Origin of the sequence: Microbispora sp. NPDC049125, from assembly GCF_040802045.1 — a bacterium.
Lineage (GTDB): Bacteria > Actinomycetota > Actinomycetes > Streptosporangiales > Streptosporangiaceae > Microbispora.
In genome coordinates this window covers 1-57516 of the sequence record NZ_JBEZDW010000005.1, presented here as the reverse complement: position 1 = coordinate 57516, position 57516 = coordinate 1, and the positions used below count along the sequence as shown (strand labels likewise).

Annotated in this window: 49 protein-coding genes (1 of these 49 only partly in view); 22 read left to right on the top strand and 27 right to left on the bottom strand. The window is 71.5% G+C overall.

Annotated features, from left to right (window positions below; all coding sequences use genetic code 11):
* The 3 genes from AB0B72_RS07820 to AB0B72_RS07810 form a co-directional block, all read right to left on the bottom strand.
* Window positions 1–845: the 5' portion of an AAA family ATPase gene (locus tag AB0B72_RS07820; RefSeq protein WP_367737711.1), read on the bottom strand. It extends 1852 nt beyond the left edge of the window; only the first 845 of its 2697 coding nucleotides appear in the window; the start codon lies at window positions 843–845; the stop codon falls past the left edge of the window.
* 187 nt (window positions 846–1032) lie between these two features.
* Window positions 1033–1164, bottom strand: a complete 132-nt coding sequence (locus AB0B72_RS07815) for a hypothetical protein (protein WP_367737709.1) — start codon at window positions 1162–1164, stop codon at window positions 1033–1035.
* A 293-nt stretch (window positions 1165–1457) separates the two neighbouring features.
* A complete protein-coding gene (locus tag AB0B72_RS07810; RefSeq protein WP_367737706.1) occupies window positions 1458–2048 on the bottom strand; it encodes a TetR family transcriptional regulator in 591 nt (196 codons plus the stop codon).
* A gap of 91 nt (window positions 2049–2139) precedes the next feature.
* Between AB0B72_RS07810 and AB0B72_RS07805 the strand changes: the two genes are divergently transcribed.
* The 3 genes from AB0B72_RS07805 to AB0B72_RS07795 all read left to right on the top strand — a co-directional run bounded on the left by AB0B72_RS07805 (window position 2140) and on the right by AB0B72_RS07795 (window position 5394).
* The gene (locus AB0B72_RS07805; protein ID WP_367737703.1) at window positions 2140–3102 is read left to right on the top strand and encodes a VOC family protein; all 963 of its coding nucleotides are present in this window, start codon (window positions 2140–2142) and stop codon (window positions 3100–3102) included.
* A 370-nt stretch (window positions 3103–3472) separates the two neighbouring features.
* Window positions 3473–4699: a mannosyltransferase family protein gene (locus AB0B72_RS07800; RefSeq protein WP_367737701.1), complete on the top strand. Its 1227-nt coding sequence runs from the start codon at window positions 3473–3475 to the stop codon at window positions 4697–4699.
* Between the two features lie 155 nt (window positions 4700–4854).
* Window positions 4855–5394: a GNAT family N-acetyltransferase gene (locus tag AB0B72_RS07795; protein ID WP_367737700.1), complete on the top strand. Its 540-nt coding sequence runs from the start codon at window positions 4855–4857 to the stop codon at window positions 5392–5394.
* A gap of 101 nt (window positions 5395–5495) precedes the next feature.
* On the opposite strand, the gene AB0B72_RS07790 is transcribed toward AB0B72_RS07795, so the two are convergent.
* The 3 genes from AB0B72_RS07790 to AB0B72_RS07780 form a co-directional block, all read right to left on the bottom strand.
* Window positions 5496–5867 (bottom strand): MerR family transcriptional regulator, encoded by a 372-nt coding sequence (locus tag AB0B72_RS07790; RefSeq protein WP_367737699.1) that lies wholly within the window; start codon window positions 5865–5867, stop codon window positions 5496–5498.
* A gap of 26 nt (window positions 5868–5893) precedes the next feature.
* Window positions 5894–6652, bottom strand: coding sequence for an SDR family NAD(P)-dependent oxidoreductase (locus AB0B72_RS07785; RefSeq protein ID WP_367737697.1), 759 nt, complete (start codon window positions 6650–6652; stop codon window positions 5894–5896).
* Window positions 6653–6792: 140 nt separating this feature from the next.
* The gene (locus AB0B72_RS07780) at window positions 6793–7656 is read right to left on the bottom strand and encodes a helix-turn-helix transcriptional regulator (protein ID WP_367737695.1); all 864 of its coding nucleotides are present in this window, start codon (window positions 7654–7656) and stop codon (window positions 6793–6795) included.
* Between the two features lie 104 nt (window positions 7657–7760).
* On the opposite strand from AB0B72_RS07780, the gene AB0B72_RS07775 reads away from it, so the two are divergent.
* Window positions 7761–8192: a VOC family protein gene (locus AB0B72_RS07775; protein WP_367737693.1), complete on the top strand. Its 432-nt coding sequence runs from the start codon at window positions 7761–7763 to the stop codon at window positions 8190–8192.
* Window positions 8193–8205: 13 nt separating this feature from the next.
* Here the strand turns inward: AB0B72_RS07775 and AB0B72_RS07770 are convergent, their stop codons facing one another.
* The 4 genes from AB0B72_RS07770 to AB0B72_RS07755 form a co-directional block, all read right to left on the bottom strand.
* Window positions 8206–9210, bottom strand: coding sequence for a hypothetical protein (locus tag AB0B72_RS07770; RefSeq protein ID WP_367737691.1), 1005 nt, complete (start codon window positions 9208–9210; stop codon window positions 8206–8208).
* Complete coding sequence (locus tag AB0B72_RS07765) at window positions 9210–9854, bottom strand: hemerythrin domain-containing protein (RefSeq protein WP_367737689.1); 645 nt, start codon at window positions 9852–9854, stop codon at window positions 9210–9212. Before AB0B72_RS07765 ends, AB0B72_RS07770 begins: the two co-directional genes overlap by 1 nt.
* A 45-nt stretch (window positions 9855–9899) precedes the next feature.
* Window positions 9900–13187, bottom strand: coding sequence for a BTAD domain-containing putative transcriptional regulator (locus tag AB0B72_RS07760; protein ID WP_367737687.1), 3288 nt, complete (start codon window positions 13185–13187; stop codon window positions 9900–9902).
* 255 nt (window positions 13188–13442) lie between these two features.
* Entirely contained in the window at window positions 13443–14264 is an 822-nt protein-coding gene (locus tag AB0B72_RS07755; RefSeq protein ID WP_367737686.1) for an alpha/beta fold hydrolase, read from the bottom strand.
* Window positions 14265–14405: 141 nt separating this feature from the next.
* Here AB0B72_RS07755 and AB0B72_RS07750 point away from each other — a divergent pair, with 141 nt between their 5' ends.
* The gene (locus AB0B72_RS07750) at window positions 14406–15647 is read left to right on the top strand and encodes an MFS transporter (protein ID WP_367737685.1); all 1242 of its coding nucleotides are present in this window, start codon (window positions 14406–14408) and stop codon (window positions 15645–15647) included.
* On the top strand, window positions 15644–17260 hold the full coding sequence (locus tag AB0B72_RS07745) for an FAD-dependent oxidoreductase (protein ID WP_367737684.1): 1617 nt from the start codon (window positions 15644–15646) through the stop codon (window positions 17258–17260). Before AB0B72_RS07750 ends, AB0B72_RS07745 begins: the two co-directional genes overlap by 4 nt.
* A 127-nt stretch (window positions 17261–17387) precedes the next feature.
* Here AB0B72_RS07745 and AB0B72_RS07740 read toward each other — a convergent pair whose 3' ends face one another.
* From AB0B72_RS07740 to AB0B72_RS07720, 5 genes are all read right to left on the bottom strand, one after another.
* Window positions 17388–17972, bottom strand: coding sequence for a class I SAM-dependent methyltransferase (locus tag AB0B72_RS07740; RefSeq protein WP_367737683.1), 585 nt, complete (start codon window positions 17970–17972; stop codon window positions 17388–17390).
* A 35-nt stretch (window positions 17973–18007) separates the two neighbouring features.
* A complete protein-coding gene (locus AB0B72_RS07735) occupies window positions 18008–18313 on the bottom strand; it encodes a 2TM domain-containing protein (RefSeq protein ID WP_367737681.1) in 306 nt (101 codons plus the stop codon).
* Between the two features lie 112 nt (window positions 18314–18425).
* Window positions 18426–20945, bottom strand: coding sequence for an FAD-dependent oxidoreductase (locus AB0B72_RS07730; RefSeq protein WP_367737679.1), 2520 nt, complete (start codon window positions 20943–20945; stop codon window positions 18426–18428).
* Window positions 20946–21012: 67 nt separating this feature from the next.
* The gene (locus AB0B72_RS07725; RefSeq protein ID WP_367737677.1) at window positions 21013–22560 is read right to left on the bottom strand and encodes an MFS transporter; all 1548 of its coding nucleotides are present in this window, start codon (window positions 22558–22560) and stop codon (window positions 21013–21015) included.
* Complete coding sequence (locus tag AB0B72_RS07720) at window positions 22557–23882, bottom strand: alpha-amylase family glycosyl hydrolase (protein WP_367737676.1); 1326 nt, start codon at window positions 23880–23882, stop codon at window positions 22557–22559. Before AB0B72_RS07720 ends, AB0B72_RS07725 begins: the two co-directional genes overlap by 4 nt.
* Before the next feature lie 92 nt (window positions 23883–23974).
* On the opposite strand from AB0B72_RS07720, the gene AB0B72_RS07715 reads away from it, so the two are divergent.
* Entirely contained in the window at window positions 23975–24646 is a 672-nt protein-coding gene (locus tag AB0B72_RS07715; RefSeq protein WP_367737674.1) for a TetR/AcrR family transcriptional regulator, read from the top strand.
* Here AB0B72_RS07715 and AB0B72_RS07710 read toward each other — a convergent pair.
* The 5 genes from AB0B72_RS07710 to AB0B72_RS07690 form a co-directional block, all read right to left on the bottom strand.
* Entirely contained in the window at window positions 24579–29099 is a 4521-nt protein-coding gene (locus tag AB0B72_RS07710) for a beta-ketoacyl synthase N-terminal-like domain-containing protein (protein ID WP_367737672.1), read from the bottom strand. The genes AB0B72_RS07715 and AB0B72_RS07710 overlap by 68 nt on opposite strands.
* A complete protein-coding gene (locus AB0B72_RS07705; RefSeq protein ID WP_367737668.1) occupies window positions 29096–36358 on the bottom strand; it encodes an SDR family NAD(P)-dependent oxidoreductase in 7263 nt (2420 codons plus the stop codon). The genes AB0B72_RS07710 and AB0B72_RS07705 overlap by 4 nt, the downstream gene beginning before the upstream one ends.
* Before the next feature lie 162 nt (window positions 36359–36520).
* A complete protein-coding gene (locus AB0B72_RS07700) occupies window positions 36521–36697 on the bottom strand; it encodes a hypothetical protein (protein WP_367737667.1) in 177 nt (58 codons plus the stop codon).
* 25 nt (window positions 36698–36722) lie between these two features.
* A complete protein-coding gene (locus AB0B72_RS07695; protein ID WP_367737665.1) occupies window positions 36723–37532 on the bottom strand; it encodes a BTAD domain-containing putative transcriptional regulator in 810 nt (269 codons plus the stop codon).
* 414 nt (window positions 37533–37946) lie between these two features.
* On the bottom strand, window positions 37947–38405 hold the full coding sequence (locus AB0B72_RS07690; RefSeq protein WP_367737663.1) for a MerR family transcriptional regulator: 459 nt from the start codon (window positions 38403–38405) through the stop codon (window positions 37947–37949).
* A gap of 27 nt (window positions 38406–38432) precedes the next feature.
* On the opposite strand from AB0B72_RS07690, the gene AB0B72_RS07685 reads away from it, so the two are divergent.
* Window positions 38433–39185: an MBL fold metallo-hydrolase gene (locus AB0B72_RS07685; RefSeq protein ID WP_367737661.1), complete on the top strand. Its 753-nt coding sequence runs from the start codon at window positions 38433–38435 to the stop codon at window positions 39183–39185.
* The gene (locus AB0B72_RS07680; protein WP_367737659.1) at window positions 39179–39868 is read left to right on the top strand and encodes a siderophore-interacting protein; all 690 of its coding nucleotides are present in this window, start codon (window positions 39179–39181) and stop codon (window positions 39866–39868) included. The genes AB0B72_RS07685 and AB0B72_RS07680 overlap by 7 nt, the downstream gene beginning before the upstream one ends.
* A gap of 42 nt (window positions 39869–39910) precedes the next feature.
* Here AB0B72_RS07680 and AB0B72_RS07675 read toward each other — a convergent pair whose 3' ends face one another.
* Window positions 39911–40465, bottom strand: a complete 555-nt coding sequence (locus AB0B72_RS07675) for a hypothetical protein (RefSeq protein WP_367737654.1) — start codon at window positions 40463–40465, stop codon at window positions 39911–39913.
* Between the two features lie 103 nt (window positions 40466–40568).
* Here AB0B72_RS07675 and AB0B72_RS07670 point away from each other — a divergent pair, with 103 nt between their 5' ends.
* Entirely contained in the window at window positions 40569–41183 is a 615-nt protein-coding gene (locus AB0B72_RS07670; RefSeq protein ID WP_367737653.1) for a TetR/AcrR family transcriptional regulator, read from the top strand.
* A 193-nt stretch (window positions 41184–41376) separates the two neighbouring features.
* Here AB0B72_RS07670 and AB0B72_RS07665 read toward each other — a convergent pair whose 3' ends face one another.
* Window positions 41377–41913: a cupin domain-containing protein gene (locus AB0B72_RS07665; RefSeq protein ID WP_367737652.1), complete on the bottom strand. Its 537-nt coding sequence runs from the start codon at window positions 41911–41913 to the stop codon at window positions 41377–41379.
* A gap of 69 nt (window positions 41914–41982) precedes the next feature.
* Between AB0B72_RS07665 and AB0B72_RS07660 the strand changes: the two genes are divergently transcribed.
* From AB0B72_RS07660 to AB0B72_RS07650, 3 genes are all read left to right on the top strand, one after another.
* The gene (locus AB0B72_RS07660) at window positions 41983–42489 is read left to right on the top strand and encodes a MarR family winged helix-turn-helix transcriptional regulator (protein WP_367737651.1); all 507 of its coding nucleotides are present in this window, start codon (window positions 41983–41985) and stop codon (window positions 42487–42489) included.
* Window positions 42490–42552: 63 nt separating this feature from the next.
* Complete coding sequence (locus AB0B72_RS07655; RefSeq protein WP_367737649.1) at window positions 42553–43122, top strand: TetR/AcrR family transcriptional regulator; 570 nt, start codon at window positions 42553–42555, stop codon at window positions 43120–43122.
* Window positions 43123–43174: 52 nt separating this feature from the next.
* Entirely contained in the window at window positions 43175–44353 is a 1179-nt protein-coding gene (locus tag AB0B72_RS07650) for a GDSL-type esterase/lipase family protein (RefSeq protein WP_367737647.1), read from the top strand.
* An 89-nt stretch (window positions 44354–44442) separates the two neighbouring features.
* On the opposite strand, the gene AB0B72_RS07645 is transcribed toward AB0B72_RS07650, so the two are convergent.
* The gene (locus AB0B72_RS07645) at window positions 44443–44988 is read right to left on the bottom strand and encodes an SMI1/KNR4 family protein (protein WP_367737645.1); all 546 of its coding nucleotides are present in this window, start codon (window positions 44986–44988) and stop codon (window positions 44443–44445) included.
* 314 nt (window positions 44989–45302) lie between these two features.
* Here AB0B72_RS07645 and AB0B72_RS07640 point away from each other — a divergent pair, with 314 nt between their 5' ends.
* The 6 genes from AB0B72_RS07640 (at window position 45303) to AB0B72_RS07615 (ending at window position 48758) form a co-directional block, all read left to right on the top strand.
* Window positions 45303–45863 (top strand): cysteine hydrolase family protein, encoded by a 561-nt coding sequence (locus tag AB0B72_RS07640; protein ID WP_367737643.1) that lies wholly within the window; start codon window positions 45303–45305, stop codon window positions 45861–45863.
* 120 nt (window positions 45864–45983) lie between these two features.
* Window positions 45984–46841, top strand: coding sequence for an alpha/beta fold hydrolase (locus AB0B72_RS07635; RefSeq protein ID WP_367737641.1), 858 nt, complete (start codon window positions 45984–45986; stop codon window positions 46839–46841).
* 204 nt (window positions 46842–47045) lie between these two features.
* Window positions 47046–47339 (top strand): Sec-independent protein translocase subunit TatA, encoded by a 294-nt coding sequence (tatA, locus tag AB0B72_RS07630; protein ID WP_367737639.1) that lies wholly within the window; start codon window positions 47046–47048, stop codon window positions 47337–47339.
* 170 nt (window positions 47340–47509) lie between these two features.
* Entirely contained in the window at window positions 47510–47746 is a 237-nt protein-coding gene (locus tag AB0B72_RS07625) for a hypothetical protein (protein WP_367737637.1), read from the top strand.
* A gap of 94 nt (window positions 47747–47840) precedes the next feature.
* Window positions 47841–48320: a helix-turn-helix domain-containing protein gene (locus AB0B72_RS07620; RefSeq protein ID WP_367737635.1), complete on the top strand. Its 480-nt coding sequence runs from the start codon at window positions 47841–47843 to the stop codon at window positions 48318–48320.
* Window positions 48321–48329: 9 nt separating this feature from the next.
* On the top strand, window positions 48330–48758 hold the full coding sequence (locus AB0B72_RS07615) for a VOC family protein (protein WP_367737633.1): 429 nt from the start codon (window positions 48330–48332) through the stop codon (window positions 48756–48758).
* Window positions 48759–49290: 532 nt separating this feature from the next.
* Here the strand turns inward: AB0B72_RS07615 and AB0B72_RS07610 are convergent.
* A complete protein-coding gene (locus AB0B72_RS07610) occupies window positions 49291–50547 on the bottom strand; it encodes an NAD(P)/FAD-dependent oxidoreductase (protein ID WP_367737631.1) in 1257 nt (418 codons plus the stop codon).
* Window positions 50548–50731: 184 nt separating this feature from the next.
* Here AB0B72_RS07610 and AB0B72_RS07605 point away from each other — a divergent pair, with 184 nt between their 5' ends.
* Window positions 50732–51436 (top strand): helix-turn-helix transcriptional regulator, encoded by a 705-nt coding sequence (locus tag AB0B72_RS07605; RefSeq protein ID WP_367737630.1) that lies wholly within the window; start codon window positions 50732–50734, stop codon window positions 51434–51436.
* 19 nt (window positions 51437–51455) lie between these two features.
* On the opposite strand, the gene AB0B72_RS07600 is transcribed toward AB0B72_RS07605, so the two are convergent.
* Both AB0B72_RS07600 and AB0B72_RS07595 read right to left on the bottom strand, forming a co-directional pair.
* The gene (locus AB0B72_RS07600; RefSeq protein ID WP_367737629.1) at window positions 51456–52469 is read right to left on the bottom strand and encodes a LacI family DNA-binding transcriptional regulator; all 1014 of its coding nucleotides are present in this window, start codon (window positions 52467–52469) and stop codon (window positions 51456–51458) included.
* Between the two features lie 370 nt (window positions 52470–52839).
* Window positions 52840–54252 carry a sensor histidine kinase gene (locus AB0B72_RS07595; RefSeq protein ID WP_367737628.1) on the bottom strand — a complete coding sequence of 471 codons (1413 nt, stop codon included), beginning with the start codon at window positions 54250–54252 and terminating at the stop codon, window positions 52840–52842.
* A gap of 395 nt (window positions 54253–54647) precedes the next feature.
* Between AB0B72_RS07595 and AB0B72_RS07590 the strand changes: the two genes are divergently transcribed.
* A complete protein-coding gene (locus AB0B72_RS07590; protein WP_367737627.1) occupies window positions 54648–55619 on the top strand; it encodes a LysR family transcriptional regulator in 972 nt (323 codons plus the stop codon).
* 97 nt (window positions 55620–55716) lie between these two features.
* Window positions 55717–55914: a hypothetical protein gene (locus AB0B72_RS07585; protein ID WP_367737626.1), complete on the top strand. Its 198-nt coding sequence runs from the start codon at window positions 55717–55719 to the stop codon at window positions 55912–55914.
* Window positions 55915–56063: 149 nt separating this feature from the next.
* Here AB0B72_RS07585 and AB0B72_RS07580 read toward each other — a convergent pair whose 3' ends face one another.
* The gene (locus tag AB0B72_RS07580) at window positions 56064–57245 is read right to left on the bottom strand and encodes a lectin (protein WP_367737625.1); all 1182 of its coding nucleotides are present in this window, start codon (window positions 57243–57245) and stop codon (window positions 56064–56066) included.
* Window positions 57246–57516 lie beyond the last annotated feature (271 nt).

The window sequence follows — 57516 nt, the reverse complement described above, 5'->3', positions numbered from 1 at the left end:
CCGAGGGCGACGCCTGCCCGCAGAACCACATCGAGTTCGCAGGTGCCGTCGGCCGCCGCCAGCACAAGGAGCAGGCGGGTGGCCACGGGCAGCTCTTCCAGCTGGGCCCGGAACGCGTCCTGCACGCGTCCGGCGATCCTCAGCGGACCGACCGGCGTGACCAGGCCGTCCCTCGACACGCGGGAGAGCTCAATCAGACCCAGCGGGTTGCCGCCCGCCTCGTCCAGGAGCCTGTCGCGCACCGGAACAGTCAGCTCGGGTGCGCATTCCGCCAGCAGTTCCACGGCGGAGGCGCGGTCCAGTCCGTCCAGCCGCATGACCTCGATCCCCGGCGTGGGGAACGGTCGTGCGGTGTCCCGTACCGCGAATACCATCACGATCGGATCTTCATGAAGCCTGCGCGCTGCGAACAGCAACGCGTCCGAGGACGTCTGGTCCAGCCATTGAGCATCGTCGATCAGGCACACCAGCGGCCGCCGCGTGGCAAGATCCGACAGCAGCGTCAGCGTAGCGGCGCCGACGAGGAACGGGTCGCGTACCGGAACCTCGGCCAGACCGAACACCGACCGCATGGCGGCCGCCTGCTGGCCCGGCAGCACGTCCAGCCGGTCCACGAACGGATGCAAGAGCAAATGCAGCCCACTGAACGCCAGCTCGGCCTCGGTCTCGATGCCGGCCCCCCGTAACACCTCCATCCCGTCCGCGACCGACGCCAGATCGTCGAGAAGGGCCGACTTGCCGATCCCCGCCTCACCCCGCACGACCAATGCCCCGCTCCGCCCTTGGCGGGCCTCCGCAAGCAGCACCTCCAAACGGTCGCGCTCAAGGCGGCGTCCTATCAGCATGACGGCACAGTAGCGTCCTGAACCTCGCCGGGCTTATGCGCAGATGATGTCAGCCCCGGCGCCATCGGCTCACGCACGACGCTGTACTTCCCGCTGATCGTCGTGCCGGCCGAGCCCTTGTGCCGCGTCGGCCGGTTCTGCCCGGCCACTGTCTGCCGCACGGGCCTGACCCCGCTCGTCAGGCGGGCTACGTGTGTGCCGCGAAGCCGTCGAGTAGCAGATCAGCGACCTGGGGGCCGATGGTGGCGGGATCGGCGCGCAGGGCACGGGCGAATCTGGTGACGACGTGCAGGGTGCCGGTGATGGCTTGCGGGAGCAACTCGGGTGGCAGATCGTTGCGCAGCAGGCCCTCCTGCTGGCCGCGTCTGACCAGGGCGGTTCGGTGGCTGGGTACGCGCCGGGCGCATCAAGGTGCCGCAGGTGCTCATACCCGGGCTGGAGGCGACACCGGGCGCCCTGCTGTCCCTGCTGTCCCTGCTGCGCGGCGAGTACGCCGGGATGGTCGTGGTGTCGGTCTGAGCAGTACCCGGCAACGCATTACTCGATCATGGCCTGGGAGAGTCCTGGCCGGATCACCCACTGGCGGGCGCCGATTCGGCCGCGACGTCCTGCTCAGGGACGGCGGGATAGCCCCAGGCCGGACTCCAGGTGCGCAAGCGCCGTGTCGATCTCGGCGGGCCCGTCCATGTCGGGATCTTGTGCCCATTGGAGCCAGACCATGGCGACGACCCCGACGACAGCACCGATGGCGTTGCGTATCCGGGGGTCGTCCGCGGCACGTCCCGCCTTGTCCGCCACGATTTCGCCGACCTCGCGGATCACGCCCGGAGTCTTGCGCAGGTTGGCCACCAGCAGTTCGGGCACGGTGGCCGCGAACACCTCTCGCGCGTGCCCCGCGGCGATCTCTTCGGCGGACAGGGCGGCGAACGCCGTACGGAACGCGCCCCGCAGCACGGCGACCGGTGGACCCGGCGGCTGATCGGCCAGGGCCTCGACCAGAGGCGGAAAGCGATCGAGCGCGACCAGGTGCTCCTTCGTCGGGAAGTAGCGGAAGAAGGTCGCGGGAGAGATCTCGGCGGCCGCGGCGATCTGCTCGACGGTGGTGGCGTTGTAGCCGCGCTCACGGAAGAGCCTGAACGCCTCGCGCAGGATCGCCTCCCGGGTCTTGGCCTTCTTGCGTTCGCGTAGCCCGCTGCCGCTCATGCACAAATTTTATCGCGCACACAAATGATAGTTTACTTTCATAAGAGAGTCAGCTCTCAGCTTCCACCCTGGTGTACGGAGGTGGCCCGTCATGGGCGACGACATCAACGGCCTGCATCACGTCGGGCACATCGTGCGAGACATGAGCCAGGCGATGGAGCGGTACCGCCGGCTCGGCTTCACCATGCCGGCACCCGCCTATCCCGTCCTCCCGCGTGTCACGGGAGGTCCCCCCGAACCGTTCGGCGTGGCCAACACACATGTGCACTTCCCTCGCAACTTCATCGAGCTGGTAGCCGTCATCGGGGACACCGGCCGCATGCCCGGCGAAGCCCGCCCCATCCCGTTGCGGGTGCCCGACGGCAAGCTGCCGGGGCTGACAGCGGCCATTCGCGCCACCGCCGCCACCATCACGTCCCTGCTCCAGCGTTTCCAGGGCCTTCACATCGTGATCGCCGATACGCCGGACATCGACGGCGTCGCCGCACGGCTGACCGCCGCCGACGTCGGCCACGGCGGCGTGCACGCCATCCAGCGACCCGTCGAGACCAGCACCGGGACCAAGATGGAGCCCGCCCGCTACCTGGAGATCTCCCATCCCCATCTGCCTGCCGGGCGGGTGCCGGAAGGCAGGATCGGATTCGCCGAGAACACTCCGGCCGACGCGCTGGAGGACGACCGGCACACCGACCATCCCAACGGCGCCACCGGACTGGTCGAATGCGTGCTGTGCGTCGCCGACTCGGCGTTGCCCGAGCTTGAGCACCGCTACGGCACCTACTTCGGCCAGAAACGGGACGGCCAGGTGACGCGTTTCGACCGGGCGGACATCACCATCGTGGCCGCATCGGCGCTCGCCGGCCTGCTGCCAGGTGAACGCCCGGCGGCCCTGCCGGCGTTCGTCGCCTACACGGTGTCCGTACGCGACACCGCCGCCACCGCGCGACTCCTGCGCGACAACGACATCCCGGTCACCCACACCGGCACCGGAGAGATGTTCGTGCCTGCCGACGCCGCCCTGGGCGTCGCGATCATCTTTCGCCAGGACGACTGAGGCGACGTCCGAACGCAAGCCGAGTGGTTCCCGTGATCTCCGGCGATGGAATTTTCAGGCCGGGCGCCGGCCGGTCCGTACGGCGACGGAGCGAACGCCGACGTCAGCGGTGGCCGCCGGACGCGGCGGGCGCCGAAAGTGGCTTTCGCGCGGATTTGGACTGGCGCCCGGCCTCAGGACCTTGACATCATCTCCGATCATGGGCGTGTCCGCGCTCGCCCGTACGGCCCCCGGTGCGGCAGGACCCCCGGCGCGCCCGCGGCCGCGCGGAGCAAGACCGGTCCGGCGGCAGTCTCCGCCTGAGCCGGAAGGACGTACGGCCACCGCGTGCGCACGGCGGTGCCGGCAGGGGCGAGTGGAGGGGCGGCACGTGACGTCTTCTGTCCAGGAGACCGGCCGCGACCCGGAGCGCGGGGAGCGACCCGGGACGGACCCGGAAGAGACCGGGCACAGCGACGAGAGTCCTCCCCCGGAGGACGCCTCCGCCGACGCGACGGAGCGGAACGCGACCGTCCGGGACACGCTGCTGCTGTGGGTGGGCACCAGGGCCGGAATTCTCCTCGTGGCGGTCTACGGGGTTCTGACCGTCTCCGGTACCAACCGGGCCCCGCTGCTGGAGCGGTGGCACTACTGGGACGCCGACCTGTTCCGGAAGATCGCGGAATTCGGCTACGACGGCGATCCGAGCCAGCCTCCCGACCCCGGGCTGCCGGCCTTCTTCCCCGGCCTGCCGCTGGCGCTGCGCCTGGTCCACGCGGTGGTCCAGAACTGGACCCTGGCCGGACTGATCATCTCGTTCGTGGCCGGCGCGGTGGCGATGGTGGCGCTGGCCAAGCTCGCCGACCTGGACAGGCCCGTCGGCGCCGGGCGATGGGCGGTCCTGGCCCTGCTGCTGTGCCCGCCCGCCGTCTTCCTGTTCGCCGGTTACTCCGAGGCGCTCTTCCTCGCCTTCGCGCTGCCCGCCTGGCTGGCCGTACGGCGCCGCGACTGGCCGGTGGCCTGCGCCCTGGCCGCCGGGGCGTCCTGCGTACGGGTGACCGGCCTGTTTCTGGCCGCGGCGCTGGTGACGGAGTTCGTCGTCAGCAGGATCCGCAGGGACGGGTGGACCGGCTGGCGGGACGCGCCCTGGCTGCTGCTGCCGTTCGCGCCGATCCTCGCCTACTCCGCCTACCAGCACTCCCGTACGGGTGGCTGGCTGGCCTGGATCCACGCCCAGGAGGCCGGCTGGGGCCGGAGGATGGTCTGGCCCTGGGAGTCGTTCCGCTCGACCTGGGACATGACCGGCGACGCCACGTACGGGCCGTTGTTCCGCCTGGAACTCGCGGTGGCGATCGTGGGGCTTCTCCTGCTCGTCTGGCTCCTGGTCACCCGCCGCTGGGCCGAGTTCGTCTACGTCGGTCTGCAGGTGGCCGTGCTGACCACGTCGACGTTCTACATGTCGATGCCTCGGGGAGCGCTGCTGTGGTGGCCGCTGTGGGTGCTCATCGGCCGCACGGGCGCCCGGCACAGATGGGTGATCATTCTCTACGCCACCGTGATAGGGCCGCTCATGGTGCCGATGGTCATCTCCTTCATGAACAGCTCCTGGACGGGGTGACGCCGCCCGGCGTTCATCGGCGGACCCGGGTCTCGATCGACCAGGCCACGAGCCACGATACCGTTCCACCCGTGATTCAGAACGACGGAGTCGAAGGAACCGAACAGGCGGCGATCGAGACGTTCCCAAGTGGCCGGCGGGGAGGTTCCTCCCGCGTGATCTTGCGTCCGATCACCGGCCACGACCAGGACGAGTTCCTCGAACTGGTCCGTGCCAGCGTCGACCTGCACCATCCGTGGATGTCTCTGCCCACCACGGCCGAGGAGTTCCAGGCTCTCATCGCCCGATACGACCAGCCCACCGAGGAGTGCCTGCTGGTCTGCGTGCGTGACACCGGAGCCGTCGCCGGCATGGTCAACATCAACAGCATCATCCGCGGGCGCTTCCAGAGCGGATCCCTCTCCTACGCGGCCTTCGCCCCCACCGCCGGCCGGGGCTACATGTCCGAAGGCCTTGAACTGGTGCTGAGATACGCCTTCGAAGACCTGCGGCTCCACCGCCTGGAAGCCCAGATCCAGCCCGGCAACAAGGCATCCATCAAGCTCGTCCAACGGTGCGGCTTCAGACAGGAGGGCTACTCACCCGACCTCCTGTTCATCGACGGCGCCTGGCGAGACCACGAGCGGTGGGCGATCACCGCGGAGATGACCGACATACGGCCGACGCCTCCGCATCCGACCCAGCCGACACGCTGAACAACCCCGAAGCCCCGACCAGGCCCCCGGGGCAGGGTGTCCGACCGAGCCCGTCTCGCCTTGCTCTGCCGGTTCCCCGCCCTCGGCAGGCAGACAACCGGTCAGGCCACCGGGCGGATTCGATCGCCAATCTTCTCCCGGAGTGCGGCTTCCAGCCGGTCGCGGGCCTCGGTCTGGGCGGCGATCCGTTCGTCGAGGACCGCCAGCCGTTCCAGCGCGACCCGCAGACCCTTGTCCGAGGGGGGTGCGGCAGCCACATCGCCGTCCAGGCACGGCAGGAACACGCGCACGTCGTCAAGGGTGAGCCCGGCGGCCAGCAGGCAGCGGATGTTACGAACCCGCACGACGGCCCGCTCGTCGTAGACGCGGTAGCCGTTGGGGGCCCGCTCCGAGGAGATCAGCCCGGCCTCCTCGTAGTGCCGCAGCGCACGAGCGGTCGTCCCGGTCGCCCTGGCCAGCTCACCGATCCGCACCCGTCCCACCTCCCGGGCCACTCCTATCACGCCACGACTGCCCCGCCGTCGACCGGGAGCACCACTCCGGTGACGAACGATGCGGCCGGTGCGGCAAGCTGGGTGATCGCCCAGGCCACCTCCTCGGGGCGACCGATCCGGCCCAGCGGGGTGTGCGCCAGCTGCCACTCGCGCACCGCGGCCATCCGCTCCGGCGTCAGGCCCTGGTGCTCACCGATGGGGGTGTCGATCGCGCCGGGGGCGACGGCCGCCACCCGGATCCCGCGGGGTGCCAACTCGACCGCCCAACTGCGGGTCAGCAGCTCCAGGGCGGTCTTGGTCGCCGCATAGACCGAGCTGCCGGGCCAGCCCCGCTGTCCCACCGACGTACTGACATTGACGATCACCCCGCCCGACGTCTCCAGGTACGACAGCGCGGCCTGGGCCAGCAGGATAGGGGCGACGAGGTTGGTGGCGAGCTGAACCGCGATCATCTCCGGCGTCAGCGTGCCGAGGGGGCCGCCGCGCACTATGCCGGCGTTGTTGACCAGCACGTCCAGCCGGCCGTGTGTCTTGAGCACGGCCTGGACGATCAGATCGGGCTCGCCCTCGGCGGTGATGTCGGCGGCCAGCGGCGTGATCCGGTCGTGCCCGGCAGCGGTCTCCTTGAGCGGCTCGGCCCGCCGCCCGATCGCGACCACGTGGGCGCCCTCGGCCGCGAAGGCGCGGGCGGTGGCCCGGCCGATCCCTGTGCCCGCTCCGGTGACGGCGACCACCCTGCTGCTCTGCGATGCGGTGCTGTTCATGCCGGTCATCGTGCAACCCTGCCGCCTGCGGCAAGGTCAAGCAGCCATGGTCAGCCTTACCGGGTGGCAGCGTCCGGACCTTGGCGTGTGAGGCGGACTCCGGCTGCCGCCCAAGCATGGTGACCTCGTTGTGCTGTGCCTCAGCCACGAGCAGGGTCGGGGATCCCTGACAGGAGCGCCAGTCGGAGCTTGGTTTCGTCTTCGGTGTCCGGGGCCGCTGTCAGGACGACTATCTTCCGTTCCGCGTCGCCGTCGTTGATCACGTCGCAGTCTGCCGCGATCGGGCCGACCGCGGGGTGTTGGACGATCTTGTGGTCCTCGCGATGCGTACCGACCGCGCCGGAGGCCCACAGCTCGGCGAAGCGTTCGCTGCCCGTGGTGAGTGACTGGATCAGGCTGGTCAGGCGGTCGCTGTCCGGGAAGCGTCCCGTCGCACGGCGCAGGTCGGACACGACGGCGGACTCGACCGTGTCCTGAGCGAGCGAGGTCACAGGCCAGTGCGACAGGCGTGGGCCCTCGCCGTCGATCGGGAAGGTGTCGCGAGCGAAGTTGCGAAGCCGCGGCGGCGTCGACGACGGGTCGCCCAGGAGCGCCGCCCAGCCGCGGTTCCACCAGATCATCTGCCAGTCCGCGGCGAAGACCGCGGCGGCGGCGTCATCCAGCCGGTTGAGGAGGCGGCGAAGACCTGGCGGGATGTCGTCGGAGATCTCCGCGTGGGACGGAGGGACAAGCCCGGCCAGCCGATAGAGATGATCTCGTTCGGACTCCGTGAGCCGCAGGGCGCGTGCGAGCGCGGCCACCACCTGCGCCGATGGGGTGGTGGATCGCCCCTGCTCCAGACGCACGACGTAGTCGACCGAGATGCCGGCGAGTTCTGCGAGCTCCTCTCGACGCAGTCCCTTCGCCCGGCGCGTGCGCCTACTCGGCAGCCCTGCCGCTGCCGGAGAGCTACGGTCGCGCCAAGCGCGCAACGTCGCGCCCAGGGTCGTCTCGTCCGTTGTCATACCGTTGATTTTCGCTCCGGACCATCCGGTCGAGGGTGGTACCCCTGTTCCTACCGTCGGCCCGTCTCTGGTCGCGGGCTCGACCGTCGGGAAACCTCGGTCGCGTGAGTATCTCCTTCTCCCACGACCATGTCGGCATCAGCGTGACTTCCGGGGACCTCGACGCCACCATCGGCTGGTATTCGAGCAAGCTCGGCTTCACCGTCGACCAGCGATTCGACTCCCACGGCACGACGTTCGTCTATATCGTCAGCGGCGATGTCAAGATCGAGCTCCTCGCAGGCGCATCGAACCGTCAGGCGCCGGCCGGCGACGTCCTGACGAGCATGGACCCGTCGCGCCTGCACCACTTCTGCGTCGCCGTCGCAGATCTCGACGAGACCGTCTCCCATCTGCGCGACCTCGACGTGGAGCTGATCGGCGGCCCCATGGAGGTGGCACAAATCGGTCAGCGCATCGCGTTCATCACCGACAACCTCGGCAACATCATCGAACTCGCCGAGCCTGGCACCTGGCCCGCCGGTCGACAGGACTGATCGATCCGGCGCCTCACCCACCGTGGGGGCGGCGCACGCGGGGGATGGGCTGACCACGGCGGGCGGCCTCGGTCTCCAAGCGTTTCCTGAGCATCCTGCCCTGGCCGAGGAACGAGCGGTTCCGCTCACGGCGGTTTTCGGAAAGGCTCCAGTCGTTCAGGGCCCGCTCGACCCGCACGCTCAGCCGGTCGCCCTCTCCCGTCGCGGCCCCGACGAGCACCACGTTCTCCTGCCACTCCATGGCGGGGCCGTGCCGGTGGAAGGTCAGGCACACCGGCCCGTCGGCCGCCTCGACACCCGCGGGCAGCCGCAGGTCGAAGCCGGCCCCGGTACGTACGGCCGAGCGGGTGCGCACCGCCAGCGGCATGCCGTCGGAGACCATCGTGACGACGGGCTCGCCCAGACGGGCCGCGCGGTCGGCGAAGGGCCGCCAGTCCGCCGGCGGGGCCGTCCGGCTCGGCAGCCGGGGACCCGTGGGGGCGGAATCGGAGGCGGGGACCGTGACGTCGCCGGGGGCCGTCCAGACCTCCGGCGTCCTGGACAGGTCGCCCTCGGGCCACCAGACGATCCTCTCGGGGGTGACCTCCACCCAGATGCGCGCGAAATACCATCCCAGCCGCTTCACCAGGAACCACGGCATCCCGGCGAACCCGGTGCCGGGCTTGGCGAGCCACTCCCGGACGTACCGGTCGGTGTTGCCCTGCAGATCCGCGTCGCGTACGGTCGCCCGGCCCTGCACGAGGACGACGGGCGCCGGGGGACGAACACGGTCCGGTCCGGCGCCCTCGGCGCTGGAGTAGAGCAGCGCGACGCGCGGATCGCGCCGGGCGCGCTCGGCCTTGTCGGGGTAGGTGAGCCCGGTGCTCACGTCGAGCGTGCCACCCGCGCCGACGTACGGCGTGACGGGCCAGGTGACGGGCCGGCCGTCACGAGTGAGCGAGGCGTACTCGCAGACCATGGCGCGGTCGAAGGTCTCGGCCACCTCCTGCGGCCACGTGGTCGATGCGGATGTGGTCATCACGACTCCAGGAGAGCGTTTGCGGGGGCGGTGGCGCCGTACAGGCGGGTGAAGCGCCGCCGGTAGGCCGGCCACCAGAACAGGCGGAACATGAGCCGGGCCACGATCGGCAGGTCGGCGTACGACGCCGCGAGCAGGTCGGCGTCCGCACTCGAGGCGAGCCAGCCGAAGATGACGGGGACCCGGCGGCGGCCGAAGTCGTCCATCGCCTTGCGCTTGTCGGCCTCGACGTCGTCGAGGGTGAGGTGGCGGAGCATGAGCGGCACGGCGATCCGCTCCTCGTGGTCGAGGTGCTCGTTGACGAGCTCGTGCAGCCGCCGCAGGATGGGCGCGCGCCCGGCCAGGGGCACCCCGCGGTCGGAGGCGGCCGCGATGAGCGGGTCGAGCACGGAATGCTCGGACTCCAGCTCGGCCAGCACGTCCGCCGCCTCCGGTGCGCGGCCGGTGAGCGTCGGCCACAGGGTGGCGTCCTCGTGCGAGTGATGGGCGTGCAGCATGTCCAGCACGAGCGCGAGCTGCTCCTCCAGCAGTTCCTCGTGCGCGTCGTCACGCGGGTGCGCGCACGCCTCGGCCAGGCGGCCGAACTCCGCGCGGAAGCCGGCGTGCATCATCAGGAAGCCTGTCAGGCGCTCTAGTGTGATCATCAGTCTGTCTCCTCACGTGTCGGAAACAGAGTGTGCGACCCGCCTCTACGTGCACTTGTGGAGGGCTTGGCGGGCCCTTGCCAGCCAGTAGCCGGCACCCGTCTGCTCCAGCAGGCGCACCGCCTCCCGCAGGTGGGCTCGCGCTCCGTCGCGGTCCCCGAGCGCCAGCAGCGCCTCCCCCATGTGGCCGTCGTACGCCCCGTCGACGGTGGTGCACGTGCCGTTCACGTGCAGCAGCCCGGCGAAGGGACGGAACGCGTCGTAGACCTCCCGCACGACGTCCAGTTCGCCGAGCCGGATCGCGGCGTGCAGCCGGCACATGGTGGCCATGGCCCAGTTGTAGTCGCGCGGCGGCAGAGGGGTCTCACGCAGGAGCCGCCGGGCGCGCTCGTGCTCGCCCAGGTTCACCAGCGCGGACGCCAGGATGTAGGCGGCCCCTGCCAGGCCGGTACGCCGGAACAGCTCCTCGATCGCTGCCGCCTCCTCGCCGAGGCGGTCCTCGTGGATGAGCGTCTCGGCCCGTATGGCGAGCATGCTCACCTCGAAGTACGCGAGATCGGCGAACGACAGTGTCGCCGTGGCGGACTCGAAGTGGCGGGCCGGCTCCGGCACGCCCTGGAACAGGTCGAGCCCCACGTGCGCCACCGCCGCCTGCCGCGCCAGCGCGGGATTGTGCAGGTCGCGCAGCAGCGTGTCGATCTCCGCCAGCAGCGCGCGGGCCTGCGGCACCCTGCCGTGCTCCACGAGATGAGCGACGAGGTGGAGCTGTGCGATGACCGTAAGCTGGGGCGACAGGTCAGGCTCGGCCAGCAGGCGCCGCGCGGTCTCGGCGCGCTGCTCGATGAAGTCCTGTCCCTGCATGGCGAGCAGCCGCAGGTGGAGCACGCGCCGCAGCAGGGCGGGGTCACGCAGGCGCTCGGCCGCAGCCACGGCCTGCGACGAAACCGGGCCGACCTCGTCCTCGCGACCGGTCTGGGCGAGCACGACGGCCCGTACGGCCTGTGCCGTCGCCCAGGCCGTCGTGGACGGCGGCAGCTCTCGCACGGCCCGGTCCATCGAGTCCCGCAGGGCGGCCACCTCAAGGCCGGGCCGGAAGGGCACCCAGACGCCGTGTCCCATCGCGATGTCGGCGGCCCTGGCGGCCTTGTCCAGGTCGGCGCCGGCCATGGCGAGCGCCTGCTCGACCGCCTCGTAGCCCTCGTCGAACCGCCCGGCGGCGTAGCGGCTCTCCGCCAGCCCGACGGCGAGCTCGAACCGCTCGGCCTCGCCCGCCCCGGCCGACTCGGCCGCCGCCAGCGCCTCCTGCCACGAGGTGGCCGCGTCGTCGGGCGCGTGCCGCCGCAACGCCGCCCGCGCTGCGCGGGCGGAGTAGTCCATCGCCATGCGGGCGGGCTCCGCGCCCAGCTCCGCCGCCGCCAGCCAGTGCCGCGCGATCACCGCCGCACGGTCGTCCCGGTCCCCCTGGACGCGGGTGAGGACGCCCGCGACCTGCTCGTGCACGCGCGCCCGCCACAGCCGCGACCGGCGCGACAGCAACGCGTCGGTCACCAGGGCGTGCGCGAACTCGTACACCCCCAGCCGGTACGACGACTCCCGGATCAGCCCCGCGTCGAGGGCCGCGTCGAGCGGCGGCAGCAGATCGCCGACCGGGCCGCCGGCGACCTGGGCCAGGACGCCCGCCTCGAACTCGTCGCCCATCACGGCGGCGAGCTCCAGCACGCGGGCCGCCTCCTCCCCCAGGCCCGCCACCCGGTGCCGCACGACGTCCAGCACGCCCTGCGGCAGCTCCTCGCCGGCCCGGGCCAGCTCCGTGAGGAAGAACGGGTTCCCGGCGGTTCGCCCGCGCAGCTCCTCGGCCCTGCGGCTGCCCGGGTCGCGGCCGGACAACTCCCGCACGAGCGCGCGGACCTCCTCGGTCGCGAGCCCGTCGAGCCCGAGCCTGCGCGCGCCGAGCCGCGACAGCGCCGACAGCGTGCCGGTGAGCGCCGACGCCTCGTGCCGCCGGAAGGTCGCCACCAGCAGCAGGCCCGGCCGGGCGGTGGACGCCAGGTGGACCAGCAGCCGCAGCGTCGCGTCGTCGGCCGCGTGGATGTCCTCCAGCACGACGATCACCGGGCCGGCGCCGGCCAGGAACGTGCCGACCGCCTCAAAGAACCGCAGCCGCGCCCCCTGCGCGTCGGACGCCGGGATCGCCTCCAGCCCGCCCGACAGGAACGTGCCCACCTCGTCGGGCAGGGCGGCCTCCGGGACCGTGGCGGCGAGGTCGCGCAGGACTCGTTCCCAGGGCCACAGGGCGGGCGCGGTCTCATGGTCGGGACTCGCCCCCCAGACGACCGTCACGTCGGCGTTCGCGCGGAACCGCTTGAGCAGGCTCGTCTTGCCGACGCCCGGCTCGCCGTCCACCAGCACGACCTGCCCGGCGGCGGACGACGCCTTCGCCGCCTCGTTCAGGAACTCCAGCGCGCTCTCGCGGCCGACGAAGACCGGCTGGTCCGCCGCGCGCTCGGGAGCCCTGCGTGCCGTCGTCCCTGCCGTCGTCCCTGCCGAGGGCCGCTGCCCGGCGGGCCTCTCCGGCGGAAGCAGCGTGGCGTCCTGGCGCAGCACCGCGCCTTCGAGCTCCCGCAGCCGCGGCCCGGGATCGATGCCCAGCTCCCCGGCCAGCACCTCCCGCACCCTGCGCAGGCATTCGAGGGCCGCCGCCTGCCGGCCCGCCCGGTAATGGGCAAGCACCAGCAGCTCCCAGGCACGCTCTCGCAGGCGGTGTTCGCGGACGAACGGGTCCAGCCGCGCCACCACGTCCGTGTGACGGCCCAGCTCCAGCAGGGCCGCGGCCAGCCCTTCCACCGCGTCCAGCCGCACCTGCTCCAGACGGCCGATCTCCGGCTGTGCCCACTCCTCGGAGCGCACGTCCGCGTACGGGTCACCCCGCCACAGGTCGAGCGCCTCGCCGAGGGCGGCCGCCGCCCCCTCGTGCCGTCCTTCGGTCAGATGGCCGGAGCCGGCCGACACGAGCGTCTCGAAGTCCCTCGTGTCGAGGCCGAGCCCGCCGGTCATAAGGCCGTACCCGTCGGCGGCGCTGACGAGGACGGTCGGGGTCGCGCCCGGCCGCCGGTCGGGCTCCAGCCGGCGGCGCAGATTCGAGACGTACGCGTGCATGCTCCCCCTGGCCGGCGGGTTGCCGGACCACAGCCGGTCGGCCAGGAGGTCGGCGGGGAGCACGCGGTCGGCGTGCATCGCGAGGAGGGCCAGGAGGGCTCGCTCCTTCGGCGGTCCGGCCGGTACGGCCCGCCCGGCCACGACGAGTTCCATGGGCCCGAGGACGTTCAGCCGCACGGGCCAATGGTAGGCAGACCCCTTCAACCGGTCCAGGCGTTACATTTTCGGAGCCGACCGGCGCTCCAGCACCACGACCGGAGCGGGATCGCGCGAGCCGTCCGGCGCTGGTAGCCGCCGTACCCCGGAGCGACGCGCACCACCTGCGCGAACAGCGGTTCCCCCGAAGGTCCGCCGGTGCTCGCCATGCTTACGTATCGCTCAGGAGTGGGGTCCGTCCGTACAGCCGGCCCCGGCAGGTCGCAGCCGGAGTGCTCAGCGTGCGGTCTCGCGGGCCGCTTTCTCGATGAACGCGACCGTCGTGCCCGGCTGCGACACGAACAGCATGTGCGACGCGCCCTTGACCACCTGCACCTTGGCCCCGGCCCGCTTCGCCATGAACTCCTGCGCCGCCGGAGGAATGATCTTGTCGGCGCCGCTGATCAGGTCGTAACTCGGAATCGTCTCCCACGCCTGCGGACCGGACGCCGGCTCGCCGAGCGCGACGTCGGTCGCCGGGCGCTGGGTGATCGCGTACAGCGCCGCCTCCTTGGCCGGCACGTCTCCCGCGAACCGGGCGGGGAACACCTTCGGGTCGATGTAGAGGTCGACATGCCCATCCGGCAGCGGCACCGGCTTCAGGGAATCGTTCACCGTGCTGCCGGGGAACTGATTGGCGAGCTGCCCCACAGCCTCGCCCGCCTGCGGCACGAACGCGCCCAGGTAGACCAGGGCCTTCACCTCGCTGTTGCCGGTGGCGGCCGCCGAGATCACCGCACCGCCGTAGGAGTGCCCGACCAGCACGATCGGCCCCTGGACGCTCTGCAGCAATGCTTTGACCTGCGCCGCGTCGGAGGAAAGCCCTCGAAGCGGGTTGGCCGCCGCGACCACCGGGTAGCCGTCGGCGAGCAGCCGCCTGGTCACCTCGTTGAAGCCGCTGCTGTCGGCGAACGCGCCGTGCACCAGCACGATCGTCGGCTTCTTTCCCGTATGTCCGCCCGACTGCGCCTCCGCACTGGTCATGGCGACAATACCCAGGCCCGCGACGACAGCCGCGGTCGTGGCGAGTGACGCCACGGACTTGATCGTGCGCAACATGTGCTTCTCCCTCGTCGATCGGTCAGCGAGCCGATGCACTCTGACCAGGCGAACGCTAGGAGCCCGTTGTGGACAGGCACTGAATTCGAACTCCGGGCACGGGAACAAGCCGTCAACTCGATGTCGGCAGGATGCGAATCCATGCATCAGCAAGCATTCGAGAGCCAGTGCGCCTCCGAGGAGCACCGGCACCGCGCCGCCACGTCGCGGATCCGCAATCCGAAGCTGACCCTCTTCGCGCTGGCACTCGGGACCTTCGCGATCGGCACCGGGGAGTTCGGGAGCAACGGCATCATCCAGCTCTTCTCGGCCGATCTGGACGTCTCGATCCCGGTAGCCACCTATGCGATCACGGCGTACGCCTTCGGCGTGATGATCGGCTCACCCACGATCACCCTGCTCGCCGCCCGGGCCAATCGGCGCACCCTGCTGCTCGGCCTGATCTCGCTGTTCCTGATCGGCAACGGGCTTTCCGCGCTGGCGCCGAACATCGAGCTTCTCGTGGTCTTCCGGTTCGTCACCGGATGCGTGCAGGGCGCGTTCTTCGGTGCCGGCGCCGTCGTGGCCGCCTATGTGTACGGCCCGGGCCGCGGCGGCAAGGCGTTCGCGACGGTCATGGGCGGCCTCACGGTCGCCACCATCGTCGGTTCCCCGCTCGGCACGCTCATCGGGCAGAACGCCGGCTGGCGGGTCATGTACTGGACCGTCGTCGCCATCGGGCTGGCCGCCGGCGCCGCCTTGGTCGCGTGGCTGCCGCGCACCGACGACCTGCGCGGCGGCTCCATCGCCGGTGAGCTGGGCGCGCTGCGCCGGTTCAACGTCTGGCTGATGGTCACCGTGGCCGCGCTCGGCATCTCCAGCATCTTCGCGGTCTACACGTTCATCGGCCCGTTCATCACCGACGGCGCCGGCCGCGACGCCTCGCTCATCCCGATCGCCCTCGCCGTCTTCGGCCTGGGCATGGCGGCCGGCAACTACCTCGGCGGGCGGGTCGCGGACCGCTATGCGGACCGGGGCCTGCTTCACGGCTATGGCGGTGTCCTGGGGTTGCTCGTGCTGATCGGCGTGGCTGGTTCTGATCTTGTGGTTCTGTTCCCGTGCCTGTTCGGGGTCGGCGCCACGATGATGTACGCCATCCCGACGATCCAGGTCCGGCTCACCGGCCTCGCCCCGGACGCGCCGGCGCTGATGGGGGCGTTGAACCTGGCCGCCCTCAACCTGGCGAACTCGCTTGGCGCGATCGGCGGGGCGGTCGTGATCGACGCGGGCTGGGGCACGCTGTCGACGGTGTGGGCGGGCTTCGTGCTCACCGCCACCGGCCTTCTTCTCTACGTGGTGACGATCGCACGGACCAAGGCGGCGCCCGTGGCCGAGCCGGCATGAACGCGGGCCCCGCACCGACCGGCAACCCGCCGGGCGGCCCACGCCTGGACGACGAGCAGTTCCGCCGGCTCGCCTCGTACGGCGACGTGGAGCCGGCCGAGGCCGGCCAGGAGCTGTACACGACCGGCGACGACTCCTACGACCTCTTCCTGCTCCGCTCGGCGACCGTGGACATCGTCCGCGAGGCGACCGCGCTCAAGCCTGAGCACCGGGTCTACCAGGGGCGTCCCGGGGACTTCCTCGGCGAACTGAGCCTGCTCACCGGTCAGCACGTCTACCTGACGGCCCGGGTGGTGACCGCCGGAACCGTCATCCGGGTCGGCGCGGCGATGCTGCGCCGGGTCCTCGCCGAACAGGTCGACATCGCCGACGTGCTGATCGAGGCGTTCCAGGCGCGTCGCGACACCATCCGGGCGGCGGCCGGCAACGCCTTGGAGATCGTCGGCCGGGCGGGCGACGCGGCGGCGCTGGACCTGCGCACCTACGTGACGCAACTGCTCCTGCCGCACGCATGGCTCGACGCGACAGCGGGATCCGGGCTCACCCTGATGCGGTCGGCGGGGATCGGCGAAGCCGACCTGCCGGCCGCGGTGATCTCCGGCTCGGTCCTGCGGAATGTGACGCCGCGCGCGGTCGCCGACGCACTCGGCCTCTCCTACCGGTCTGATGGACGTCCGGCTGATCTGGTCGTGGTCGGCAGTGGCCCGGCGGGACTGGCCGCGGCCGTGTACGCGGCGTCCGAGGGCCTGGTCACGGTGCTCCTCGACCGTTCCGGAATCGGCGGTCAGGCCGCCAAGAGCGCCCGGATCGAGAACTACCTCGGCTTCCCGCAGGGCGTCAGCGGCGAGAACCTGACCCGGCTCGCCATGATCCAGGCACTCAAGTTCGGCGTACGGATCTTCTCGCCGTGCGCGGTCACGAGTCTCGATCTGTCCGATGAACGCCGGCCGGCGTTACTGCTGGCGGACGGCTCACGCATCGAGTCGCGCGCGGTGATCGCCGCGACCGGGGCGCACTACCGGCGCCTCGACATCCCCGGCTGGGCGGCGTTCGAGAAGGCGGGCTGCATCCGGTACGCGGCGACCGACCTGGATGTGCGCGGGTACGAGGGCCGGCCGGTGGCCGTCATCGGCGGCGCGAACTCGGGCGGACAGGCCGCACTTTCCCTTGCCGTCCGCGGCGCGTCGGTCGACCTGATCATCCGTGGCGCCGACCTCGGCGCCCGGATGTCGTCCTACCTGGCCGACCGGATCCGCATGCATCCCGCGATCCGTCTGCACACCGGCGCCTCGGTACGTGGCCTCGACGGCGAGGACGCACTCGAGTCGATCGTCGTCGAACGGCCCGGCGGAGCCCGGTACCGGCTCGACTGCCGGGCGCTGTTCTGCTTCATCGGCGCCGACCCGGTGTCGTCCTGGCTGACGGGCGTGGCCAAGGACGAGCGCGGCTTCATCCGTACCGATCACCAGCCGGCGCTGCCGTTCCAGACCAGCGCGCCGCGGGTCTTCGCGGTGGGCGACGTGCGTTCGGGATCGATCAAACGCGTGGCCACCGCGGTCGGTGAGGGCGCGAGCGCGGTCTCCTCGGTTCACGCGGCGCTCGCCGGCGACTGACCTGGCTCCGTCAGGAAGAGTTCCCGAGTCGCTCACACTCCCCCTCGGTTGACGTGCGGGACCGGTGGCCCCCGCACGTCAATCCCTGGGCGAGCGTGCCGAGGTGTCACGTAGGAGTGGTTGACGCCTACTGGACCGCCTGAGCCTCCACCAAGGCAGGCGCCTCACTGAGCGGGATGGGGCGGCGGCACACGTAGACCAGCGCCGGCGGCACATTGGCCCAGACGGTCCGGCTGATCACCACCTCGTCGAACTGCGAACGCAGAGAGCGCAGCAGCCGCCGGGCAGGCGGCGCCCACCGGGCGTGGACGTACGCGAAAGTGGTGAACACGCCGTGCGGCGGGAGCACACCGGCCACCGCGGACAGCACATCCTGCTGCTGTCTCTCCGCGAAGGCCGCCCACGGCAGACCGCTGACCACCACCTCGGCGTGGTGGATCTCACGAGCCGCCAGCACCTCCCCCAGGTCGGCCGCGTTCGCCGTCACCACGTCGACCGCCGGATAGCGGACGGCCAGCTCGTCGGAGAAGCGCGGGTTGAGCTCCACGGCGATGTGCCGGCCCCGACCGGCGAGACGCTTCTGGATGGCCCCGGTGAACGGCCCGGTGCCGGGGCCCAGCTCGACGACGACCGGCGCTCCCGTGCGGGGAACCGGCGCGGTGACGACCTCGGACAAGGCCGGGCCACTGGGCGCCACCGCGCCGACGGTCATGGGATCACGGACGAATCTGAGAAGGAACGACGCGCTCAATTCCCCGCTCCACCGCCGTGAATCCGCCTGACCTCGCGCTCGATGCGAGCTTCGTCGAGGCTCGAACCCGAATACACGGCCCAGATGTGGAAAACCAGGCCGAGGCCCCAGCCGAGAATCGACCAGAGCGGCCAGAAGAACTGCTCCGAGGTGTACGCGAACCACACGACCACCTGGATGACATTGGCCACCACGTAGATCAGGGCATGAATCCAGAGGCCCCTTTTGAGATGCAGCCGCCGGATGGCGTGCGCCCGGATCGGGTCGGGATCGATGTCGGGCGAGGGACGGCGTTCGTGCATTTCTGCGCCTCACAATCATGACGTCTTCGTTCCGGGAAACCGGTTATCGAAAAGGTACGATCGCGCAGTGAATGCGATGTGGAAGGTTTCTTGACGCTCATGAACCCGGCTGTCACTGATCGATGACCAGGTCACCGGTGGGCAGGGTCTGGCAGGCCAGCCGCCAGCCTTTGTCGAGCTCCTCGGTGGAGAACATGCCCCGAGTGTCCGTCTCGAAGTCGCCTTTGAGGACCCGCACCCGGCAGGTGCCGCAGGAGCCCTCACCGCAGGACTGCGGGAACGGGACGCGGGCGGCGTTCGCGGCGTCGAGAACCGTCCGCCCCGGCGGGCACGGGAAGGACCGTCCGCCGGGAATCTCGATCGTGTAGCCGGTGACGCCGGCCTCCTGGGCCGCGACCGCGATGGCGTGCGCCCGCTCCCGCCGGGTCTGGCCGCTGCGGCCCGACACGAACGCCTCGGTGCGCACGATGTCCCGCGGCACGCCGAGTTCCGCCAGGTAGCCGAGCACGTCCTGCATCATCGGCGCCGGTCCGCACAGGTGCACACGATCCACGCCGGCGGCATACGGACGCAGCGCGTCGAGGTCGATCCGGCCCCGTCCGCCCGGCCCGGTGCGGAAGACGACCACTTCGAGGCCCGGCAGGCCGGCCCGCAACTCATCCAGCTCGCGCTGGAACGGCGGTTCGTCCCGGCAGCCGACCAGCAGCACGACGCGGCCACGATGCCCGGCGGAGGCCGCGGCGGCCAGGACGCTCATCAGCGGGGTGATACCGACACCGCCGGCGATCAGGAGCAGTGTTCCGCCGTCTCCGCCGGGAACCCACGTGAACTCACCGAACGGCCCGCTCACCCGCAGGGCCTGCCCGACCCGCAACTCGTCGTGCAGGAAGGTGGAGCCGAGGCCGTCCGGCTCCCGCTTCACGGCGATCTCGACGAAGTCCGTGACGTCCGGGCCGCTGGAGATCGAATAGGAGCGTTCGATCGGCTCGACCGCGACCGGCAGCTCGACCTTCAGATACTGCCCCGCGACGAACCCGAACGGCGTGGCTCCGGTGCCGAGCGGCGCCAGGCGGATCCTGCGGATCGACGGGGTCAGCTGTTCGACCGCGGAGACCCGCAGGTAACCACGCCAGCTCCCCGGACGCCGGGCGACCGGGCCGCGCACGGCCCGCCACATCGCCCCGACCTGCCGTGGCCGCAGCACCGCGTTGGCCGCCATCAGGCCGCCGGCGAGGGCGCCGACGACGCCGGACCCCCAGGCGTCCTGCCCGGCCACCACCAGGCCCTTCACCGGGGTACGCGTACCCGCGAGCCGGGAGCGCAGCCGTTCCGGGGTCGCCGCGAGACCGTAGAACGAGCCGCGGACGCTGTGCTGGTAGTTCTCGAACGTCAACGGTGTCGCCAGCTCGGCGAACGCGACGGTCTCCCGGAAACCGGGCCATCGCTCCTCCAGCCGGCCCAGCATGCGCTCGGTCCACTCCTCCTTGAGCTTCCGGTATTCCTCGGGCCGATCTCGCCACGGGTCGAACGTGGCGGGATCGACGAGCTCCAGGACCTCGACGGTGTGGAACCGGGCGGCGGGGTTGTTCAGGGACGCGAACGAGACGTAGAGCGTGCCGTGCGGGGAACCGTCCAGGTCGGGCATGATCCAGTGGTTCTCACCGCGTAACCCGAACGCGGCCGGTGACCTCTCGAGACCGAGGAAGAGCATGACGGCCGACGGTTCCGCCGGCAGGTCCGCCACCTCGGCCGAGCGGCCCAGCAGGGCATAGGTGTTGCGTACACCCGCCGCCGAGACGACCGTCGGCGCCTTCACCCGGTAGGTGCGCCCGGTGGCGGTGTCGGAGACGTCGACACCGGCCACCCGGCCCCGCTCGACGACGATCCGCTCCACCAGCTGGCGAGCACGCAGTTCGACGCCGTGTTCGCCGAGGATCTCCAGGACGACCTCGTTGATCGCCTTCGGGCCGCCCACCGGATGGGCGGTTCCGTCCATGAAGAAGGTCGTCGGGACGGCGGCGTGATAGCCGAACGCGCTTCTTGCCGGTGGTGTCCCGTACAGGCCCCATCGCGCCTGGAGGATCGCCCGGAGCCTCGGATCGGCGACGCTGCGATGAACCTCGTCGCGCAGCGAGCGATACATGGCCGGGAACAGCCGCTCGACGACGGGGAGACCGATGCCGCGCACCGGCGCGGGCAGCGACGACAGGACGTTGCGCGCGGCGAGTCCGGCCATGGCCCGGCGCGTCTTGCGGAAGTAGCGGTCGATCGCCTCGGCCTCGTCCGGGAACTGTTCGGCCAGCCGTGCCCGGAACTTCGCCCGGGTCGCGGGCACCGCGAAGTCGAACCCGGGAAAGTGCAGCACGTCGTAGTCGTCGGGGAGCGGCTGCAGCTGTACCCGCCCATCGGTCATGAAGTTCAGGAAGGGACCGGCGTTCGCGCTGATGTAGTGCACGCCGGTGCCGAACCGGTACCTGTCCTCGCGGGAGAACTCGTGCGTCATCCCACCGAGCGTGTAGTGCTGCTCCAGGACGAGAACCCGTTTGCCGCCGAACTGCGCGAGCATCCGGGCCGCCGCGAGCCCGCCCATACCCGACCCGATGACGACCACATCGGTCTCTTCGAATGCCATGCGGGCAGCCAACACCGCGCCACTAGATTTATTGTGAATCGCTTCATCGAGCTGATGACGGCGGCCGTCATGAGCCCGGCCGGGTCAGCCGGGCGATGACGACACCGCCGGCGATCATGAATGCGGCCGCGCACCAGAGGGCCAGGTGCAGCCCGTCCACGAAGGCATGGGCGACGGCGTCCCCGATACCCGGCGGCACGGACCCGGACGGCGCCAGCCCTTGGCCGCCTCCAGTGGTGACGGCCCTGCGCACCTGTTCCACGACGCCGCCGGGGGCGCCGGCGTGAGCCAGCCGGTCATCCAGCGACGACCGCAGCCGGGTCGTGATCAGCAGTCCCATCACCGCGATGCCGGCCACACCGCCGAGCTCGCGGCTGACGTTCGTCACTGCCGACGCGTTGCCCGCCCGTTCCAGCGGCACCCGGGTCATGACGGTGATCGTCACCGGCGTGTAGCACAGGCCCATGCCGATGCCCAGGAGCGGCAGCGCCCAGCAGTACTGCAAGTAATCGGCGTCGGTCCCGAAGAGCGAGAGGAACGCCAGCCCCGCCGCGCAACAGAGCAGGCCGGCGATGAGCGGGCGGCGAGGTCCGAACCGCAGCGTCAGCCGGCTCGCGATCGGGGACATGACGATGATGAGGACCGTCGACGGCAGGGACGCGATGCCCGCACCGGTCGGCGACCACTTCAGCACGTCCTGCATGAACACTCCGAGGAACGTCAGGACCCCGAACATTCCGAACGTCACGACGAACCCCGCGAGCACGGCCCCGAGGACGACCCGGTCACGCAGAAGGCTTCGGTCGACGGCGGGCACGGACGCCCTCCGCTCGGCGGCGACGGCCGTCACCGCGGCGACGGCCAGCAGCGCCGCCCCGCCGAGAACGTTGGCGGAGGTCCAGCCTCGAACGGGCGCCTCCACGAGGGCGTACACACTCGCCGCCACCGCGACCGCCAGCGCCCCCTGCGCCCACGCCGACGGCTGGGCGCCCTGCCCGCGCGTCTCGGGGATCGCCCGGAAGCCGATCGCGAGCGCGACGAGACCGATCGGGACATTGATCCAGAACGCGCTCGGCCAGCCGAACGCTTCGACGAGCGGGCCGCCGATCGCCGGCCCGAGGGCGAGCCCCAGGGCCGAGACACTGCTCCAGACAGCGAAGGCCCGTGCCTGCCGCGCCAGGTCCGGATAGGTGACACGGAGCACGGCGAGGGACTGCGGGATGAGTGCGGCGGCGCCGACCCCCTGCACGACCCGGCCCGCGACGAGCGCCTCAAGGGTGCCGGCGAGCGCCGTCAGCGCCGACCCCAGGGTGAACAGCGCGAGGCCGCCGAGGTACAGCCGCCGCCGGCCCCAACGGTCCCCGAGCGAGCCGCCGACGAACAGCAGGCCTGCGAAACAGAGGCTGTAACCCTCGACGACCCACTGCATGCCGACGATGCCCGTGTGCAACTCGGCGTCGATGCGGGGCAGCGCGTTCGACACGACGACGTTGTCGAGCATCGCCATGAACATCCCGAGGCACAGTGTGGTGAGCACCAGGCGCTCGTGCCGGGTGGTGCCCGCTTCGCCCGTGATCTCGCTCCGGGGGCCCGCGACCCGGCCGGGGCCGGTCACGCCGACACCTCGAGCACGGCCCATCCGTGCGGGCCGACGTCCTCCGGTGCGCCGGAGTCCGCGCTGCCCAGAAGGCGCCGCCGGGCCGAGCCGGAGACCGACGGGAGCGTGAAGGGGTGGTCGGAGACGTTGAGCACCACCACCAGGCCGGGACCGCCGTCGGGGTTGACCAGGTGGTAGGCGAAGGCCGTGTTGTCGAGGTGGACCACTTTGACCCGTGCCCGCACCAGCCACGGGTGGCGCCGGCGCAGGCCGATGAGGTCCTGGTGGAGGCGGTACACCGGCCAGCCGTACGGGGCGAGCGCGGCCGGCGTGCCGGGGAACGCCGGCCGGATCTCCGCGTCGCCGTCGGCCCGTTCGTACTTGACGCCGCGGAAGCCCTGCTCGTCACCGGCGTAGACGCTCGGGAGGCCCGAGACGGTGAACAGGACGGCGAGCGCGTGGGCCAGGTGCCGCTCGTCGTCCAGCTTGCTGGCCAGCCGGGTGACGTCGTGGTTGCCCACGAAGGTGAGCGGCCGGTAGTTCTCGGCGAAGTCCTCGTGCCGGTCCAGCGCCCACGACAGCTCGAAGAAGTTACGGTCGTTCAGGCTGCTCCAGATCGCTTTCCACAGCTCGTACTGGGTAACCGAATCCAGGCCGCCCTCGGTGACGAAGCGGGCGTAGTCGCCGTGGATGACCTCGCCGAGGAACCAGGCATGCGGGTGTGTGCGCCGCACCTGCGACGTCACCGCGTGCCAGAACTCCACCGGAACGGCGTAGGCCGCGTCCAATCGCCAGCCGTCGGCCCCGCGGTCCAGCCAGTGGCGCGCGACCGCGGTGACGTAGTCGGCCACCTGCGGCTCGGCGTGGTTGAGCGCCACGAGGTGGCGGTGACCCTCGAAGTCGGTGTAGCCGAAGCCGTCCGGCCCGTCCGCGTCGAAGTCCAGCCGGAACCACGACGCGTACGGCGACTCCCGGCGTCTCGCCAGCACGTCCTGGAAGGGCGCGAAGCCCCGGCCCACATGGTTGAACACCCCGTCGAGCAGGACCTTGACGCCTCGCCGGTGGCAGTCGTCGATGAGCCGGACCAGGTCGTCCTCTTCGCCGAGCCGCGGGTCGATCCGGTAGTGGTCCACGGTGTCGTAGCCGTGCGTCTCGCTGGCGAAGATCGGCCCGAGGGCCAGGCCGTTGCACCCCAGCTCGACCAGGTAGTCCAGCCACCCCTGCAGGTGACCGAGCCGGTGCACCGGCTCACTGCCGGGGGACAGGGCGGCGGGTTCGGCCCCGACGAAGCTGATCGGGTGCAGCTGCCACCAGATGACGTGGTCCGCCCAGGTGTTCATCGAATCATCGCTCCCGTATTGAATGCTCGTTCAGCAAGCCTAGCGTGACTCCTGCCGGGCAGCACTGACGTGACGCGGTGTAGCGTGGCCGGGTGGCGGGACGACGGCGGCTGGCCCACGACGAGCGACGTGCCGCCATCCTCCGGGTGGCACGCGAGATGTTCAGCTGCCGTCCCTACGCCGCCGTCTCGATAAGCGACATCGCCGAGGCCGCGGGCGTCTCGCCGCCACTGATCGTCTTTTATTACGGCACCAAGCGGTCGCTGTACCTGGAGGTGCTGCAGACCGCCGTCACCAGCATCACCGAGGGCCTGCGGGACGTGCCGGGGCCGCCGTCGCTGGACCGGCTGCGAGCCTCGGTGCGCTTCTACGCGGAGTACGCGCGCGAGCATCGCGCCGGCTTCCTGTCGTTGCTGCGCGGGAGCGGCGAGAGCGCGATACCCGAAGCCGCCGCCCTCGTCGAGACCCTCCGGCGGCAGGTGGCCGACCGGATCCTCGCCGACGTCGCCGCGGACATGCCGCCGTTGGACGACGCGACCCGGACCACGCTGATCGTCGGCATCCGGGGATACCTGGGGTACGTGGACGCCGCGATCGCCCTGTGGCTGGACCTGCCGGACGAGCAGCGCGCGCACGTCGGGCCGGACACCCTCGCCGACCTGGCGGTCGGCGCTTTCACCGGCACCCTGTCGGCCCTCACGGCCGCCGCTCCGGCGTCCAGCCGACCAGGTACTGCCGGGATGGCAGGTCGTCCGGATTCCTGATCGGGCGTACAGCGACCTCGACGGCCGGGCCGGGCCCGCCCGGGCCGTCCGGCGACAGCACGAGGACGACGGTTCCGCCGTCCACACGGCAGCCGGCAAGCTTCGGGGCCGGAACCGCCGCGACGTCCCGGGCCACCTGAAAGGCGGCGGCGCGCAGCGCTGAGGTCGGCAGCACGGCCGACGCCGCGTCAGGCAGCTGCGCCGCCGGGTCCGCGGAGGCGGCCGGAGGCGCGGCACCGTCCTCGGGGACCTCGACCACCGCGATCCGCGGGGTCGGGCCGGGCTCGCCCGCGAGCCGGACCAGGGCCACGCCCAGCTCGCGGCACTGCGCGGCCGCGACCGTCACCGGCGGCAGCGAACGCCCGTGGAGCCCGTGCACGACCGGCCCGCCGGCTCCGTCGAGCACCCGGACCTCGGCGGGAAACACCGGCACCAGGCCGTCCCGCCAGATCTCGGTGCGGACGGCGTCCTTCACGCTGATGCGCCCCAGCAGCCAGTGCCGCCGGCCGCGCGGCGGGCAGGCCTCGAATTCGGCCCGCTCGGCGGCGCCCAGGTGATTGTGCATGACAAGGTCACGGGAGGCGAGGTCCCCCCAGCGCTCGAACAGCGCGACCCAGCCGCCGGGCTGCTCACGGGAGAGCGCGCGGTACTCGGGGAAGTTCTCGACGGCCTGCGTCTCGGGATGGTTGTCGAACCGGCGGTTGCGCCACCCCTGCAGCTCGGCCCAGACCCGGCCGTCGTAGCAGAGCTGGATGTCCGCCTCGACGCTGTCGTCGTCGATGCGGGCGACCCGCACGTGGCATTCGACCTGGGTGCCCGGCTCGGGGAACGGGCCGTACAGGCGCATCAGGTCCAGGTGCACGGGCAGAACCCGGGTGCGGGTCGTGAAGGTCTTGATGATCCAGTAGCCCAGGATCTGGCCGGCGCAGTCCAGCAGCGCGCCGGGGGCGACGGGAGTGGTGATTACGCCCCGCATGTCCCGCTCGCCCATCGCCGTCAGCTCGGTGACCCCCTGGTAGGCCGGGCCGTGGAACATCAGCCTCCGCTCGTACATCCGCCGGGCGCTGTCCGGCGGCCTGCGCTCGGCGGCATCAGGGCGCCAGCGCTCGGGCGGCGCCGGGTAGCCGGGAGCGGTGCGTACGGCGGCGCCGCTGTAGTCCCCGAACGTGACCAGCCACGCGCCGTCCGGCCCCGAGGGCGCCGGCTCGACGACCACCGGCACGTCCACGGCGGGGGCGGCCACCAACCACCGCAGGAGCCGCAGGTCGGCGAGCTCGGCCACCACCCGGGACGGATCGGCGGCCTGCACGGCCCCGAGCATGTGGTGGACGATCGTCGTGGCCGGCACCACCGGGCGGCGGTCCGCCTCGTCCGGCCAGCCCGGACGCTGCCGGACGAAGCAGTGGTCGAGCAGGTACGGCATGACGTCCGTTCCGACGTGCAGCACGGCGCGGGCGCCTGAAGGCACCGTGGGAGGCGGGGCGGTGGGCGCCGGGGCCACCGTGGCCGCGGGCCGGGGGCCGCGCGCGGCCGTCGCCACGAGGTGCGTGGTCTCGGCCAGCTGAGCGACCAGCGCCCGGTACTCCGCGGCGACCGGCCTGTCGCCCGGCACCCCGGCGAGCTCCTCCGGCAGCACCGGGAGGGCGGCGCCCGTCCCCACGGCGGTGGTCGTGGGCGCACCGTCGAGCCGCCCGGCGAGGGCCCGGTCGAGCGCGGTGCGCATCGCCCGGCGGTCCTGCGGCGCGAACGAGACCATGGCCGTGCCGAGGTCGAGCGCCACCGCCGGCGCCGGCGTGCGAGCCGCCGTCCGGGCCGGCGGCCCGGCGGCCCGTGCCCCCGGCAGGGCGAGCGACAGGCCCTCGGACCACAGGGCCGCCACGGCCCGCCGCAGCTGGGTCATGCCGTCGCGCACCGGAGACGCCGCCTCGACCGCCAGCACATGGCGGTCGCCGAGGGTCTCCTCCGTCATCATCGGCAGCTGGCCCAGACCCACCTGCACGAACACCCGGAACCCGGCCGCGTACATCGCCTCCAGCGTCTGCCGCAGCCGCACCGGCTCCACCAGGTGCCGCAGGAAGATCGCCCGCACGTCGGCGTCCGGCCCCTCGGCGCGTGCCGTCGTCGCCGACCATATCGGCAGACTCGGGACCGCCACCTCGACGCCATCGATGAACTGGCGGAAGGGCCCGGTGAAGGGGGCGAACATCGGAGTGTGGAACCCGGAGCGGAAGGGCAGCTCCCGGCCGAGGACGCCGCGCGCCGAGAGACGTTCCAGCACACCACGGACGGCGAGCGGCGGCCCGCACACGACGCAGCGCTGCGGGGAGTTGTCGTGCGAGACGACGATCCCCTCGTCCTGCCGCAGCTCGGCCTCGACCTGCGACGCGCCCAGCGCGACAGCGGCGAAGGCCAGGTCGGGCAGGTCGACGGTGTCCAGGTCGACGGCGTCCAGCAGGTCCTCCGTCGAGGCGGGAAGCGCGCCGCCGCTCAGCAGGGCACTCCACTCCCCCACGCTGGAGCCCATGACCGCGTCGGGAACGACGCCGGCCGCGCGCAGCGCCCGGTCGAGCAGAGCGCCGACGCGCAGCACGCTGAGCCCGTGCCGCTTGGAGTCCTGCCGCGAGGTGGCCGGCGGCGGCAGGCCGAGCCAGGCCGAGACGTCCTCCAGCCGGGGCTCGAAATCGACGTCCAGGCCGGGGAACACGAACGCCACCCGCCCGCCGGCGGTGCCGTGGAGCAGTCCGTGCGGGGTGAACCAGATCCCGTTCCGGCCGCGCCACGGCCGGCCGCCGGCCACGACCTCCCGGGCCATGGCCAGCCGCGCGGGCGTCGGGTCGGCCACGACGAGGCGGGCGCGCCCTCCGCCGCCCCGCCCCTCCGGGACGGCCACGGCCTGGAGGGCCGCGCGGTCCTGCGCCCCGGTGAGCGCCGCCGCGAGGTCGCCGACGTCGTCCGCGGCGAGCCGCAACACGTCCTCGGTCAAGGGACCACGCACCTGCAGTGCCGGTGCGGCCGACGGCTGTGCGGCCGCCGTCACGGCCGGCGCCTGCTCCAGGACGACGTGCGCGTTGATGCCGCCGAAGCCGAAGGCGTTGACGGCGGCCCGCCGTAGCACCGGCGCACTGCCGCCTTCGGGCTCGGGCCACGGGCGGGGGCGGCCGATCGGCTCGAACCGGGTGCCGGCGAGCGCCGGGTGCGGCTCCTCGCAGTGCAGGGTCGGCGGCAGCACCCCGTGGTACACGGCGAGGGCGGCCTTGACGAGCCCGGCGACCCCGGCCGCAGGCATGGTGTGGCCGATCATCGACTTGACCGAGCCCAGGACGATCGGCGTCCCCTCCGCCCCGAAGACGTCGAGCATGGTCCGGATCTCGGCGAGGTCGCCCGCGGCGGTGGCCGTGCCGTGCCCCTCGACCATGCCGACGGCATGTGGCGCGGTGGGGTCCAGGCCGGTGGCCCGCCACGCCTGCCGGACGGCGCGGGCCTGGCCGGTGGGGTCGGGATTCATCAGGCTTGTGCTGCGCCCGTCGCTGCCGACGCCGACGCCGCGGATGACGGCGTACACCCGGTCGCCGTCCCGCTCGGCGTCGTCCAGCCGTTTGAGTACGACGATGCCGGTGCCCTCGCCGATGAGCGTGCCGTCGGCACGCCGGTCGTACGGCCGGATCTGCTGGTTCGCCGACAGCGCCCGCATCTGGCTGAAGACGCTCCAGAACGAGATGTCGTGGCAGTGGTGCACGCCGCCGGCCAGCACCAGGTCACAGCGCCCGGCATGCAGCAGAGAGACGGCCTGGTCGACGGCGAGCAGGGACGACGCGCACGCGCCGTCCACGGTGTAGGCGGGACCGCGCAGGTCGAGCCGGTTCGCCAGCCGCGATGCCGCGAGGTTGGAGACCAGGCCGATGGCGTTCTCCGGAGAGTAGGCGCCGAGAGCCCGGTGGTAGGCGTGCCGGATCTCGTCGAGCGCGTCCTGCGGCAGCTCCGGCAGCATCTCCCGCAGGGTCTGCACGAGCTGGTTCGAACCGCGCACGCGCTCGCTGAACCGGATGGCGGCGGGCGTGACGTAGCCGCCGCGGCCGAGGATGACCCCGATCCGCTCCGGGTCGGGCAGCCGGTCCCGGCCGCCCGCGTCGTCCAGCGCCTGGGCCGCGACGTGCAGCGCGATGAGCTGGTCGGGCTCGGTGCCCTCGACCGCGGTCGGCGGGATGCCGTACCGGGTGACGGGGACGGCGGCCAGGCCGTCGACGAACCCGCCGCGCCGGCAGTACACCCGGTCGACCGGAACCCCGCCCTCCTGCCCGATCCCCGTGAAGAACCACGGGTCCCAGCGGTGGGCCGGCACGTTGGTGATGGCGTCGAACCCCAGCTCCAGGTTGCGCCGGTACGTCGCCAGGTCCGGCGCGCCGGGCAGCAGCACGGCCATCCCGACGATGGCGACCGGCGGTGTCCCGGTCACGGCTCCAGCCATCCGGACGGCGCGTAGATGACCGTCCCGGCCCCGTCGGCCGGACCCCAGGCCAGCTCGCGGAGCAGGCACATCGGCCCCTCGTCGGGGTCGATGAGCGCCAGGTCGCGCCGCAGGAAGTCGCGCTGGAGCTCGGGCGACACCATGCCGGCGTGCATCCCCACCGGGGCCCACGGCCCCCAGTGGACGGTCACCGCGCGAGTGCCGGTACGGGCCGCCCAGTCCTGCCCGACGGTCTCCAGCACGTCGTTCGCGGCGGCGTACCCGACCTGGCCCCGGCTGCCGATCACCGTCGTCACGCTGCCGAAGAACACCACGAAGCGCGGCGGTGCGGGCAGCTGGGCGGCGGCGTCCACGACCGCCTTGGCACCCTGCACCTTGGTGTCGTAGACGAGCCGGAACGACTCCATCGACGTACGGGAGACGAGCTGGTCAACGGTGACTCCGGCGCCGTAGACGATGCCGTCCAGGCGTCCGTGGCGCTCGTAGGCCTCCTTGACGACCTGGTGCACCGCCGAATCGTCGAGGACGTCGAGGGTGACGTACTCAGCCCGCCCTCCCGTGCGCTCGATGCCGCGCAAGGTGTCGATGATTTCGCGCTGGGCGAGGATCTCGCGGATGGCGCGCTCCATCGTCCGGATCGGCAGGTGACCCCGGCTCACGAACGCGGCACGCAACTCCTCCAGGCCGGAGGCCGCCGCCGTCCAGGGCTCCTCGGGCGTGTCCGGCAGCGGCGTTCGTCCGGCGAGGATCACCGTGCCGCGCGAGGCGGACGCCAGCAGCGCCGCCACCCGAGCGGTGATGCCGCGGGCACCGCCGACGACGAGGAGCACCGACTCCGGGCCGAGCCCGAGCGCGCGGCACTCCGCCGTACCGTCGTCCAGCGGACCGGCGCCGGCGGCGGCCAGGGCGCCGAGGCCCGCCCGCTGAGTGCCCAGGCGCAGCCGCCGGCCGTCCTGGCGCAGGATCACCGGCTGCCGGTCGTGGGTCGCCAGCTCCTCCAGCAGGGCCTCGCCGAGTGCCGCGGGCTCCCAGTCGCCGGTCTCCACCAAGGTGATGTTGACCTCGGGGAACTCCCGCGCCGCTGTCCGGACCAGGCCGCGCAGCCCCTCGGCCGCCGCGTCCCGGTCGAGCAGCGCGGCGCCCGGCGCGCGCCGCGCGACCAGCACCAGTGTCCGGACGCCCACCGTCAGCACGGCCTGCACCAGCGGGAACACCTCGGGCAGCAGCACGGCCGGCGACTCCGGGACGAGCAGCACGACATGGTCGCCCTGCTCGACCCGCTCGGCGGCGGTGGCACCGGCGGACGGGACGCCGCCGGGCACCACCTCCATGCCCGCCTCCCGCAGGACGCCGGCCAGGCCGTCCACGTCTTCGCCGGCCTCGGCGAGCAGCAGCACGCGGTCGCCCTGCAGCCGAGTGCGGGCGTCATCCGCGGGCACGGGCGGGGCGTCGACCTCGCGCCATACGTACCGGTCGGGCCGCTCGCCGGGAGGTGCGGCCGGTACCGCCGCTGCCGCCGGTGCCGCTGATGCTTCCGGTACCGCCGCTGCCGCCGGTGCCGCTGATGCTTCCGGTGCCGCTGCGACCGGCGGCGGGGCGGGCATCAGGTGCGCGGTGAGCCAGGCGGTGATGGCGGCCGCGGTCCGGGCCCGGGACAGGTCCTCCAGGTTCGCGTCCGGCAGCGCGGCGGCATCCGGCGCCACCCGGCGCACGAGCTGAGCGGCGATCTCCATCCGCTTGATGGAATCGATGCTCAGGTCGGCCTCCAGATCCAGGTCCGGCTCGATCATCTCCGCCGGGTACCCGGTCCGCTCACTGATCACCTCCCGCACCGTCGTCCCCACGTCCACGACCGGCGGCGCCACCGGCACCGGCGCCACAGGCGCAGGCAGCACGGGTACCGGTACCGGTGCGGGGGCCGCGGCCACCCGGTCGGTGAGCCAGGCGGTGATGGCGGCCGCGGTCCGGGCCCGGGACAGGTCCTCCAGGTTCGCGTCCGGCAGTGCGGCGGCATCCGGCGCCACCCGGCGCACGAGCTGAGCGGCGATCTCCATCCGCTTGATGGAATCGATGCTCAGGTCGGCCTCCAGATCCAGGTCCGGCTCGATCATCTCCGCCGGGTACCCGGTCCGCTCACTGATCACCTCCCGCACCGTCGTCTCCACGTCCACGACCGGCGGCGCCACCGGCACCGGCGCCGCAGGCGCAGGCAGCACGGGTACGGGTACCGGTGCGGGGGCGGCGACCGCGGACAGGGCCAGCGGCGCCGGCGCGCTCACGGGCGCCGCGACGAGGCCGGGCGCCGCCACCTGCCCGGGCACGGCACCGGCGCCGAGGTAGGTCAGCAGAACGTCGCGCTGCGCGGCGAGCATGTCCCGGCTCGCCCGCAGGAAGTCCGCGACGAGCTGGTCTCGGGAGTCGGCGGCGGGACCGGTGTTGTCGTTCGTCATCATCAGCTCCTGGACACGTCGGACGGGCCGCAGGCCGCCCACCAGGGGCGAGCCGTCGGCGGTGCGCACGAGATGCCCGTCGACCAGCCACGCGGGCGGCGACGGCAGCTCGTCGGTCGACCGGATCGCGTCGGCGCGCCCGGCGAACAGCGGATCCAGACTGAGCGGGATCCCGTGGACGGCGAGGATCGCGAGCGCCTCCAGCAGCCCGCGCAGCCCGGAGCCCCGCCCGGTGGCCGTCCGCTGCAGCGGCACGGAAAGATGCGGGCGGTCTCCGAGGATCGTGCCGGTGAAGTTGCTGAGGACGCTGCCGGGCCCGATCTCCACGAACACCCGGGCGCCGGCCGCGTACATCGACTCGACGACGTCCACGAAGCGCACCGGCGCCGCGATCTGCGCGGCGAGTTCGGCACGCACCTGGTCGGAGTCGGCGGCGTACGGCTGCGCGGTGCGGTCGGCGAAGACGGGGATCGCCGGGACACCGACGGGCCGCCGCTCGAGCTCGGCCGCGAACGCCGACCCGGCGGAGGCCACCGCAGGGCTGTGGAAGGCGCACGACACCGCGAGGCGGCGAGCCTGGTGGCCCTGTTCGCGGAACAGCGCCACCGCCGCATCCACCGCGTCGACCGGCCCGGAGACCACCGTCTGCCTGGGGGTGTTGACGTTGGCCGCGACGACGCGGTCGTCCAAGCCGCCGGCCCGCAGGACGGCGCGAACCGCGTCTTCGCCGAGGCTCACCGCCGCCATACTCCCGGCCGCCTCCCCGGCGGCCGCGGCGACGACCTGCCCCCGGGCCACGCTCAGCGCGAGGAACGTCGCGGCGTCGAGCGCGCCGGCCGCGCACAGGGCGGCAAGCTCGCCGAAGCTGTGCCCCGCGGCGAAGGCCGGCCGCACGCCCAGCCGGGCGAGCAGATCCCGGCCGACGAGCGCGGTCACCCCGAGGGCCGCCTGCGCCGCCCGGGTGTCGGTGAGCGCGGCGGCGGCCGCCGCCGCGGACTCCTCGTCGAAGTCGCGGGGCGGGCACATCGGCAACGCCCAGGGCGAGGCGTCGTGCAGGTGATGCTGCAGGTCGGGGAAGGCGCAGAGCAGCTCCGCGAACATGCCCGGCGACTGGCTGCCCTGGCCGGGGAAGAGGAACGCCACGCTCGCGGGGTCGGCGGAGGAGCCCGGCGGGGCGGTGACGACACCGGCGGGGAGCGGCTGCCGCTCGCGCCGGACGGCCTCCACCTGCGCGGCAAGCTCGTCCAGGTCGGCGGCGACGAACGCGGTCGTGGCGCCGCTGCCGGTCAGCCCCCACGACGCCACGGTCGCCGCGACGTCCCGCAGCGGCCGCGGCCGGTCGGCGCGATCGTTCGCGGCGAGCAGGGCAGCGACCCGATCGAGTGCGCGCATCAGGCCCGCCCGGTCCCCTGCCGGGACGACCACCAGTTCGGCCGGCCACTTCCACAGCCCCGTCGCCGCCGGGACGGCCTCCGGCGCGTCGGCCAGCACCGCGTGAAAGTTCGTGCCGCCGAAGCCGAAGGCGCTGACGCCGGCCACCCGCCGCCCGTGCGGCACGTGCCAGGGCCGGGGCCGGTCCCCGAAGGCGAACGGACTGCTCCCCGCGTCCCAGGCCGGGTTCGGCCGGTCGATGTTGGCGGTCGGCGGCAGGACACCGGTGTGCAGGGCCATCGCCGTCTTGACCATGCCGGCCAGGCCCGCGGCGCACTTGGTATGCCCGATCTGCGATTTGACCGAGCCGAGTGTGCAGGCTCCGGGGTCGGCCCCGGCCTCGGAGAACACCTCGGTCAGCGAGCGCAGCTCGGTCCGGTCGCCGACGACCGTCCCGGTGCCGTGGGCCTCGACGAGCGTGACCGCGGCGGGTGACAGGCCCGCGTCCGCGTAGGCGCGCTCCAGCGCGGATCGCTGTCCCTCCAGGCGCGGCGCGGTGAGTCCGAGCGACTTGCCGTCGCTGGCCGCGCCGATGCCCTTGATGACGGCGTAGATCCGGTCGCCGTCCCGCTGCGCGTCGGCCAGCCGCTTGAGCACCAGGCATGCGACACCCTCGCCGAGCCCGATGCCGTCGGCGTGATGGTCGAAGGGCCGGGACCGGCCGCTCGGCGAGAGCGCCTGCACCGAGGAGAAGAGCAGGTAGTCCCCGATGCCGTTGTGCAGGTCGGCGCCGCCGCAGATGACCACGTCGCTCGTGCCGGCGAGGAGCTCCTTGCGTGCGATGTCCAGGGCCGCGAGCGACGAGGCGCACGCGGCGTCCACAATGTAGTTCGTGCCGCCGAGGTCCAGCCGGTTGGCGATCCGGCCGGCGATGACGTTGGCGAGCATGCCCGGGAACGAGTCCGTCGTCAGCCGGGGCAGCTGGTCGTCGAGGGCGTCCGGCACCCGGCCGAAGTAGCCGGGCAGCGTCGAGCGCAGCAGCGCGGCGTTCGCCAGGTCGCTGCCGGCTTCGGCGCCGAAGATGACCGACGTGCGCTCGCGGGCGAACGGCCGTTCGCCGAAGGCGTCGCGCAGGGCCCGCGCGGCGACCTCCAGCGCGAGGAGTTGCACGGGTTCGATGCTGGCGAGCGACGCCGGCGGGATGCCGTAGCGCAGCGCGTCGAACGGCACCGGCGGCAGGAACCCGCCCCATTTCGACACCGCCTTGCTGCCGTCGCGCACGTCCGGGTCGAAGTACACCTCCGGGTCCCAGCGATCGCGCGGCACCTCGGTGACGGCGTCCGTTCCGTTGAGGATGTTGGACCAGTACGTCCGCAGGCCGTCCGCCTGCGGGAAGAGGCAGGCCATCCCCACGATCGCGATGTCCCGCTCGGTGAGCGGCACCTCCCGCTCGCGCACGGTGAGGGCCCCGGCGGCCGGCGCCGTCGCGGTGCCGGCCGCGGTGCGGGCGCGCTCGCGGGCGAACCGCTCAGCGCCCGCGGTGACGGCCTCGTGCAGCTGCGCGATCGTGCACCGCTCGGAGCGCAGCACCGCCACCTGCCCGGCCATGAACAGCCCCTCGGCGCGCTGGCGCGCCTCCGCGACCGGCTTGACCCCGTCCGGCGTACGCTCCAGCGCCTTGGCCGCGATGCGGAGCCGGCCGATGTTGAGGTCCTCCAACTCGGCCCAGACCTGCCGGGGCCCGGCCCCCTCCGAGCGCCGGAGGGCCCGCACCCGCTCGAACTCCTCCGTGAAGGGCGAGGTGACAGCGCGGACGGCGTGCCCCGGCGCGGTCTCCAGCAGCTCGGTGCCGCCGGCTTTCAGCACCGCCTGCTGGAACACCGGCGTGACGGCCCCGGTCTCAACGGCCTCCTGGGTCAGCAGGTACGCGGTGCCCATGAGGACGCCGGCATGCACGCCGCGCCGGGTCAAAGGCCGGACCATGGCCCGGACCATGGCCGCCGAGCGCGCGTCGTGCACACCCCCCGCGAAGTAGACGGCCAGCTCGGCGGCGGCGTCGGGCTGCTCCCGCAGGTACTCCTCGAGGACCGTGAGCTGGGCCTGCCACAGCGGGAACGCGTTGCGCGGGCCGACGTGGCCGCCGCACTCGGCCCCCTCGAACACGAACCGGCGCACCCCCGCGCGCAGGTACTGGTCGAGCAGCACCGGCGACGGGACGTGCAGGTAGGTGGTGACACCGGCCGCCTCCAGCGTCGCGGCGTGGGCGGGCCGGCCGCCCGCGACGATGGCGTGCGTCGGGCGGACCTCGGCGATGACGGCCATCTGCTGAGCTCGCAGGTCCTCCGGGACGAACCCGAGGATGCCCACCCCCCACGGCCGCCCGGCGAGCAGGTCGCGGGTGCGGGTCAGCAGCTCGCGCGCCCGTTCCTGGGGCGCCAGAGCGAGGGCCACGAAGGGCAGTCCGCCCTCCTCCGCGACGGCGAGGGCGAACTCGGGGACGTCGCTCACGCGGGTCATCGGCCCCTGCGCGACCGGCAGGGCCCGCTCGGGCCGGTCCTCCGTCTCCGTCTCGGCAGCCGGCCAGGCCGCACGGACACCGGCGCGGATCCCCGCGACCACGGCCGCGACGTCCGCACCCGCCGGCCTGGCGAGGTAGGCGTCCTGGCCCACCGGCAACAGCGCCGTCGCCGGGTCGCCGGAGACGAGGCGCTCCACCACCTGGGCCGTGGACAGCTCCTCCAGCGGCGCGCCGGGCCGGGCCGTCGCGGGCAAGACCCGGTGGCCCCCCAGCAGGACCGTCTCGGTGCCGTCCGCCCCTCGCAGGGCGCGTACGGCGGCAGGCGCCGTCCTTGCCTGCGTGGTGAGTGCGAGCTGGACGTCGAGGACGACGCCGGTGGCCCCGCCCGTCACGCAGGCCGCCGCCGTGCTGGGCGCCACCCCGCCCCAGGCCCAAACCGGCACCCCGGCGAGCGCGGAGTCGGACAGCAACTGCTGCAGCAGCACGAAGGTGCTCAGCTCGCCGACCCGGCCGCCGGCCTCATTGCCGCGGGCGACCAGTCCGTCCGCACCCGCGTCGAGCGCGCACCGGGCTTCGTGGACGGACGTCACCTCCGCCAGCACCCGCCGGGTGCCGGTCACCTCGTCGCGCGTCCACCGCACGTCCGCGCCGAGCAGGACTGTATCCAGCACGTGAAGGTCCGGCGGGTCACCGCCGTCTGCGCCCGCCAGCACCTGTAACAGGGCGTCCCATGCGCGCACGTCGCCCCGGGCCAGACGGACGGCGCGGGGACTGACGTCCCAGCGGCGCATCAGGCCGAGGGCCTCGACCGCCGCGGGGCCGCCGCACGTGATGTCGACGACGCCCAGCGCGCCCGCCGCGCAAACAGCCGCGGCGAGGCGGACGTCGGGTCGTTCGAAGGGCGTCACCCCTATGACCAGATCACGGGACGACAAAAGGTTATCGGCAGCGTCATCTAAGGAAGCGGACATATCGCCTACCTGGCAGATAGTGGGCTGGACCGTCGGTGCAGTCAGCCATCCTGGGTGATCCTGCTGGATGGGAACCTTGAGGCAATCTTGGTCTCCAGGTCAGGCGCGTACGCGGGCCGAGAACGGCCGCGAGAACGCCCCCGCCTCCATCCGGACGATCGCCTCGATGGCCCGGAATCTGGACATCAGCCGGGAGACGCCGCGCTCATGGGTGGGCCAGGCCCGGGCGGCCGGCGAAGCCGAGCCGGCGCCGAAGCGCTCCGACTTCGACATCACGCATTGAAGATCAAGAGAGAGCGAGTCACTTCCGGGCGCTGCACGCCAGCGCATGTCCGTGCCGCGGGCGCGCAAGCGGCATCGTGCCGGCCCTGGTGGGAGTCTGTTCCGCCAGCACGGTCTGGTGCAGGCGGCGCAGCTCCGTCCCCGGCTCGACGCCGAGTTCGCGGACCAGGCGCTGCCGGGTCGCGGTGTAGGTCCGCAGCGCCTCGACGCGCTGCCCGGCCGCGAGATGCGCGTGGATCAACTCGGCCGCCAGGCGCTCGTTCAGGGGATGAGCCAGGCTCGCCCGGTTGAGCACCCGGACCGCCTCCTGGGCCTCACCCAGGCGCAGGTGGGCCTCGGCCAGCATGACGACGGCCTGGCTTTGCTGATGTTCCAGCCAGGCGCGCACACGGCACGCCCAGTCGCCGTCGAGGCCGCCGAGCGGGCGCCCGCGCCAGAGGTCCAGGCACGACCTCAGCCGCCGGACCACGTCCGTGTCACTCTCGGACGGCACGCGTTCGGCCGCCAGCAGCAGGAATCGATGGACGTCGACCCGATGGGGATCCACGTCGAGCAGATATCCGCCGCCCACCCGGGCGAGCGGTCCCGGCTGTCCGTCCGACGCTTCGTGGATAACTCTTCTCAATTGTGTGACGTAGGCGTAAATATTCGCTCGCGCCTTGTCGGGAGGGGTGCCGTTCCATACCCGGTCTATCAATTCATCCATCGTCACCACCTGACCGGCGTCGATCAGGAGCGCTGCCAGGACGGCCTGTTGCTTGGGTGGTCCGACTGGTATTTTCAGGCTACCGCAGAGGGCCTCAACCGGCCCCAGCAGGCAGAAGTCCATTCGAGAGCCTCTCGGGACGACTGTAGCGAGCTGTTCCTGTTCGGCAGGTTTCGAGTCTAACCATAAATCGGCGACGGGCGTCACGTTATGTCGTTAAGTTGCCGTTAAGCCGAGGTGTCCGGCTCGCGGTTAATTCTCGCCGGGGCGGAGAGTGTCTTTCCGAATGCGCCTTGAAGCTGAGCAGGTAACCCTGACCGAGGCAAACAGAGACCCGTTAGCGTATTGTCACTTCTGAGAAGACGAAACTATTGAGCGCTTTTCATCCTGCGCAGCGGCCGTCTTCGACGGTTCGCGGAACGAGGCTGGATCGCACGACCGCGACAGCGCTCTTGGGCTTGCGGGAGGGCGCCGCTCCTGCGACAGGATGACCGCCGCCATGTGGGACGTCGCCCTATCCTGCGGCCTGAGGCGGCGTCAGACGCTGTCCCGCCTGTCAGCGGTGTCACCAACCACTGTGCCGTTCGGGACCTGATCGGGCGCGGGCGGAATCCGGGCCGCGATCTGGTCGCGAGCATGCCGGCACTCGGCGAAGCTGTACGGGCAGGCGAGCGCGTGTTCGATCAACTCCTTGGCCGCTCGCGCCTGTGAGATGCGCTGCTCAAGCTCTTCGACGTGACGGCGCAGCAGGTCCCGGTGGTCCATCGGGCTGGAGGTGGACAGCAGCGCACGCAACTCGCCCAGCGTGAAACCGGCTTCCTTGCCCATCAGGATCAGCGCCACGCGCTCCAGGTCCGCCCACCCGTAGGAACGCTGACCGCCCGCCCGCCGCGCGGGCTCCAGCAGGCGCATGCTCTCCCAGTGCCGGAGGACATGCGTGGCCAATCCGAACCGTTGTGCCAGCTCACCGATGGCCAGTTCCTCGCTTGACTTCATGTGTACATTAACCAGCACGCTGACGGCATGATCAAGGCATCGATCGCTGTCACCCGCGTGGTCAACTCCTGCGTGCTGCTGGAGCTGGACGGCCACGCCGTCCTCACCGACCCCTGGTTCACCGAACGGTGGTGGTTGCGCCGTGGAGAGCCACTGGGGCTGCGAATCTCCGAGCTGCCCCCGCTCGCCGCCGTCGTCGTCACCAATCCCGCCACCAACCACTGGGACCTGCGCGGGTTGCGCGCTCTGCCCGCCAAGGACACGACACCGCTGTACGTACCCACCTTGGGCATGGCCCGCCGCGCCCGGACGCTGGGCTTCACCCGCGCCGAGCCCGTGCGATGGGGGCAAACCCGCGCCATCGCCCCTGGTGTGTCCATGCGGGTGGTGCCCGCGGGGCGGACTCTGGCCTGGCCCAACAACGCTTACGCGTTCGCCGCGGCAGGCGGCCGCGTGTTCTTCGGCGGTGAGATCGCCGAGGTCACGCCATTGGAGCGGTACCGGGCTGAGCAACCGCCGGTGGATCTCGCTCTGCTGCCGGTCAACGGGCTGCGCCCGCTGTCCGGCCCGCGCTTGGTGATGGGCCCGGGGCAGGCCGTCGCCGGGTCGTCCGTGCTCGGCGCGCGGGTGCTGGTCCCGGTGCACGACGCCCACGGGCACGACCCGCTCTCGCGACTGTTCCGCACCGACGGCACCGCCTCGGACGCGGCACGGCTGGCCGGTCCGGACCTGCTCGTGACAAACTTGCCGACCGGTATGCGATGGGAGTTGCCGTGCTGAACCTGTTCCGACACGGGACGGTCACGCAGATCGAGCCGATCGCCGAGCGCATGCGTCGCGTCCGCATCTCCGGCACTCAACTGCGCGAGCTGAGCTGGGTGCCCGGCACGCACATCCGGCTGCGGGTCGGCGACCCCCGGCAACCCCGCTCGTGGCTGCGTGGCCTGCTGCGCACCTACTCGATCTGGGATTACTCGCCGGAGGGCCATCTCGACATCTGCGTACTCGACCACCCCGAGGCGGGGCCGGGGGCGTTGTGGTCACGCCAGGCGCGTATCGGTGACGCGATCGCTTTCATGGGGCCGGAGGGCAGATTCGCGCTGCGCGAGGGCGCGCCGTATCACCTGTTCGCCGGAGACGAGACCGCGGCCGCCGCGTTCGGCGCGATGATACGCGCGCTGCCGTCGTCGGCCGCCGTGCACGGCGTGATCTTGGCCGACGGGCCGGGCGATCGGCTCCCCCTCGATCGAGATGATCGGTTGACATGGATCTACCGGCCGGATGAGCTGCTGGACGCGGTTCGCTCGCTGGACCTGCCCGACGAGCCGGGTGTGGCCTACGTCGCCGGTGAGGCGCGCACCTGCCAGGCCGTGCGGGGCCACCTGGTGGACAATCGCGGCTGGTCGCGCCGGGACGTCGTGGTGAAACCGTTCTGGGCGCCGGGACGGCGGGGCATGGACTGACACCCAACGCCGCCGCCTCTCACCGCTCGTTCGCGCCGGTTGTCAGAGCCCTGAGGTGACGCGGCCGAGGCGCAGCGCCGAGGCGAGGAAGAACAGGCCGCCGAGCGTGGCGTAGCCGGCGAGGTTGACCAGCGACGCGCCTTGCTGGGCGGCTTGCAGGACGAACGACGTCCCGGCGACCGTGGAGACGGCTCCGCTGATGATCATCGGCCAGTGACCGGCCATGTTGCGGCGGATCACACCGACGGCGAGCTGGATGAGACCGGACACGACGGCCCAGGCGCCCCACACACGCAGCACCGCCGGGATGCCGGACGAGGCGGCGAAGGCCAGGCCGATGGCGGTGCCCCAGCTGATCGCGATGTTCACGTACAGGCTCAGCGCCGGGCCCGCCGCTTTCGACGAGCGGGCGTCGACGACAGCGGCGACCCCGTCGAACAAGGGGTAGAGCACCAGCAGGGTGACGCTGATCGGCCCGAGGCTCGACGCGGTCGCGATCAGCAGACCGGCCCAGACGATCGCGAATCCGAATCGGACGAAATACAACCGTCGCAGAGAGGGGGCGACGGCGGCGGGAGACGCGGTGACAGTGCTCACAGGAAGTCCTTTCGAGAGATAGAACGTTCGGTATCGCTGCCACAGTGGCAGCACGTCGCCTGGCATGTCAAGACCGAACGTTCTATCTGCTACGCTCTCCGCAATGGTGCAGAACACTCGAGGTCAGGTGTCCGAAGCGCGATCACGGCTGCTCGGAACCGCCACCCGGCTCTTCTACGCGGAAGGGCTCCACTCTGTGGGGATCGATCGGATCGTCGCGGAGGCGAAGGTGACCCGCGCGACGTTGTACCGGCACTTCCCCAGCAAGGACGAACTCGTCGTCGCGTATCTGCGAGCAGCCGACCAGGCGATCAGCGACCGTGCCGGCGAAGCCCTCGGCAGCGGCCGACCTGCGGCCGACATCGTACGAGCCATCGCCAGGTCGATCGCCGAGGACATCGGGTCACCCGGGTTTCGCGGATGCGCCTTCCTCAACGCCGTGGCGGAGTATCCAGACCCCGAGCATCCCGTGCACAGAGCCGTCCTCGCGCACCGTCAGTGGTTCCTGCGCACCATCATCGACTTGCTCGCGCAGACCGGAGAGACGCAGCCCGAGCCCGCAGGCCGGCATTTCGTCATGCTGCGAGACGGCGCCATGGCAGCGGGCTGCCTGACCGACCCGGCAGCGGTCTGCGAGACGTTCCTCGAAGGAGTCGAGGGACTCCTTCAGTTCCGCGCCCGTTCCACGGCTCCTCACCCCAGGGCCGGAACCGCCTGAGCGCTACGTTCCCTGCGATGTCACACTTCGCTCCCCGCCGATCTCCTCAGGAGCCGATCTCCTCAGGAGACGTGACCGTTCCCGTACGCGCACAGCGGCCGGGACGGCACGGCCCACGGCGACAAGGGGCACCCGGCATGACCATTCACGTCACAGCCGCCGGCAGCGGCGCGGCGAGGATGTCCCGCGTCGCTCAGGTCCGGCCGTCCGAGGGGAACGCAAGGAGCGGGGTGCCCGCGCCCCCGAGGCTTTCGGTCCTGGTCTGCCGCCAGATCGCACTGTGGGTGAAGTGGTTGTCGAACCGTTCCTGGGTGTCCAGGATCTCCTGCGGGCTTGCCTGGCCCGTGCGGATGCGGTCGGCAAGCCGGAAGTAGTCGAATCTGCTGGTGCCCGGCGCCTTGACGATGAGCACGTCCGCGCCGGCGTCGGGCAGCGTTCCCCACGCGTGGACGGTGTCGGGCGGAACGACGAGCACGTCTCCCTGACCAATGACGACCACCCGGTCGCCGACGAGGACCTGCAGCGCGCCATTGATCATGAAGAAGGTCTCGGGAGACGCGCGGTGGAAGTGCGGTGGGGGCCCGTCGACATGGGGGCCCAATGTGGTGCGGACGGCATTCAGGGTGCCGCCGGTCCGGTCCGCGTCGACCAGCAGTCGAGTGGTGTTGGGCGCGGCGCCAAGGGTCTCGGCCTCGGTCGCGCGGGCCACCACCACGGGGAAGTCAGTCACATCGTCTCCAAGTGATTCGATCGTTGATAGTTAGAGGTCTAACTATCTGCTGCCGAATATACTAGACCGATGGGTGACGCAGTCGACCGGATTGTCGATCAGTGGCGCGAGCAGCGGCCCGATCTGGATCTGTCGGCGATGGCGACATTCGCCCGGCTGAGCCAGGTGGCCGCCCAGGTGACCGCGATAGTGGCGGAGGTGCTCGCTCGCCATGGTCTGCGCGGCGGTGAGTTCGACGTTCTGGCCGCACTGCGGCGCTCCGGTCCACCGCACATCTTGATTCCCTCCGAGCTGTCAGCCGTACTGATGATGTCGCGCGCGGGAATGACCAACCGGATAGACCGGCTGGAGGCGGCGGGGCTTGTGGAGCGCCACCTCGACCCGGCGGACCGGCGCAGCTTTCAGATCAGCATGACCGAGCACGGCCGGAACGTCGTCGACGCCGCCGTCACCGAGTACGCACCCAAACTCAGCCATATCCTGTCCGGCCTGTCGGACGAGGACCGCCAGAGCCTCGACCGCGCCCTGCGCGCCCTCCTCGGCGCTATACCCAGCACACCGGACCAGATCCACTGATCGCCATTTGCCTAAAGATGTTAGGTAAATGCATAATTGGTGTCGCCGGAGAGGAATAGGGTTATGGTTCGAGCGGGGCTGACCACGGAACGACTGACCAGGGCGGGAGCGGAGCTGGCCGATGAGGTGGGCTTCGACCAGGTGACCGTCTCGGCGATCGCCCGGCGGTTCGACGTCAAGGTCGCGAGTCTGTACTCGCACCTGAAGAACTCCCAGGACCTCAAGACCAGGATCGCCCTGTTCGCCCTGGAGGAGCTCGCCGGCCGGGTCGCCGCCGCCCTGGCCGGGCGCGCGGGAAAGGACGCCCTGGCCGCCTTCGCGAACGTCTACCGTGACTACGCCCGGGAGCATCCCGGCCGCTACGCCGCCACCCAGCTCAGGCTCGACCCCGAGACGGCGGCCGCCAGCGCCGGCGTCAGGCACGCACAGATGACGCGGGCGATCCTGCGCGGCTACGACCTGGCGGAGCCCGACCAGACACACGCGGTACGGATGCTGGGCAGCGTCTTCCACGGCTACATCAGCCTGGAGATGGCCGGAGGCTTCGACCACACCGCCGTCGACCCGCGGGAGTCCTGGTCCTGGATCGTGGACTCCCTCGACGCCCTGTTGCGGAGCTGGACCACATCCTGACCGGCAGGCGGCCGCGCCGCATCCGAACAATGTCGATCAACAGGCTGAGGCAATGAACACTGAGCACGACTGGATCACCACCCCTGTGACCGCGGACATGCTGCGCGGTTTCCTCGACGTGGAAACGACCGCGCACGGCCTGCTGCCGCATCGGCTGCCCGCTCGGGCGCGCCGGCAGATCCCCGACGACCAGCTGGCCGTAGCCGAGGCGCAGCCCTCCGGCGTGCGGTTGGCCTTCCGCACCCGGGCCACCACGATCGAGTTGGACACGTTGCCCACCAAGCGGGTCTACCGGGGTTTCCCCGCCCCGCCGGACGGCGTGTACGACCTGCTGGCCGACGGCCGTCTCGCCGCCCAGGCCACCGTGCCCGGCGGCAACGTCCGCACGATCACCGACATGGTCACCCAGTCCGCCGAACTGCGTGAGGGGCCTGCCGGCACCGCCCGGTTCACCGATCTGCCGGCGGGTGACAAGGACGTCGAGATCTGGCTTCCGCATACGGAGATCACCGAGCTCATCGCCTTGCGGACCGATGCCCCGGTCGAAGCGGCGAGGGACAACGGACGGAGGGTGTGGCTGCACCACGGCAGTTCCATCAGCCACGGCTCGAACGCCGCCCACCCGACCGCCATCTGGCCGGCCCTGGCAGCCGCCCACGGCGGAGTGGAGCTGGTCAACCTGGGGTTCGGCGGCAGCGCGCTGCTGGACGCGTTCACCGCCCGTGCGATGCGGGACGCCCCCGCCGACCTGATCAGCCTCAAGATCGGCATCAATATCGTCAACACCGACGCGATGCGCCTGCGCGCCTTCACCCCGGCAGTCCACGGCTTCCTCGACACCATCCGCGAGGGGCATCCGACCACGCCGCTGCTGGTCGTGTCCCCCATCCTGTGCCCGGTCCAGGAGGACACCCCCGGCCCCCTCGCGCCCGACTTCGACGGCAGGACCTTGCGGTTCAAGGCCACGGGCGACCCGGCCGAACGCGCCGCCGGGCGCCTGACGCTCAACGTCATCCGCGACGAACTCGCCCGGATCGTCGACCGGCGTGCGGCTGACGACCCGAACCTTCACTACCTCGACGGCCGTGAGCTTTACGGCGAGACGGACTACGCCGAACTTCCGCTGCCCGACGGGCTCCACCCCGACTCCGCGGGACACCGCCGCATCGGCGAGAACTTCGCGCGCCACGCGTTCGGCGACGGCGGCCCATTCGCCACCGAGTCCGGCTGATTCGCCGGCCGAGCGGTCGTGCGCCGACCGCCGGGCCACCGCGTCTCGCGGCGATCCTCAGCGGTCACCGCCCAGTCAAAGGAGCTGCCTCAGCGCGTTCCCGACAAGCGTGCCCTGGCCATCTCCCATGGCTGCATGTCACCGCCGCCGTCGGCGTCCTCATACCAGCCCCCACCTGACAACCAGGTTTCCAGCCAATCGATCAGGCTTGTGGAGTCGACGAACCAGGCGAGGTGCCAGTCGTCGTTGTCGATCGCGTTCGGCTCGAACAGCAACACGACACCATCGGAGCTCTGGCAGTCCACCGCGGCGTACATGCCGCAGCCCCAGTCGAGGATCGGCAAGACCCTCTCGGGCCAGAAGGCCGCATCACAGGACAGCGACATCGAGCGTTCCTCACGATAGACGCTCACCGCGGTACGTCCCTCTCCCAGAAGCGGAAAGAGCTGGTAATCGGGGCCGAACCCGCCGTTGGCCACCTCGTGGTAAAGCCGGGCAAGCACCGGAGGAAGCGGGAAGCCCAGTTGCTTCTCTGCCTGAACCAACTCCTCCGTCCCCAAAGCAGGGGACAACCGCCCTTCGGCCGAAAGCGCCTTCGCCGATACCCGCCGAATCAACTCTTCTAGATCTTCCACAACCGTTCTCCCAGCTCAGATGGCGTCAACTTGAAAGACTTCCAGGTCGGGGGCGGGAGGAGTCCGGCGACGCGCGATCCCCCAGGCCTCGGCGGGTCCGCCTGGGTGGTGACTCCGGCGCCGAAGGAGGCGGCGTGCGCAACTCCGTAACAGAAGCCGGTACGACCTTGGGAGGCGGACCCGGGGGTCATTCTCGCGTGCCGACGCGCCCTGAGCACTGTGACGGGGACCGCTGCGAGCTCAAGAAGCCGTGTTGTCGGTGGGGGTGTCTAACGTGAGTGGGCACAGGAGCCCAGCGTGAGCAAAGGGAGATCATGACCACACTCCAGAGCCGGCCGAACACCGCACTCGTCGTCATCGACGTGCAGAACGGCGTCGTCGAGGGCGCTCATCAGCGTGACACGGTCGTCGCGAACATCGGCGGCCTTGTCGAGAAGGCGCGGCGGGAAGGGGTTCCCGTCGTCTGGGTGCAGCATTCCGACGAGCACCTTGTGCGAGGAAGCGACGACTGGCGGATCGTCCCCGAGCTGACTCCGGGAGAGGCCGAGCCGCTCGTCGAGAAGAACTACAGCGACTCCTTCGAGGACACCACCCTTGAGGCGGTGCTGTCGGGGCTCGGTGCGGGGCGGCTCGTCGTCGTCGGCGCGCAGACCGATGAGTGCATCCGCTCGACGCTCCACGGCGCGATCGTCAGGGGGTACGACGCGACCCTTGTCAGTGACGCCCACACGACCGAGGACCTGACGGAGTGGGGGGCGCCGCCGCCGGACAAGGTCATCGCACACACGAACCTGTACTGGAGCAACCACACGGCGCCGGGGCGGACGGCGGGGACGTCCGAGACCAAGGACGTCGACTTCGGCGGCACGCCCTGAGCCCGCCGGTGACGGTCGCCGGCCCGTCCGGCTCACCCGGGGCCCGGGGTTCGGTGCCGCGTCACCCATCCGGCTGTAAACCGTTTGCCGCTGTCGTCCGGCGATCACCAGGATTGAGCGATGCCTACCTTCACGACCACCGATGGCACTGAGCTGGCCTACCACGTCGCGGGTCAGGGCGAGCCGCTGCTCTGCCTGCCCGGTGGGCCTATGCGCGCCTCCGCCTACCTCGGCGACCTCGGCGGGCTGTCCGCGCGACGCCGGCTGATCATGCTCGACCTGCGTGGCACCGGCGACTCCGGCGTCCCCGCCGACCCGGCCACGTACCGCTGCGACCGGCAGGTCGCCGACGTCGAGGCCCTGCGCCGTCATCTCGGGCTTGACCACGTCGACGTGCTCGCCCACTCGGCGGGCGGCGATCTGGCCATTCTCTACGCGGCACGGCATCCCGGGCGCATCCGCTCCCTCACCTTGATCACCGCCCGTGCCCGCGCTCTCGGTGTCGACTTCACCGAGGAGCACCGCCGGGAGGCGGCCGCCCTGCGTGCGGACGAGCCCTGGTTCGAGGCCGCCCGCGACGCGTACGGAAGAGTCTGGGCCGGCACCGCGAGCGACGCCGACTGGGACGTCGTCGCCCCCTTCTTCTACGGCCGCTGGGACGCGGCCGCCCAGGCGCACGCCGCATCCGAGGTCGAGCAGACGAATGACGATGCCGCCGAGATCTACGCGTCTTCCGGCGCCTTCGCCCCTGCCGCCACTCGCGCGGCCATCGCCGAGCTGAGCGCGCCGGTCCTGATCCTCGCCGGCGAGCTGGACAGCGGCCCGCTTCCCCGCGTCGCGGCCGTCATCGCGAAGCTCTTCCCCAAGGCGGAGTCGCGCGTGCAGCCGGGCGGCGGCCACTTCCCCTGGCTTGACGATCCGGCCCTTTTCGCCCAGACCGTCGGCACGTTTCTCGAGTCCGCCGGGCCGGGCGCCTGACCGAGGGCGAGCGGCAGTGGCCGCCGCCCTCGACCTGTCCCAGCCCGTGGCGCTGTCCCGCTGACCCTGGCGCTCTTCCGCACGGCCGGCAGTAAGCCCTGACACGCCCCCAAGGGCCGCCGGCACGGCGGAAGTCCGGCGCATCGGAAGTGGAGGCATAGCCTGTCACCAGGCAAAACGACGACCAGAAGGGGGCCCGCCGTCATGGGTTCACTCAGCCCTGTGCACTGGATGATCGTGGCCGTGGTGCTCGTGCTGCTGTTCGGAGCCAAGAAGCTTCCGGACACCGCCAAGGCCCTCGGGCAGTCGCTGCGGATCCTGAAGAAGGAGACCGCCAAGCTCCACGACGAGGACGACGCTCCCGGCGTGCGAACGCCGATCACAGCTGTCCCCCTCAGCGTTGAGGAGCGACTGCGCGCGCTCGAAGAGGAGAACGCCCGGCTCAGAGCCGCGCCCGGCACCACTCGGCCGGAGCACGGCCCCACGGACGGCCCATAGCCGGACCCGCCGAGGTCTCAGGGGGGCCCTACGGCACCCAGGGTAAGCAGTCCGGGGTAAACCGCGACCTCGTGCCCAGCGGGAATCGCTGCGCATCATGGAGTCCAGGGTCCGGTGGAGTGCGTCTCAGCCTTCTTGCCGGGCGATGCCGGAGAAGAGAAGAGCCTGCCATGTTCTACGACTTGGCCCCCAACCTGGGGCAGATGTTGCTCCTCGTCGCCAGCGGCGTCCTGCTCTGGGTGGCGATTCTCGGCGCTGTCCTGCTCAACCATCGGGCCGCCGGCTCAGACCGGACCGCCTCCGCCGGCCAACCGGCAAGCACGGCCGGGGCCGACCCCGCCGCCGAGACTCAGGAGGAGACGGCCCGCACGCACTTCTCCGGCGAGCAGCGGCGCTTCGCGATATGACCCGCCTCCATGCACGGGCACGGCGGACCGGCGGCGAATCGTCCCCCAGGGAAATGTCTGTCCAAACGTCTATCCTCACGGCGTGAGAGGGACGATGACCCGGGCCGTGACCTTGGAGATGCTTCCTCATGTGCGCCGGGCGCGTGATCATATCGATCGTCATTATGAGATGAGCCTGGATCTCGACCGGCTCGCGAGCGTGGCGGGAATCTCCAAGTTCCACTTCGTCCGCAGCTTCGAGGCGGCATACGGTGAGACGCCGATCCGCTACCTCACCCGGCGCCGGATCGAGCGGGCTCAAGACCTGCTTCGCTCCGCCAACCTGACGGTGACCGAGATCTGCATGATGGTGGGATTCGCCAGCCTCGGGTCGTTCTCGTCGCGGTTCACGCAACTGGTGGGCGAGAGTCCGACCGCCTATCGCGACCGGTGGGCCGCCCGCGGCGGCCCGCACGTCCCGGGGTGCTACCTGTTCATGAGAGGCGTGCTGGACCTCGGGGGTACCGTGGGGCCTACCGAGAATGACCCGACCCGCGCAATCTCAGGGAAGCGCCGGCCGACCAGCGCCACTTAGGGTATTCACATGATCACGAACGTCTCACTCATCACCGTCTACTGCCTCGACCAGGACAGGGCACGGGACTTCTACGTCGACATCCTGGGCTTCACGCCCCGCACCGACATCACCATGGGGGAGGGCTTCCGGTGGGTGACCGTGTCCCACCCGAGCCAGCCTGAGCTCGAACTCACCTTGATGACCCCCGGGCCTCCGCTCGACGCCGACGCCGCGGACTTCATCCGCCGCCAGCTTGAGAAGGGCGGCATGGGCGGCATCGGGCTGAGCGTCGACGACTGTCGCAAGACCTACGAGGAGCTGAGCGCCAAGGGCGTGACCTTCCTGCAGGAGCCCTCGGACCGGCCGTACGGCGTCGAGGCGGTCATGCGCGACGACTCCGGCAACTGGCTGGTCCTCGTCGAGCCCAGGGAGTTCACCCCGGAGAGCTTCGCCTGACGTCGCCGGGCCCAGGCCTGAGAGGGTCGTGAGGCCCCAGGTGAGACGTGCCGCCGGAGCCCGGGATGAAGGGGCGCACGAGGCCCGGGCCGGGGCCGGCCCGGGTGAAATCCTGTCGACCTCGACCGGCGACGGGCCCTAGCCTGGCGGCATGGCCACTGGGAAGACGTCCTTCGTCTGCTTGCCCTGCCGAGCCTCGTACAAGCAGCCCTGGCCCGGCCCGGGACAGGACCGGCTCTGCCCGCGCTGCGCCGAGCCGCTCGTCCATGTGGGCTCGGCCTTCGCGGCACCGCGCCGGCGGGACACCGCGGCCTGGCGGACGCTCGCGGTGCTGCTGCACGCGGGCGTCCGCTTCCACAGGAGTTGTTGCGGCGGTCCCGGCTACCGCCCGCGCACGCTCAGGGAGGTACGCGCGCGGATGGCGTACGCCCGCACCACCGGGGAGCCGTACGCCCGGGCCCTGGTGCGCCGGGAGCTGCCTTAGACGGGCGTGGCCCCTGCCGGCTCCTGCGGCGGCGCCGTCCCGGCTGTCTCAGGTCTCGACCTCGTCGAGCGGCACGCTCTGGTCGGCCAGCTTGGCGAGGTCGACGGTCGTGCCGCTGTGCCCGGCTCGGACTCGCGCCTGGATCCCCTCCGTCACGTCCCAGACGTTCACGTTCATCCCGGCCAGCACCCGCCCTTCGCTGACCCAGAAGGCCACGAACTCCGGTGCCTTGCCCTCCGCCACGGAGGCGTCACCGCGGCGCACCACCTCGTCGTACCCGTCCGCCGGGACCCAGCCGGAGTACTCCATGCCCAGGTCGTACTGGTCGGTGAAGAAATAGGGGATCCGGTCGTAGACCACCGGTTCGCCCAGCATCGAACGGGCCGCCGCCGTGCCCCCGTTGAGGGCGTTGGACCAGTGCTCGACCCGGACCCGCCGGCCGAGCAGCGGGTGCGCGACGGCGGCCACGTCACCGGCGGCGAAGATGTCCGGGTCGCTGGTGCGCAGCGCGGCGTCGACGGCGACGCCGTCGTCGACGGCCAGCCCGGCCGCCTCGGCCAGCTCTGTGGCCGGTGTGATGCCGACGCCGACGATCGCCAGGTCGGCCGGCAGCTCGGTGCCGTCGGTGAGCGCCACCGAGGTCAGCCGTCCGCCGTCGCCCCGGAACTCCCGCACGCCGGCGCCGAACCGGAACTCCACCCCGTGCGCCTCGTGCAGGCCGGCGAAGACGGCGGCCATGTCGTCGCCGAGCACCCGGCGGAGCGGCGCGCTGTCCAGCTCCACCACGGTCACCTCGCAGCCGCGGGAGCGGGCGGCCGCCGCGGTCTCCAGGCCGATCCAGCCGGCGCCGACCACGACGACGCGGCCCGCGTGCGGCAGGCGCTCGATGAGCGCGTCGGCGTCGGGCAGGGTGCGCAGGTAGCGCACCCCGTCCAGCTCGCCGCCGGGCACGTCGAGCCGGCGAACCCGCGAGCCGGTGGCCAGGAGCAGCTTGTCGTAACGCAGGGGCTCGTGCCGGTCGAGAGTCAGCGTGTGGCCGGCCGGGTCGAGGCCGGTGGCCCGCACCCCGAGAAGCAGCTCGATGTCGTGCTCGGCGTACCAGGCCGGCTCGTGCACGTAAGCCTTGTCGCGCGGCTGGTTGCCGAGCAGATAGCCCTTGGACAGCGGCGGGCGCTCGTACGGCGGCTCGGCCTCCTCGCCGATCAGCACGACCCGCCCGGTGAAGCCCGCTTCTCGCAGGCCCTCGGCCGCCTTGGCCCCGGTGAGACCTGCTCCGACGATGACGAAGACGCGTTGATCACTCATGATGAGCTCCTCGCTGGACGGGGTCGGGTTAGCGGGGGCCACGCGTGTCCGGGGGCGGCGAGGGCGAAGCGGGGCCTCCATCTGTAACGGACACTGACGCAGACGCTAGAAGGCGCGACGGCATTACGTCAACTAAGGTGTCCGATAGAAAGACCTGGCGCGGGAGCGCCGAGACAGGAGAGCGATGCCGGAGGACTTCGAGGCCCGCGTGGCCGGAGTCGCCGCCCTGGCCGAGCCGATCCGCCGCGCTCTGTACGACTACGTGGTCGCCCAGGACGGACCGGTGGGACGGGAGCAGGCGGCGAGCGGGGTCGGGGTGGCCCACCACGCGGCCAAGTTCCATCTCGACAAGCTCGTGGAGACCGGTCTGCTCGACGTGGAGTACAGCAGGGCGCCCGGCCGGCGGGGGCCCGGCGCCGGCCGCCCGGCCAAGCGCTACCGCCGCGCCCACCGGGACATCGTGGTGAGCCTGCCCGAACGGCGTTACGACCTGGCCGCCCACATCATGGCCGAGGCCGTCACCCGGGCGCGGCGCGGCGACATCCACATCGCCGACGCCCTGCGCGACACCGCCACGGCGACCGGCCGCGCCATGGCGGAGCAGGCGCCACGCGACCTTGGGGAGCGCCCGGATCACTCCGATCCGCTCGGGGTGGCCGGCGAGGTGCTGGCGGGGAACGGCTACGAGCCGCGCGTCACCGCCGACGGCCTGACCATGGCCAACTGTCCGTTTCACAACCTTGCCGAGACGTACACCGCTCTGACCTGCGGCATGAACCTCGACCTCGTCAACGGGCTGCTGGACGGCCTGGACGCGACAGGGCTGCGCGCGGCGCTCGACCCCTCCCCCGGCCGATGCTGCGTGCGCGTCAGCAGAACGACGACCTAGTCGCCGGAGCCGGCCGCGCCTACGTCCGCGGCGCGCTCGTGCTCTCGCGTACGACGAGGTCGGTGGCGAGCTCCACCCTGCGCGGCTCCCGCGTGTCCCCTCCGGACACGCCGAGCACCATGCGGGCGGCGAGGGCGGCCATCTCCTGCAGCGGCTGGTGGACCGTGGTCAGCGGCGGCCATGCCGACCTGGCCAGAGGCAGGTCGTCGAACCCGACCACGCTGAGGTCGTCGGGGACACGCAGGCCGAGCCGCCGGGCGGCCTCCAGGACGCCGAACGCCTGCAGATCGCTGCCGCCGAAGATGCCCGTGGGCGGGTCGTCGAGCGACAGGAGGGCGTGACCCTGCTCCCGGCCGGAGCCGACCAGGAAGTCTCCCTGCCGGATGAGCGCGGGATCGACCTCGACGCCCATGGTCTCCAGGGCCGCCCGGTAACCGTCGACGCGGGCCCGGCTGCACAGCATGCCCGCCGGTCCGGTGATCATGCCGATGCGCCGGTGACCGAGATCGAGCAGATGGCGGGTGGCCGCCAGGCCTCCGTGCCAGTTCGTCGCGCCCACCGAGGACGCGTCGCCGGGGGGCTCTCCCTCGGGATCCACGACGACGAAGGGGATGGAGCGCGCGCCGAGCTGGCCGTACTGCCGGGAGGAGAGCCGGGAGCCGACGAGGATCACCCCGTCGGTACGCCGGGCGGCCAGGCGGTCCAGCCAGTCACGGCCGGGCTCGGCGTGACTGTGCAGCACGGTGATCACGACACTGGCGCCGGCCTCCCCGGCGACGCTCTCCACCCCGCGTACCAGCTCCATCGCCCAGGGGCTCTCCAGCTCGGCGAAGACCAGATCGATCAGGCCGGCGGAGCCGTCCGGGCCGGCGGCGCGGCGGGTATACCCATGCTCGTGCAGCAGCCGCTCGACCCGCCGCCGGGTCTCCGGCGCGACCTCCGGCCGCCCATTGATCACCTTTGAAACGGTGGGAGCGGAGACGCCTGCCTCTTTGGCGATATGGGCGATCGTCACCCGCACCTTGCCTGACATGTCTCGCAGCATATCTGAAACTTTCGGCCCGTCATAAAGCCTCTGAGCTGCCATGTCCGCCAGTTCATCTGCGACTTTCGCGCAGCGGCTCTGAGACACCGTCGCGTTACGCGCTTTTTACCTACGCGCACTGTCGCGAAATATTCGGAGGGCAGCCGAAAGTTCAAACAAGCTCCGTGTGAGGAGCGGTCAGCGATCCACCGGATGCCAGGGGTTGCCCGCCGCGTGTTCGCCGCCGTCCCGCTGATCGTAACCTCGATCGCGCCTCCGGAGGAGGCATCGGCCCAGGCCACACAGGGGGCGTACGACGACTTGGAGAAGCGGTGGGTGGTCCCGCGAGGGCGCGGGGTCACCGTCACCACCACAACGGCTAGAGCGGGGCAAGAGGGATATGGAGGACGAACAGGGCGCCACCGCTGGACGACTCCCCGACCTCAAGCGTCCCCTGGTGGGTGTGGGCTATCTCACGTGCGATGGCCAGGCCGAGGCCGGTGCCACCGCGGTCCCGGCTGCGGGCGGCGTCCAGCCGGGTGAACCGCTCGAAGATCCGTTCACGGTCGGCGCTGGAGATGCCCGCTCCGTCGTCGGCCACGGACACCTCGGCGAAGGCCCCGGCACGCCGCACCTCCACCTCCACCGTCGTCCTGGTGTGACGCTGCGCGTTGTCGATCAGGTTCATGAGCACGCGGACGATCTGGCTGCGGACCGCCATGATCGTCAGGTCCTCCTCCACCCGCACGTGCACGGGGAACCGGTCGTCCCGCCGGGAGATCTCCTTCGGCACCAGCTCCGACAGTCGCACGATCGTGCGTTCGCCGCCCTGGTCGCATCCGACCCGGGCCAGCAGGAGCAGGTCGGTCATGATCGCCTGCAGCCGGTCGGCGTCGGCCAGCGCGGAATCGAGCAGAGCGGGCAGGTCGGTCTCCTCCGGGTGCAGCTGGCTCTCCTCCAGTTGCGCCCGCAGACCCGCGAGAGGGGTTCGCAGCTCGTGCGAGGCGTCGGCGACGAACTGCCGCTGCCGGTCGAGTGCCTGGTCGCTACGCCGCTTGGCCTCCTCGATGCGGCTCAGGGTGCCGTTGACCGTCCGGGCGAGCCGGGCGATCTCGTCCCGGCCCCGCGGCTCGGGGACCCGGCTGCTCAGGTCGTTGACGTTGATGGAGGCGAGCTCGGTGCGGATGACCTCCACGGGCCTCAGCGTGCGCCCGGTGATGATCCAGGTCGCCCACGCGGCCAGGACCGTCAGAATCGCGTTCTCGATGCCGAAGAGCTCAGCGAAGATCTGCGTCGGGGTGAGACCGGCCACCGCCTGGCCCGCGTAGATCACCGCGGAGTTCGCCGCCGTCTGGACTCTGAGCGCCGAGAGCCGGACGCACCCCACGTGCGTGACGGCGCAGGTCTGCACGTCCTCCTCCGGATCGCCCGGCGCCGGCCACACCGAGGTGAGAGGCGGCATCCCGTGCGCGTCCCTGGACGTCTCGACCACGTGATGGCCGGGCGCCACCACCTCGACGAGGTCGACGCCGGCGAAACGCGGAACGATCGGCTCGGCCGGATGTCCGCCGCGCAGGGTCGCCGCCAGGAGCGCGGCCTCCTCCCGGTCCTCCCGCCACAGAGCGTCCGCGACGGCCTGCCGCCCCACCTGCCCCTCCGCCAAGCCGGCAGGGAGAAGGAGAAGCAGGGCGAGAAGCGTGACGAGAACGGTCAGACGTCCGCGGATCGATCGGGGGCGCACATCAGGCAGCAGCCGCCACAACCGGGCCGTACATGCTGACTCCCAGCTCACAGCACGTCCTCCTCATACTTCGATCTCCCTGCATCGAAACGGCATACTGTATGCAGGCTATCCGCGCGTTGAGCCTCCAGTCACTCGCGACGTAAGCCGCACGACGCGGTGTCGTGCGGGAAAGGGCCCCCGTTGTGACGGCCGACCAGGACCCGATCGAACGCGAAGCCGGCGATCATCCCCAGGTGCCCGGCCATCACGTCGCCACTCTTGACGTGCCGTAGATCGCGTTGTCGCCGGGGAGCTTCCAGGCGGCGGCGTCAGCGAGAAGGGAGCGGCCCCCCATCCGGCCGCCCTCCCGGTCTTCCGGTCACAGCACAGCATTAACCAACATGGCCGAAAAAGGGAAATAACCATATCCCACCGCCTTCATGCACCAGGCGCATAATGGTTTCGTGACCATTGACGAGCTGCAGTGGTTTCTCGTTCTCGCGGAGACCGAGCACGTCACCAGGGCGGCCGACCGGCTGCACATCACCCAGCCGACGCTCTCTCGTGCCCTGCGCCGACTGGAGAAGCGCGTGGGCACCCCCCTTTTCGACCGGGACAACCAGCGGCTGCGGCTCAACGAGTACGGGCGGGTCTTCCGCCTGCACGCCCAGCGCGCCCTGGACGAGCTGGACGTCGCCCAGGACCACATCACCGCGCTCGTGGCGTCGCCGCCGGAGACCCTCGTTCTGGGGTTCGCCCACTCTCTCGGAACCTGGCTGGTCCCCGAGCTTCTCGGGGCCTACCGGCGCGAATGCCCCGGTGCCCGCTTCACCCTGCTCCAGGACACGATCGAGGACACGCTGGCACGGCTGATGGACGGCACGGTGGAGATGATCGTCATCAGCCCCCGTCCGGCCGACCACCGGATCGACTGGCTGCCCATCTGCGACGAGCGGCTCGAACTCGTGGTCCCCGCCGACAGCCCGCTGGCCGGCCGTACCTCCGTGCACCTCGCGGAGCTGGCGGGCGAGCGGGTCATCACCATGCGCTGCTCCACGGGATTGCGGCAGGTCGCCCGGGCGATCTGGCGCCGCGCCGGCATCACGCCCGCCGTGGTCGCAGAGGCCAACGACATCACGACCGTCAAGAGCCTCGTCGCCTCCGGGCTCGGCATCTCGCTGCTGCCGGCCGGTGACCGCACGCCGCCGCCCGCCGGGGTCCGGCAGATACCGGTCGCCGACAGCGGCGTCTTCCGGCCGGTAGGGCTGGCCTGGGACTCCGGACGTACGGCGACCACCGCCGCCCGCTGCTTCCGCCAGTTCGTCAGCCGATACGCGAGCCGCCACACCCTCGGAGAGGCGTGCGACCCCATCCCGCCCACCGACCTCTCCGGTCCCACGGAAACCAGATCGGCCGGCACTTCGCAAGGGCTATAGGCATTCGGCATGCCCGCCACCGAGAACGTAACGTTACGAGCCGATTTCTCGTTGTCACAGGCAAGGAGGCCCCATCCGGCCCGGAACGGAGATCGGCATGAATCCCCTGATGGTCGCCGCACTGGTGTTCCTCGTGTACGTGGCGGCCGACTACGCGCGCAACTACCTGTCCAAGTGCCCGAAGTGCAAGGGCTCCGGAGTGCTGCGGGCGACCTTCTTCTCCAAACAGTTCCGCCCCTGCCCGCGCTGCAACCGCAAGGGTGAGATCCGCCACGGTTTCGGCCCGAAAAGCTGACGCCACGGCGCCGGTGCGGGCGGCTCACTCGTGGAAAAGGTGGCCTCGGCCCCTTCGAAGCCCGTCCCTTGGAGAGCCTCCGAGTTGAAAAGGGGAAACCCTCGCCGGGGTCGGTCAGCCGGCGAGGGTTTCCGGTGTTTCGAGGGTGTCTAGCCGCGGGTCCAGCGCTGGTTGCTTCCGCCGTTGCAGGTCCAGATGGCGAGCTTTGTGCCGTTGGCCGTGGCGTTGTTCGGCACGTCCAGGCACTTGTTCGCGCCGACGGCGGTGATCGTGCCGTCGGAGTTGAAGCGCCACTGCTGGTTGTTCTGGCCGCTGCAGTCCCAGATGATCACGGTGGTGCCGTCGGCGGTGCCCCGGCCGTTGACGTCAAGGCACTTGTTGCCGAAGACCCGCAGCTCACCGGAGCCGGTCGGAGTCCACTGCTGGTTGGCCTGCCCGTTGCAGTCCCAGATCTGCGCCTGCGCGCCGTTCGTCGCCGAGCCGCCGGTCACGTCCAGGCACCGCCCCGACCCCACACCACGGATCGCGCCCCCCGTACCGAGAGTGGGCGACGGGGTGGGGTTCGGGACCGTGCCGCCGATGCTGTAGGAGAAGTTGTTCACTGCCAGCCCGGTGCCGCCGACCCAGGGCTCGAACCCGGCCTGGACGCTGGTGAGGTACCACGAGCGCTGGCCGTAGCCCCTGTTCACGACGTCGTCATAGAAGGTGCGCACGGCGAAGTTGATGGAGCTCGTCGAGGAGGTGCGGACGTAGGAGATGACGTTCCACCCGACGTTGCCGAACCAGACGTCCCAGGTGCCGCCGGCGAGGTTGACCGTGCCGACCCGGGAGCCGACCGGCTGGACCGACCCGGTGTGGTTCAGCCACACCATGATCTCCGCGCCGGTGTTCTGCCCGTCCCTGCGCGGGGTGGGGTCGAACCAGATGTCGTACGCCGCGTCGTACACGCCGGAGCCGGGGTAGGACATGCTGACGCTGGTCTGCACGGTGTTGAACTGGCTGTTGCTCGCCTGGAGCGGCAGGCCGCTGCCGTTGGAGCAGTTCGCGTAGTGACAGCCGGCGTAGACCGCGGGGTAGGAGCCGGGCGCGCCGTTCTGCGGCCTGTTGTGCGATGCCTGCGTCACCCGGAATCCGGTGCTCGTGACGTTGATGCACTGCTGAGTGTCGTCACCCCAGTTGTTGTTGATGACGACGTACTTGCCACCCTGGATGGTGGTCGCGCCGTACTTCTCGCAGATCGTCGTGTCCGCATGCGCCGCCTGACCGACGACGAGCGACGCGGCGACCGAGCCGAGCATGGCGAGGCTCGCCGTGATCATTCGCATCTTCATGGGTGGACCATAGGCACGCCGCGAAGACGAGCGACATGGCACGGCGCGGCCAGGCCCGGGCCCGGCCGCCTGGCCAGCGCCGACGCCTGACCAGCGCTGAAAATTTCAGTTGGCGGACGGCGTCCACCCCTGCCCCTGCTGCCCATGCCAAGAAACGCCGGCGGGGGGGGCGGGGTGGGCGGGGGCGCCCGGGGGGCCCCGGTTTAGGGTCGGGTGATTATAGCGCGGGGCCGCCCGGGGGGGGGGGTCGGCGGGGGGCGGGTGGGGGCCC

Excerpts from the sequence above, each read along its gene's own strand:
- AB0B72_RS07810 (WP_367737706.1), bottom strand. The coding sequence starts at position 2,048 with ATGAGCGGCAGCGGGCTACGCGAACGCAAGAAGGCCAAGACCCGGGAG.
- AB0B72_RS07805 (WP_367737703.1), top strand. The coding sequence starts at position 2,140 with ATGGGCGACGACATCAACGGCCTGCATCACGTCGGGCACATCGTGCGA.
- AB0B72_RS07785 (WP_367737697.1), bottom strand. The coding sequence starts at position 6,652 with ATGAACAGCACCGCATCGCAGAGCAGCAGGGTGGTCGCCGTCACCGGA.
- AB0B72_RS07780 (WP_367737695.1), bottom strand. The coding sequence starts at position 7,656 with ATGACAACGGACGAGACGACCCTGGGCGCGACGTTGCGCGCTTGGCGC.
- AB0B72_RS07770 (WP_367737691.1), bottom strand. The coding sequence starts at position 9,210 with ATGACCACATCCGCATCGACCACGTGGCCGCAGGAGGTGGCCGAGACC.
- AB0B72_RS07765 (WP_367737689.1), bottom strand. The coding sequence starts at position 9,854 with ATGATCACACTAGAGCGCCTGACAGGCTTCCTGATGATGCACGCCGGC.
- AB0B72_RS07755 (WP_367737686.1), bottom strand. The coding sequence starts at position 14,264 with ATGTTGCGCACGATCAAGTCCGTGGCGTCACTCGCCACGACCGCGGCT.
- AB0B72_RS07750 (WP_367737685.1), top strand. The coding sequence starts at position 14,406 with ATGCATCAGCAAGCATTCGAGAGCCAGTGCGCCTCCGAGGAGCACCGG.
- AB0B72_RS07745 (WP_367737684.1), top strand. The coding sequence starts at position 15,644 with ATGAACGCGGGCCCCGCACCGACCGGCAACCCGCCGGGCGGCCCACGC.
- AB0B72_RS07740 (WP_367737683.1), bottom strand. The coding sequence starts at position 17,972 with ATGACCGTCGGCGCGGTGGCGCCCAGTGGCCCGGCCTTGTCCGAGGTC.
- AB0B72_RS07735 (WP_367737681.1), bottom strand. The coding sequence starts at position 18,313 with ATGCACGAACGCCGTCCCTCGCCCGACATCGATCCCGACCCGATCCGG.
- AB0B72_RS07730 (WP_367737679.1), bottom strand. The coding sequence starts at position 20,945 with ATGGCATTCGAAGAGACCGATGTGGTCGTCATCGGGTCGGGTATGGGC.
- AB0B72_RS07720 (WP_367737676.1), bottom strand. The coding sequence starts at position 23,882 with ATGAACACCTGGGCGGACCACGTCATCTGGTGGCAGCTGCACCCGATC.
- AB0B72_RS07695 (WP_367737665.1), bottom strand. The coding sequence starts at position 37,532 with ATGGACTTCTGCCTGCTGGGGCCGGTTGAGGCCCTCTGCGGTAGCCTG.
- AB0B72_RS07690 (WP_367737663.1), bottom strand. The coding sequence starts at position 38,405 with ATGAAGTCAAGCGAGGAACTGGCCATCGGTGAGCTGGCACAACGGTTC.
- AB0B72_RS07685 (WP_367737661.1), top strand. The coding sequence starts at position 38,433 with ATGATCAAGGCATCGATCGCTGTCACCCGCGTGGTCAACTCCTGCGTG.
- AB0B72_RS07670 (WP_367737653.1), top strand. The coding sequence starts at position 40,569 with ATGGTGCAGAACACTCGAGGTCAGGTGTCCGAAGCGCGATCACGGCTG.
- AB0B72_RS07660 (WP_367737651.1), top strand. The coding sequence starts at position 41,983 with ATGGGTGACGCAGTCGACCGGATTGTCGATCAGTGGCGCGAGCAGCGG.
- AB0B72_RS07655 (WP_367737649.1), top strand. The coding sequence starts at position 42,553 with ATGGTTCGAGCGGGGCTGACCACGGAACGACTGACCAGGGCGGGAGCG.
- AB0B72_RS07650 (WP_367737647.1), top strand. The coding sequence starts at position 43,175 with ATGAACACTGAGCACGACTGGATCACCACCCCTGTGACCGCGGACATG.
- AB0B72_RS07640 (WP_367737643.1), top strand. The coding sequence starts at position 45,303 with ATGACCACACTCCAGAGCCGGCCGAACACCGCACTCGTCGTCATCGAC.
- AB0B72_RS07635 (WP_367737641.1), top strand. The coding sequence starts at position 45,984 with ATGCCTACCTTCACGACCACCGATGGCACTGAGCTGGCCTACCACGTC.
- tatA (WP_367737639.1), top strand. The coding sequence starts at position 47,046 with ATGGGTTCACTCAGCCCTGTGCACTGGATGATCGTGGCCGTGGTGCTC.
- AB0B72_RS07625 (WP_367737637.1), top strand. The coding sequence starts at position 47,510 with ATGTTCTACGACTTGGCCCCCAACCTGGGGCAGATGTTGCTCCTCGTC.
- AB0B72_RS07620 (WP_367737635.1), top strand. The coding sequence starts at position 47,841 with ATGACCCGGGCCGTGACCTTGGAGATGCTTCCTCATGTGCGCCGGGCG.
- AB0B72_RS07615 (WP_367737633.1), top strand. The coding sequence starts at position 48,330 with ATGATCACGAACGTCTCACTCATCACCGTCTACTGCCTCGACCAGGAC.
- AB0B72_RS07610 (WP_367737631.1), bottom strand. The coding sequence starts at position 50,547 with ATGAGTGATCAACGCGTCTTCGTCATCGTCGGAGCAGGTCTCACCGGG.
- AB0B72_RS07605 (WP_367737630.1), top strand. The coding sequence starts at position 50,732 with ATGCCGGAGGACTTCGAGGCCCGCGTGGCCGGAGTCGCCGCCCTGGCC.
- AB0B72_RS07600 (WP_367737629.1), bottom strand. The coding sequence starts at position 52,469 with ATGTCAGGCAAGGTGCGGGTGACGATCGCCCATATCGCCAAAGAGGCA.
- AB0B72_RS07585 (WP_367737626.1), top strand. The coding sequence starts at position 55,717 with ATGAATCCCCTGATGGTCGCCGCACTGGTGTTCCTCGTGTACGTGGCG.
- AB0B72_RS07580 (WP_367737625.1), bottom strand. The coding sequence starts at position 57,245 with ATGAAGATGCGAATGATCACGGCGAGCCTCGCCATGCTCGGCTCGGTC.